This window comes from Microcoleus sp. B9-D4 (assembly GCF_036705105.1).
Taxonomy (GTDB): domain Bacteria; phylum Cyanobacteriota; class Cyanobacteriia; order Cyanobacteriales; family Microcoleaceae; genus Microcoleus.
The window spans coordinates 27,667-85,337 of the sequence record NZ_JAUBTS010000017.1 but is presented as its reverse complement, the minus strand read 5'-3'; the positions used below and the strand labels follow the sequence as shown (position 1 = coordinate 85,337).

24 protein-coding genes and 2 pseudogenes (1 of these 26 running past the window's edge) are annotated in these 57,671 nt (G+C 45.9%); 22 read left to right on the top strand and 4 right to left on the bottom strand.

Going from position 1 to position 57,671, the window contains the following annotated elements; all coding sequences use genetic code 11:
- The 10 genes and pseudogenes from QUB24_RS12965 to QUB24_RS12920 form a co-directional block, all read left to right on the top strand.
- Positions 1-581, top strand: partial view of a hypothetical protein gene (locus tag QUB24_RS12965; RefSeq protein ID WP_333153559.1) — the 3' portion only. 505 nt of this gene lie to the left of the window's left edge; 581 of the gene's 1,086 nt are visible here — the last part of the coding sequence; its start codon lies beyond the left edge, outside the window; the stop codon is at positions 579-581.
- 123 nt (positions 582-704) lie between these two features.
- Positions 705-2,792 carry an acylase gene (locus QUB24_RS12960; RefSeq protein WP_333153558.1) on the top strand — a complete coding sequence of 696 codons (2,088 nt, stop codon included), beginning with the start codon at positions 705-707 and terminating at the stop codon, positions 2,790-2,792.
- 63 nt (positions 2,793-2,855) lie between these two features.
- Positions 2,856-2,954 (top strand): annotated as a pseudogene (locus QUB24_RS12955) (IS630 family transposase); the annotation flags it as partial.
- Positions 2,929-3,078 carry a transposase gene (locus QUB24_RS12950; RefSeq protein WP_445300404.1) on the top strand — a complete coding sequence of 50 codons (150 nt, stop codon included), beginning with the start codon at positions 2,929-2,931 and terminating at the stop codon, positions 3,076-3,078. The pseudogene QUB24_RS12955 and the gene QUB24_RS12950, both read left to right, overlap by 26 nt.
- A 160-nt stretch (positions 3,079-3,238) precedes the next feature.
- On the top strand, positions 3,239-4,063 hold the full coding sequence (locus QUB24_RS12945) for a radical SAM protein (protein ID WP_333153557.1): 825 nt from the start codon (positions 3,239-3,241) through the stop codon (positions 4,061-4,063).
- A gap of 1 nt (position 4,064) precedes the next feature.
- On the top strand, positions 4,065-4,706 hold the full coding sequence (locus tag QUB24_RS12940; protein WP_333153556.1) for a deoxynucleoside kinase: 642 nt from the start codon (positions 4,065-4,067) through the stop codon (positions 4,704-4,706).
- A complete protein-coding gene (locus QUB24_RS12935) occupies positions 4,694-5,953 on the top strand; it encodes an aminotransferase class I/II-fold pyridoxal phosphate-dependent enzyme (protein WP_333153555.1) in 1,260 nt (419 codons plus the stop codon). The genes QUB24_RS12940 and QUB24_RS12935 overlap by 13 nt, the downstream gene beginning before the upstream one ends.
- Before the next feature lie 13 nt (positions 5,954-5,966).
- A complete protein-coding gene (locus QUB24_RS12930) occupies positions 5,967-6,485 on the top strand; it encodes a hypothetical protein (protein WP_333153554.1) in 519 nt (172 codons plus the stop codon).
- Entirely contained in the window at positions 6,482-7,015 is a 534-nt protein-coding gene (locus QUB24_RS12925; protein ID WP_333153553.1) for a formyltransferase family protein, read from the top strand. The genes QUB24_RS12930 and QUB24_RS12925 overlap by 4 nt, the downstream gene beginning before the upstream one ends.
- Positions 6,985-7,143 (top strand): hypothetical protein, encoded by a 159-nt coding sequence (locus tag QUB24_RS12920; protein ID WP_333153552.1) that lies wholly within the window; start codon positions 6,985-6,987, stop codon positions 7,141-7,143. The genes QUB24_RS12925 and QUB24_RS12920 overlap by 31 nt, the downstream gene beginning before the upstream one ends.
- An 81-nt stretch (positions 7,144-7,224) precedes the next feature.
- On the opposite strand, the gene QUB24_RS12915 is transcribed toward QUB24_RS12920, so the two are convergent.
- From QUB24_RS12915 to QUB24_RS12905, 3 genes are all read right to left on the bottom strand, one after another.
- Positions 7,225-8,511 (bottom strand): MFS transporter, encoded by a 1,287-nt coding sequence (locus tag QUB24_RS12915; RefSeq protein ID WP_333153551.1) that lies wholly within the window; start codon positions 8,509-8,511, stop codon positions 7,225-7,227.
- 325 nt (positions 8,512-8,836) lie between these two features.
- Positions 8,837-10,018 carry a PepSY-associated TM helix domain-containing protein gene (locus QUB24_RS12910; protein WP_333153550.1) on the bottom strand — a complete coding sequence of 394 codons (1,182 nt, stop codon included), beginning with the start codon at positions 10,016-10,018 and terminating at the stop codon, positions 8,837-8,839.
- Between the two features lie 342 nt (positions 10,019-10,360).
- A complete protein-coding gene (locus QUB24_RS12905) occupies positions 10,361-13,171 on the bottom strand; it encodes a TonB-dependent receptor domain-containing protein (RefSeq protein WP_333153549.1) in 2,811 nt (936 codons plus the stop codon).
- Between the two features lie 806 nt (positions 13,172-13,977).
- On the opposite strand from QUB24_RS12905, the gene QUB24_RS12900 reads away from it, so the two are divergent.
- The 10 genes from QUB24_RS12900 to QUB24_RS12855 all read left to right on the top strand — a co-directional run bounded on the left by QUB24_RS12900 (position 13,978) and on the right by QUB24_RS12855 (position 50,632).
- Positions 13,978-22,704, top strand: a complete 8,727-nt coding sequence (locus QUB24_RS12900) for an amino acid adenylation domain-containing protein (protein ID WP_333153547.1) — start codon at positions 13,978-13,980, stop codon at positions 22,702-22,704.
- A gap of 245 nt (positions 22,705-22,949) precedes the next feature.
- The gene (locus tag QUB24_RS12895; protein WP_333153546.1) at positions 22,950-27,662 is read left to right on the top strand and encodes an amino acid adenylation domain-containing protein; all 4,713 of its coding nucleotides are present in this window, start codon (positions 22,950-22,952) and stop codon (positions 27,660-27,662) included.
- A 1-nt stretch (position 27,663) separates the two neighbouring features.
- On the top strand, positions 27,664-30,936 hold the full coding sequence (locus tag QUB24_RS12890) for an amino acid adenylation domain-containing protein (RefSeq protein WP_333153545.1): 3,273 nt from the start codon (positions 27,664-27,666) through the stop codon (positions 30,934-30,936).
- A 231-nt stretch (positions 30,937-31,167) separates the two neighbouring features.
- The gene (gene panP, locus QUB24_RS12885; protein WP_333153544.1) at positions 31,168-32,856 is read left to right on the top strand and encodes a pyridoxal-dependent aspartate 1-decarboxylase PanP; all 1,689 of its coding nucleotides are present in this window, start codon (positions 31,168-31,170) and stop codon (positions 32,854-32,856) included.
- Entirely contained in the window at positions 32,843-34,387 is a 1,545-nt protein-coding gene (locus QUB24_RS12880) for a condensation domain-containing protein (protein WP_333153543.1), read from the top strand. The genes panP and QUB24_RS12880 overlap by 14 nt, the downstream gene beginning before the upstream one ends.
- Before the next feature lie 173 nt (positions 34,388-34,560).
- On the top strand, positions 34,561-35,634 hold the full coding sequence (locus tag QUB24_RS12875) for a TauD/TfdA family dioxygenase (protein ID WP_333153542.1): 1,074 nt from the start codon (positions 34,561-34,563) through the stop codon (positions 35,632-35,634).
- Positions 35,635-35,656: 22 nt separating this feature from the next.
- Positions 35,657-38,917 carry an amino acid adenylation domain-containing protein gene (locus tag QUB24_RS12870; protein WP_333153541.1) on the top strand — a complete coding sequence of 1,087 codons (3,261 nt, stop codon included), beginning with the start codon at positions 35,657-35,659 and terminating at the stop codon, positions 38,915-38,917.
- A complete protein-coding gene (locus QUB24_RS12865) occupies positions 38,914-44,649 on the top strand; it encodes an amino acid adenylation domain-containing protein (protein WP_333153540.1) in 5,736 nt (1,911 codons plus the stop codon). Before QUB24_RS12870 ends, QUB24_RS12865 begins: the two co-directional genes overlap by 4 nt.
- 191 nt (positions 44,650-44,840) lie before the next feature.
- Positions 44,841-49,181: an amino acid adenylation domain-containing protein gene (locus tag QUB24_RS12860; RefSeq protein WP_333153539.1), complete on the top strand. Its 4,341-nt coding sequence runs from the start codon at positions 44,841-44,843 to the stop codon at positions 49,179-49,181.
- Positions 49,182-49,240: 59 nt separating this feature from the next.
- On the top strand, positions 49,241-50,632 hold the full coding sequence (locus QUB24_RS12855; protein ID WP_333153538.1) for an aspartate aminotransferase family protein: 1,392 nt from the start codon (positions 49,241-49,243) through the stop codon (positions 50,630-50,632).
- A 60-nt stretch (positions 50,633-50,692) separates the two neighbouring features.
- On the opposite strand, the gene QUB24_RS12850 is transcribed toward QUB24_RS12855, so the two are convergent.
- Entirely contained in the window at positions 50,693-51,160 is a 468-nt protein-coding gene (locus tag QUB24_RS12850; protein ID WP_333153537.1) for a hypothetical protein, read from the bottom strand.
- 426 nt (positions 51,161-51,586) lie between these two features.
- Between QUB24_RS12850 and QUB24_RS12845 the strand changes: the two genes are divergently transcribed.
- Complete coding sequence (locus QUB24_RS12845) at positions 51,587-57,079, top strand: AAA family ATPase (RefSeq protein WP_333153536.1); 5,493 nt, start codon at positions 51,587-51,589, stop codon at positions 57,077-57,079.
- Positions 57,080-57,194: 115 nt separating this feature from the next.
- Positions 57,195-57,671 (top strand): annotated as a pseudogene (locus QUB24_RS12840) (phosphodiester glycosidase family protein); the annotation flags it as partial.

The following is a 57,671-nucleotide window of genomic DNA, read 5'->3' as shown; positions in this document are numbered from 1 at the left end:
ATATTAAAGAAGGAAAAGTTAACGGCAAAGGCGTCTGTCAATATGCTAATAAGAACCGCTACGAAGGAGAGTTGCTGAATAATGTGCCTCACGGACAGGGAATTTATACCTTTGCTGAAGGAGGCCGTTATGAAGGGCAATTTAGTGAAGGGCAGTTTCACGGTAAAGGGGTTCGCGAATATCCGAACGGCAACCGCTATGAAGGAGAGTTTGTGAAGGGCAACACTCAAGGTCAGGGGTTGTTTACTTTTAAAGAAGGGGGACGTTATCAAGGGTCGTTTGACAATGGAGAATTTAGTGGTGAAGGTGTCCGTGAGTTCGCCAATGGAAATAGCTATAAAGGCACTTTTGTCAAGGGTAAAATGAGCGGGAAAGGAGTTTACATTTTTGCTAATGGCGATCGCTGCGAAGGCGAATTTAGTGAGGGTCAGTTCAATGGCAAAGGTATCTGCATTTACGCCAATGGCGATCGCTATCAAGGTGAATTCCTCAACGGTCAGAAACACGGGCAAGGTTCTTATCTATATGCAGATGGAACGAAGGTAGAGGGAAATTGGCAACAGGGGCAGCTTCAAAAATAACCTTTTTGGTATAATTTTCTCCCTTGTTCTCCATAAAAGGGCTTTAAATCCTCGGCGTTTTGTTCGTGCAGCTTGTTAAAAAGGCTGCAATGTCTCAGTTTAACCCTAGCAAATTAATTTTCAGTGTTTCTACAACTAAAAAAACAAGGCCGGCGGATTGTCTCCTTATTAATGAGTTTTATCTTAGTTTTGCTCCTCAATAATTGGATTCAAGCCGCGCCTGAAACTGGTACTCAAATTTTTTGGGATACCTATGGAATTCCACACATTTACGGAGAGAATAGTAAAAGCCTTTTCTACGCTTTCGGGTGGGCGCAGATGCAAAGTCACGGTAATCTGATTTTGCGTCTTTACGGGCAAGCTCGCGGGCAAGCTGCGGAATTTTGGGGAGAAGATTATCTGGAATCCGATCGCTGGGTGCAAACTATGGGAATTCCTAATCGCGCCAATGCGTGGTATGAATCACAAAATCCCATTTTCCGCAACTATCTCGATGCTTTTGTTGGCGGAATGAATGCCTATGCAAAAGCACACCCAGACGCGCTCACCGCAGAATTAAAGGTAGCATTGCCCCTCAAACCGACAGATGTATTGGCACACGAGCAGCGCGTCATCAACTTTACTTTTGTAGTCGATCCAGAGCGCGTTGAAGATATCGCTGAAAATGATACCCCCAAAGGCTCTAACGGTTGGGCGATCGCTCCTTCCCGTTCTGAAAGCGGCAATGCCATGCTCTTGGCAAATCCTCACCTTCCTTGGTCGGATTTATATTTGTGGTACGAAGCACAACTGATTGCCCCAGAAATTAACGCTTACGGAGCGACTCTCGTCGGATTTCCTGTGTTAACGATCGCCTTTAATGACAACTTGGGATGGACTCATACTGTCAACACTCACGATGGCTGGGATGCCTACGAATTGCCCCTTGCTAACGATGGTTATCGCTTCGATGGCAAAATCCGAAGTTTTGACAGGGAAGAGAAGGTTTTAAAAGTCAAAGAAAAGAATGGGAATTTGCGATCGGAATCTCTAGTAGTGCGGCGTTCTGTTCACGGGCCGATTCTCACAGAAAAACAGGGCAAAGCGATCGCCCTGCGCGTTGTCGGACTCGATAAACCAGCAGCCCTTCAGCAGTGGTGGGATATGGCACGCTCAAAGAATTTTTCTGAATTTGAAGCCGCTTTAAAGCGCTTGGAAATTCCCATGTTTACCGTCATGTATGCCGATCGTCAGGGGCATATCATGCACTTGTTTAACGGTCAAGTCCCCATACGCAAAACAGGAGATTTTAAATACTGGTCAGGCACGATCGCAGGCAATACGTCAGAGACTTTGTGGAGCAAAAATCATCCCTATGCGGATTTGCCGCGCGTTGTCGATCCGCCCAGCGGTTGGTTGCAAAATACCAACGATCCCCCCTGGACGACGACGTTTCCCAGCCCGATCGCACCGGATAAATATCCCGCCTACATGGCACCGCGCGGCCCGATGGATTTGCGATCGCAGCGATCGGCAAAAATGCTGTTAGAAGATGAAAAAATCTCTTTCGCTGAATTGATGCAATACAAACATTCCACTCAGGTAGAACTCGCCGATCGCCTCCTCGATGATTTAATTCCCGTCGCACGGCAAGGCAGTGCTCAAGCGCGCCGCGCTGCGGAAGTTCTCGCCACTTGGGATCGGAAAGTCGATGCTGACAGTCGCGGTGCGGTGCTGTTTGTCTTTTGGAAACAAGCGATGGATGCCGATAAGTTATTCGCTAAACCTTGGAGCGAAGATGCCCCGCTAACGACGCCAGACGGGTTGGCAAATCCTGCGGAGGCGGTGCGGGTGCTGGAAGCGACAGCAACCAAAGTTGAGGTAACTTATGGCGCGTTAGATGTCGCATGGGGAGAAGTCTTCCGATTGCCTGGGGAGGCGAATCTGCCGGCAAATGGAGCTGACGGTGCTTTGGGTGTATTTCGCTCAGTATGGTTCGCTCCTGGGAAAGACAATCGCTTTCAAGCGGTTGCGGGCGATTCTTTTGTCGCTGCGATTGAGTTCTCGAATCCGGTGAAAGCGATGGCGCTAAACAGTTACGGCAACGCCTCTCAACCTGGTTCGCCCCACGCCGGCGATCAGTCGCAGCTCTTTGCTCGCAAGGAATTGCGCCCTGTATGGCGATCGCGATCGGAAATTGAAGCTCACCTGAGTTCGCGCCAGCAACTCTAGCAACCGCCTTGGCGGTTAAGACGTAGACTAGAAATAGTCCCGCTTTCTGCGATCGCACTTTTCATGCCCAAACCCTACAGCTACGACCTACGTCATGCCGTTATTCAAGCCATCAAGCTAGATGGCTTAAAAATTAGTGAAGCCAGTATCATATTCAACCTATTCCCCAGACCTTAACAAAATAGAGCAATGCTGGTCTTTGTTAAAAAGTCGCATCCGCAAACAACTAGATCAGTTTGATTGTTTACCAGATACAATAGAGAATGTCTTACGCTTTGCGTCCTAACCGCCAAGGCGGTTGCTATACTTTTTCAGCAAACCCCAATTAGCTCTAAATTTATCTGAGTATTTCTACTCATTGTATGATTGGGATGCTTCCTTTAAAATGAAAATCGCTGGTTTTTATTAGTCTATGTCTAGCCACAATACTTAAGGAAATCGAACAGATGGTGGATCAAGACAGTATTCTCATTGAAGTGAATCAGATTTGCAATTTAAATTGTGAATATTGTTTTTATCATGATCATGGTAGATATAAAGAACAAATGACACTTAGTATGTTTAATGAGGTACTAAAGAATGAACCAAAAAATATTTTTATAACTGGAGGAGAGCCTTTTTTAAATCCCAATATCATAGAAATGATCAAATTGGCGAAAAGTAAAAATATAAAATGTTCAATATTTACAAATGGCATTATTCTGTTAAAATTATTAGATTCGGTTGCTCCACAAGATATATTTGAAAATCTTGATAAAATTATTATTTCCTTCGATACTTTTGACAATGGCTATTCATTAAGAACGATAAATAGCAGTTCTATATTAAAAGCAATTGATAAAGTTTTAGAGTATAAAAGTTCATTGTTAGAAGTAAAAATATGTCTCAATAATTATAATATACAACTATTTAGAAAAACAGTTGAAACTTTGATTGAGAGAGGAGTAAATTCCTTATCAATAAATTTAGTTCATGATATTGATAGTAGTAGTAAAAAGTTTGATATAAAAAATACATCAGAAATCACAGAGGTATATAAAGTAATCCAATATTACTCCGCATATTTTAATCAGAATTATGTGAAAGCACATCAACAATATCTTAATAAGGAGATATCGAGTTTAATTAAGACCTGTAAAGCATGGGATGGATTTAACTTTGTTAATTGTTTAGGAAAGACTTATGGTTGTCCTGCGTCTATGCAAGAAACTAGAATAGACAAAACTAAATGTGTAAGCGAAAAATGTATAAACTTGTGGGAGATGTATTAAATTGAATATTATATTTGAAGGTATAGATGGAGTTGGCAAAACCACACTTATAAGTAAAGTGATTGAACAACTTACCAAAGATGGGTATTTGGCAAGTAATATTTCAGAGTTAGAAGATACTCCTTTAAGAACTTTATTAGATAATTTATTAAAAGAAGATATTTTTTTTAAAAGTAATAAAACTTTTAAAACAAGTATATATGAAACTTTCCTTTTATCAGCACATTTTTTTTATAAACAAGAGTTTTTTAGAAATGATTTAAACAAAATCAATTTCTATGATAGAGACATTTTTACTCTATTGTGCTATCAAGAGCAAATGATCAAACTAGAGTACGGAAAACAAGCAAATGCTTTTTTGGGTTATTTGAAAAGCTGTTTAATGTTTGATTTGAAAAATATAGATTTATTAGTATATGTTAGTGTTCCAGTATCTTTAAGCTTTGCTCGCATTGAAAAAAGAGATAACATCAGTTTGACCCAAAGCCAAAAAGATTTTTTAGTTGACACAAAAGAATGCTTTAAGGAACTTATCAAATCTGTATCTCAAGAAAGAGATATACCTGTTTTATTAATAGATGGCAGCAAAGACCTAAAGAGTAACATCCAAATAATTAGCGAGAAAATTAAATGCATAAATTAAACATTAAGGCAGATAGTATAAACGCCACAAAAGAAGATATAGACAATATAGCAGAAGCTTTAGCTGATTCAGATGTTACTGTTTTTAATAGCAAAATATTAAATAAGTTTGAATCTCTATTGTCTAATTTTTTATCAAAAGATGAAGTAGTAAAAAATATCACAATGCCAAATTGTACATCAGCAATATTTGTGGCATTGCAACTAATAGATTTACAGGAAAATGATGAAGTAATTGTTCCAAACTTAACTCATGCTTCAGCTATTTTGCCTGTTATACATATTCATGGCTGTAAAATTAAAGTTTGTGACTTTCAAGAAAATTCTTGCGATTTGAATTTAAATCATTTAAAATCCTTAATTACTTTAAGAACAAAAGTATTAATTGTATCTTATCTGCATGGGTTTCCTTTTAATTTAGAGAAAATTAAAGAAATTTGCGAAGAACATAATATTAAAATTATAGAAGACTCAGCCCAAGGTCTAGGAGTCAAAATAGGAAAAAAATTCGCAGGAACTATTGGTGACTATGGCTGCTTTAGCTTTGGTGCTAATAAATTACTAAGAACAGGTGAAGGAGGTGCTTTGGTTTATAAAAATGAAAAAGATTTTGATATTATTAATCAATATAGGCACGTTGGGGAAATTTGGAAAAAATCAGGTTTATCAACAGTTTCTAGTAACTTGACATACCGTGACATATTAGAACATGGTTTTGATTATATAAAAAAGGGATTTAATTTTAGATTTAATCCAATAAATATCGCATTGGGAATTAGATGTTTAGAAAATTTAAATACTATAATTCAGGATAGACAATATAAGTTAAGTTTGTACCAAGAAATATTAAGAGATGTACAAGGAATCAGGTTGATAAATGACTCTATCATTAAAACTGCTCCTATTTCAGCTTGGTTTTTAATAGATCCAGAATTGTACGAAATAAACAAACTCATAATTAAGGCTATTGAGTTAGGAATTCCAATAGGGAAATTTAAATATCCAACGGTTACAGAAACAAAAGGATTTAAAAAATATATTATCAATATTAATGATGAATTTATACACTCAAATTATGTTAAAAAAAATAGTATATTTCTTCCACTTTACGAAAATATAAAAATTGAAGATGTAAAAGCTATTGGAGAAAACATCAAAGAAATATTAGTCAATTTTGAACTAATTACTTTTAATGAAAAGCTATTAGATGAAAATATAAAGTATTTTAACGGTTTCTTTTTAAAATGATTGGGGGATATAGATGAAATTACTAAGTAAGGAAAAAATTGGCTTTAGTAATGAGAAGTTTCAAAAACTTAGCTGGGCTCAATTTGAAAAATTGTCTAATATCATTGTAAATGATATTTTTCTCAGTAACTTCCATTTAGAAAAGGTCTCTTTGTTAGGTATTGCGAGAGGCGCATTGCCCCTTTTGTCCTATGTTTCACATCATACAAAAATTAGAGATTTGTCAATTTGTCAATTAAAAATGACAAATAGTGATAAACCATTTGATTACGGAACATCATCCATACTACTTAAAGCCATAAGAAATGATTTTGATAAATTTATCATATTTGAAGATATCATTTTTAGAGGGCAGACAATAAAGCTTGTTCAAGATGAAATATACAAAGAAAATAAAGATATTCTAGCTATATATTCATTACTTGTAGATGAAGCTTATGAAAATAAATTTATTACAGCACAAGTTCGATCTGCTGCTATTGTTAAACAGAATCATTGGGTAAAATTTCCGTGGGAGACAGATGAATTATGAAATGGATAGCATTTTTTTCACAAACTGGGAATGAAATTATAAATATAACTCAAAGTATTAATATTTCACCCGATATAATTGTAACAAATAAACAAAATATAGAACCATTAGAAATCAATAAAATATTCGCAAATAAAATATATAAAATGCCCAATAATCCGAAAGAAGAAGATTATTTTAAATTATTTAAACGGATAGAAATTGACACAAAAGCTACCATAATTACATTACACGGTTTTTTAAGAATTATTCCTAATAGCATTTGTAACAATTATAATATTGTAAATTTACATCCAGGGTTAATTAACAAATATCCAGAATTAAAAGGTATCCATCCTCAAAAAAAAGCAACTTATTTGAAACATCCAATCATTGGATGTGTTATCCACAAAGTATCACCAATCGTTGATGGGGGTGAAATTTTGCTATCTGCTTCAGAAGAAAGTAAATACAATTTAACTGATAACTTGAAAGTTTTAAAAGATTTGTCGTTGAATTTATGGCTGAAGTATCTTACATCGGAAATATAGCAGAAGGAAGAAGGAAGAAGGAAGAAGTTAAAAAGGCGTTGCATAATTGCGGGATGATTTTGATTGTTTTGTGGGATGGGATCTCTTCGCCCGAAGGCGTGTATTTTCACAGCAGGCTGGACGGCTAACCCCACTCCCCACAAGAATCATCCTCAAATTGTGCAACGCCGTTAAAAAACCTCTCTCCTTTTACCTTTCCCGTTTTCCCTTTAGGCATCGCGCAGCAGTCGGCAAGCATAGCCACCGACTGCAACGAGCAATAAGCCCAGCGAGGAGATAGCGTATAACAAAGCCATGCCAGCACCGGCACCTGTCCCGATAATTCCGCCAAAAATAGCTGCTAAAAAGCCTCCCGGTTGCATGGCGGGTTCAAAGACGCGATCGGCAAGTGGGCCTGCGATCAATAAACCGATCGCTGATGCCAATTGCACGATAACTGCTCTGGTAGCAAAAACACGCCCCTGTACTTCTGGTGCAACTTTCGCCAGCCAAATCGCCTCGTTGGAACTGCCGAGGATCGGGAAATTGAAAGATGAACAAAATTGAGCGGGAATCCAGATAAAAAGCGCCTGGCCGAAAGCAAAGACTATTTTACTCAAGCCCGCGCCTGCCATGCCGAGCACAAAGCCCCGGATGCGGCGTTTGGGACCGCCCCAAATACTGATCAGCGATGCTCCTAAAACGCCACCGGCGCCGGCGGCGGAAAGGATAGTACCGAGGATTCTGGCATTGTTGCCGGTGCGTGCCAGAATCATCGGTGAGTAGAGGGCCGCGCCGATGTCGTGAGCGAACCAGAATAGCGAAACGGACACAAGCAAGGCAAGCAGGCTGGGACGCTGGACGATGTAGCGGAATCCGAAGCTGAGTTCTTGCCATAGGTGAAAGCGAGTCGGCTGGGGATTGGAGGCGATATTGCTCCGCAACGCTGGCGCGATCGCGGGCTGTGGTATTTTGACAGATACTAGGGCGGCGATCGCGATTGTAAAAGTTGCCAGGTCGATCGTAAAAATCCCGCTCAACCCAATCGCAGAATAGAGAATCCCCGCCAGCGTCGGAGCGATAATACTCGCGCCGTAATTTGCCAAAAAACTTAAACTGCTAGCGCGGCTGTAATGCTTTTCTGGCATCATTGTGGCGATGGCTGCTGAGTAAGCTAACTGCTGAATTTGGTCAAAAATTCCGTTAACCGCAGCCGCTACATATAAATGCCATAGTTGCAGGTTTTGGCTGATATAAAGTAATAGGATAGCGAGCGTTAACAAAGCTGAAACCGCATCACCGATCGCCATTAAAAATTTTCGATTCCAGCGATCGACGAGAATGCCAGCAACCGGAGCGAGCAAGATGCGCGGCAATTGAGTAAAAAACATCAACAAAGCCAAAGCCGTCGCTTGACTGGTGGACTCCCAAATCCAAATAGTCAGCGCAAACCCGGACATAGCGCTGCCAATCATCGAAGCAGTTTGTCCGAGCCAGAGTTGAATAAATTTTTGCATTAAAGAAGCGATTGATAGGATTTAAAATTCAGAGAATCGGGTTTTTTATGCCGGATAATTATATCAATTCCGGTTGCCTCGAAATAGTCAAAGCCAGTCAACACTCAATAATTTCCGAGGGATGGTGCAACCGAACTCTATCTAATTCATCTGCGTTAATCTGTGTTAATCTGCCTGTATCTGCGGTCAAAAAAAGAGAATTTCTCGAACCGCAGATGTGAATGGATTGACGCAGATTCACGCAGATTAAGAGAGGAGAGATAGGAATAATTCCGATGCTAACAGATTGGATATCACACCCGCATCAAACCGCACGCCGCTGTCATTAAAACCAAGGCCATTGCTGGCTAAGTGGCGATAATTTTTCATATAGCTGTCTCGCCTCCTTTCGGTAAAATTTCACCAAATGCCGCTGCCGCCACATCATTACACCCGTCATAAACAGTACAATCGCTGCTAATCCTGCGATCGCGTGTGCCAGCCGCAAGTAAATTCCGCCATAGCTGCCAATATGTAGCGGATAAAGCGAGTTGAGAATTCGATTTGCTACAGAAGCTGAATTTACACTGTCAGCCTGCAATATTTCGCCGCTGTATTGGTCGAGATAAATGGTGCTAATCCCGTTTGGGTGCGGGTCATTGGGAAATTTTTTCCGTACCTTAAAAGTTGCTTCAGGTGTCAAAGGCAGAGAAATAAAAGTGGTTTTAGCTTCCGTCCAAACGGTATTAACTTGGTGTAATATTTCGTCAAGTTTTTGCCTCGAACTGCTAGAGTGGGGATGAGAAGTCAATGCTGGCTGTGGCTTTTCATTCGTTAGCCAATACAGAGTCGATTCAACCGGCGCGTAAAAAATTATCGCTGTCCCTGTAGCGGAGATTAGTATGAGAAAAGCGACCGATACAATACCAAAAAAGTTATGTAAATCAAATACAGTCCGCTGCCAGTGAGCTTGCCAATTAATAGAAAATCCGCGAGCCAAATTGCGCCAACCAGTCCACAATACCAAACCCGTAAAAGTTAGCCCTAGCATTACTATACCGCAAATACCTACAACAAGATGACCGAATTCTCCTCCCGCTAATTCTGCGTGTAACGTAAAAACCAAACCTGTAAAAGTTTCTTTCCCAAGGCGCGCACCCTTAATTTCTCCACTGTAAGGATTGACATAAACGCTAACTACTTCCTCACTCTTTGACAGCATCGAAACTTGGCAAACTTCCTTCGCTGATCGCGGTAGCAAAATACTAATAGCTTGATTTTGCGGATAAGCTTTTTCGACAATTTGCAGGACATTTTCCAGCGGTATCCGTTCGGTTTGAGGAATTACTTGCAGGAGTTGGGGATTGAAGAACCGCTCGATTTCGGGGCCGAAAACCAGCAAGCTGCCCGTTAAAGCAATTACTGCTAGAAATATTCCTACCACCAACCCCAAATACAAGTGCAGTTTGAATGCGAGTTTGCGGAACTTCATCTCTAGATTTTTCTCAAAGCCGTTAACTGTTCTCATTCAAGTCCGTTAGTGGGCCCGCGAGTCCGCCAGGGGTTGAAACCCCTGTCTAATAGCTAAAGTCCTCTCAAGAGGACTAATGATACTAAATCCGGGTTACTCACCCCCTTTTTGAACTGGCGAGCTAATTTTTCCCCCTCTCCCCCTCTCTAGCAATAAAGGGGTTTTTAACCCGGATTTGGTATGAGTCCTTCAGTCCTCTTTTAGAGGACTTTAGCTTTGAGGCAGGGGTTTAAACCCCTGCCGGACTGTCGGTTTGACGTTAAATTGACACCAATGGGTTCTTGGAGTGTCCCTACGGGGGATATTGAATCTACCTCCTAAACCTGCAATCTGCTGTAATTACCAGTTAAGGCGGTAATTAACACTGAGAGTCAAACCTCTGCCTGCATAATTAGCGCTGTCCGATCCAAATCCAGCTAAGTATTGCGACAGCACAGGAAAATATTGATTATTCAATAAATTCTCGACTTTGACTTGTAGCAGCCCAGAGCCAATTTTAACCGCGCTGACGTAATCCACTGTGAGATAGCTGCTAATCGGGCCACCATCCGAGCCGTCTTTGAAGGCCTGATCGCGATTTCCAGAATATAAGAACTGTAACCGATTGTTCCATCCCGGCAAAGTTTCGTTTTGAACATAAGCTGTTAGCTTGAGGGGTGGAATTCGGCTGCTATCGATCGCGATGTAACGGTTGTCCTCCTCATATTCGCCTTGAATATAAGTAGCAGTCCCGCCGATCGACCATGCTCGTGCAGGTTGCCAATCCACAGTCCCTTCTAAGCCGTAAATGCGTTCTGGGGCGCGGATGAGTTCCAGGCGGCCTGTGTTGCCAACTGGTTGAAAACTGACTCCTAGATCGGAGGTATTGTAAAAAGCGGCAAGCGACATTTGCACGGATTGCCACCCTCCTCGAATGCCAATTTCGTAGTTGTTGACTTTTTGCGGTTGAGTTACTTCTAGCGAAGATTCAATTCCGACAAAATTGTCGGGGGGTTGGCGGAGGATGCGGGCGAAATCTGGGACTGAGAAACCTTGAGAAAAGTTGCCAAATACGTTGAAGTTTTCAGTAATTTTATAGACAGCCCCTGTATTAAATAGGGTCGCGTTAAAATTGCGATCGCCTCCTTCGATCTGGCGATCGTTAAAAGTGGTATAATCATTGACGTTTAACCCGACGCGTTCGTGACGTATCCCGCCACTTAGAATGACGATATCGTCAATATTCCATTCCAATTGACCGAAAAAGCCAAGGCTGTCATAAGTGTAAGGAGGAACGAAAGGACGCTCGGAGATTTTCCGGTAAACCCTGCCACCACTTGCGTCAAATCTCTCCGGATCGTACAAGTCGAAACGCTGTTTGCTATCTTCAGTAATATAGTCAGAACCCCAAGTTAATCGAAGATTTTCGGCACGGGATAAAGGAGTGGTAATCGCCAATCTACCTCCTATCTGTTCGCTCTCGGCTCGCGAACGAGTAACACCGACAAACGGCCCAAAGAACTCGGACGTGCGGTAATCTGAAGGAACACCTACATTGGAATTTGTTCGGTAGTAGATTTGGCTTTGAAGGCTGCTGCCAAAAAGGTTTTGGTTAGTGTAACTTAGGTTGAGCTGTGTACTTTTATTTCCCGGTGTTTCCCCGTCAATATCCAACTCCCCGGTTCGGATGGCGCGGGCTTTTTGCCGTCCTTCCTGGTCGTCAACACTAAAGTCTGGAATCACATTGGGATCTTGGGTTTCCCGATAGTGATTGACAGTTAGTTGCAGCCGCTGTTCGGTATCCAAATCTACCCCGACTTTGCCCATCACGTTGAAGAGGGTGCTGCTGTCTCCGCCGAGTTCAAAAAAGGGAATGCGATCGCCTTTGGCATCGTAAAAAGCTCCACTTCTAGAGAGCGAGACAGTGCCCGTCAGATCAACATTGCCCGATCGGCCAGAAATCGTCTGCTGAGCGTTAAAGCCTAAAGCATCTCTTGTGTTTGTTAAAGCGCTACTGACGCCCACTTCAGTAACAGCAGTTAGCCTTTCCTCAGTTGGGCGACGAGTAATAATATTAATCACGCCACCTGTAGCCTGAGCGCCGTAGATTGCTGTAGACCCCCGCACTACTTCAATGCGTTCGATCGCGCTGGGATCGATATTTCTAAATTCTCTGCCAAAAGATTGAATATTGGTCGTTTGTGGCACGCCGTCAATCAGAACGGAAACGTCGCGACCCCGCAAAGTTTGTCCATAAGTTGCAGTAGTTTGAGTCGGGGCCGCAAAACCGGGAACCTGATTTGCCAGAGCTTCCCCGACATTTCTCGATGTCCCTGTCTGCTGCTGAATTTCTTGTGAGTCTACCACCGTTATAGAGCGCGGCACGTTTGTCACTCTTTCTGCGGTTCGTGTTGCAGTGACGACGATTTCAATCGGGGATCTCCCCGCCTGTGGTGTCCCTGGTGGCTGCGCTGTAGGCGGCAAGGGTTCTCCGGGCGTTCCTGGTGGCTGCGCTGTAGGCGGCAAGGGTTCTCCGGGTGTCCCTGGTGGCTGCGCTGTCGGCGGCAAGGGTTCTCCGGGTGTCCCTGGTGGCTGCGCTGTCGGAGGCAAGGGTTCTCCGGGCGTCCCTGGCGGCTGTGCTGTCGGCGGCAAGGGTTCTGCGGGTATCTCTACCTGCTGCCCTGTCGGTGGCAAGGGTTCTGCGGGTGTCCCCGGCCGCTGTGTTGTAGGAGCCGGTGCAGACGGGCGAGCAGTCATCTCCGAGGTGGGTTTTAAGCTGAGAATCAGACCTGCAGCGTTAGGAATCACCTGTGCCACTGGTTGACCCCGATCGCCAATCACTTTGATTCGGATGCTGTTGTTATCTAAAGGAGTAACGGTGACAGAAGCAATTCCGACAGCAGGCTTGTCTTGACGAAACTCATTTCCCCCCGGTAGTCGCAGTTGAGCGGTGATGGCATCAATTTGTAAAGTTTCGCCAAAGGTGGTGGTGAAGACTTGCAGGGGTCTTCCATCTTCAGTGTCTAGGATGATTTCAATGCCTTCTGACGTGGGGTTAAGGCGAACGCCCGTCACCTGCGCGATGTTGGAAGCGCACGCCGGCCCAGCGACTACCGCCGACACGACTCCTGCCAGCCCAAGGCTATTTAATAATTTCTGCGATCTATTCATTACTCTTGAATCAACAATTAATGGAACTTCGGATATGTGGTTTGCGTTGCTTGCACAACATGATTTGTGGCAGCGTTGCTGCTCTTGTGTGCATCTTGAAACTGACCTGCGGAAGATCCGGCCCAGTTGTCGGGCGCAGTTCGATCCGATTCTCCCGTCGCTACTGGCATTTGTCTGGGAACACAGCAGGCGCGTGAGGGCGATCGCCTGAGTCAGGTGGCGCTCTGGATGATCGACCACGGGTAGCTCTTTCCTCGGTTAAAGGAAGTAGTTCCTGGGCGCTTATTGAGAAAGTGCCTTAATTAGATAACAGAGCACTTGCATCTGTCAAGAGTTAACTAATGAAAACTTATTGCATTTTAAGATAGGGGGTCTCACCCCTCTATCTAGTTGGACACCACTTGCATATTATGGTTCCTTGTCAGAGCTAGACAAACCATCACCTAAAATGCTATGGCAAGAGTTAGAAAAGATTGTCATATAGGCACTGATAGGAGTCAAGAAATTATCTCAACTACTCTTGACAATAAATATCATCTAGCCTACTATGCTAAAAGTCGATAGCCGTAAAGCCCCTGAAGCTGATATCGAAGCTGGCTCAGACTGAAACCGCCCCGGAGCCCTTGCCGAACAGCCCGATCGACAACAAAACGTGAAAACAAGCGCTAATACCCGAATTGAAGACTCAAACGCGCTGATGGGAGACTCGTAACGTCCGAAAGCTATTCACAGAAAGTTTATGTGAAAAGAATTTGGCGGCACTGGTTGGCGTACTGCAAACAAGATTTATTAGGTAAAAAGAATCGATGAGTCACGCAAGCATTAAGGGAAACCAACTCACCGAAAGTTGTACGAATTTAGTAGAACTCCTACAAAACAGAGCACTACACCAACCAGAGCAGAAATATACATTTCTGTTAGACGGAAAAACTGAAACCGCCAGTTTGACTTATCGAGAGTTAGATGCGATCGCCCGATCGCACGCGGTGCGACTTCAGACATTGGGAGTCACTGGCGAACGAGCCTTACTGCTTTTCCCGCCAGGATTGGACTATCTCGCCGCCTTTTTTGGATGCTTGTACGCCAAAGTGATCGCGGTTCCCCTCTATCCACCGAAGCTGAAACGGAATTTAGCGAAAATTAGCGCGATCGCCAAAGACGCAGGAGCAACAGTTGCGATCGCACCCGCGCGACACCTGGAAAATTTAGAGCAGCTATGCGAGCAAGCGCCGGAACTCAAAGCGATGCGCTGGCTGACAGCAGAGGCGCTTGCCGATGACGGCGAAAAGTGGCAGCAGCCATCCATCCATCCCGACTCCGTGGCTTATCTTCAGTACACTTCTGGCTCAACCTCCACCCCCAAAGGCGTCATGGTGAGCCACGCCAACGTTTTGTACAACATCGAATACATTCACCGAGGCTTTGATCACGATGCCGAAAGCGTTGCCGTAACGTGGCTCCCACCCTTTCACGACATGGGGTTAATTGACGGATTGCTCAAACCTTTGTATCTGGGAATTCCCTCTTACTTCATGCCGCCAGCGGCGTTTATTCAGAACCCGATGTGCTGGTTGGAAGCGATTTCGCGCTACAAAGCTACCCACAGCGGCGGGCCAAATTTTGCTTACGACTTGTGTGCTAGCAAAATCAGCAAAATCTTGCTAGCACAATTTGAGGATGATTATTGTGGGGTAGGCGTCGGGCCTGCTGTGAAAATACACGGGACGGGCGGGACGCCCATCCCACAAAACAATCAAAATCATCCCGCTATTATGCAGCGCGAAATTTTGGGCGATGACCAAAAAAGGCTCGACTTGAGTAGTTGGCGCGTGGCTTATAACGGCGCAGAACCAATCCACAAAGAAACCCTAGAGCGATTTACCAAAGCTTTTGAGCCCTGCGGTTTTCAGGCGGATGCCTTTTGTCCTGCTTACGGAATGGCAGAAACTACGCTAAAAATTGCCACGGTTCGCAGCGGGGCAACACCGACTTTCTTACCTGTTGACGCTGGGGCGCTAGAAAATAATCACATTGTAGAAGTTGTCGAAGGCGATGGTGGCGCGAGAACTTTAGTCGGCTGCGGTTTCCCTGAATTTGGCACTAAAGTTGCGATCGTCAATCCCGAAACTCTGACACAATGCCAGCCGCAAGAAGTCGGAGAAATTTGGGTAGCTGGCGAAACAGTGGCGCGAGGCTATTGGAATCGCCCAGAAGAAACAGAAAAAACCTTTCAAGCATATCTTTCAGATACGAATGAAGGGCCATTTTTGCGAACAGGAGATTTAGGCTTTTTACGCGATCGAGAACTGTTTATTACAGGGCGACTCAAAGATTTGATTATCATCCGAGGTCGCAATCTTTACCCCCAAGATATAGAAAGAACAGCAGAGCGCAGCCATCCCAGTTTGCGGCCAGGGGCGATCGCCGCATTCTCGGTGGAAGTCGCAGGCGAAGAACAGCTCGTTATCGTGCCAGAATTACAATCTCGCAAAGCGCCGGATCATGCCGAGGAAATTATCAGCGCCATCCGCTCTAGCATTGCTCAAGAATATGAAGTGCAAGTTTATGGAGTAGTGCTGATTAAGCCGGGAAGCATTCCGAAAACGACTAGCGGTAAAATTCAACGTCGCGCCGCCTATGCTGACTTTCTAGCTGACAATTTGGAAGTGGTCGCCAGTAGCGTTTTAGAGTTAGCTGATTCGGTTGAAATAGACAATCAGCTCACGCGAGAGATTCTGCTGAAAGCCGAGTTAGAAGAACGGCAGCCGCTGCTTGAGGCTTACCTTTGGCAGCAGGTAAACCGCCGGGGAATGAATTCCCCGGCTAATAGCCAAAGTCGGCTAAAGCCGACTGAAATCGATCGACCACTCAGTAGCTTTGGACTAGATTCTTTAAGAATTTTTGAGTTAAAAAATCAAATAGAGAGCGCCTTGGGCGTTACTGTATCGGTTGCCGATTTGTTTGAAGATAGGAGCATTGCTCGACTGGCAGTGCAAATTCTAGAGCAACTGACAGGAAATACCAAAGCAGTCGCCCCAAGGCCAGTTTCTCGCCTACAAAACATCCCCCTGTCTTTTGCCCAAGAGCGCTTGTGGTTCTTTGACCAATTGGAACCCGGAAACCCATTCTATAACCTCTGCGGTGCAATTCGGATTACAGGACAACTCAATGCAGAAACACTCAGGCAAAGTATTGAGAAAATTATCGAGCGGCACGAGATTTTAAGAACTGCGTTTGCTGGTGGGGATAAAGAACAGATACAAGTTATTTTCGATGCGAAAACTTTCCCACTACAGCTGATAGATTTGAGCCATCTCCCCCCTGCAGAACGCGAGAAAGAAGCGCAAAAACTGTCTGCGGAAGAAGCCGAGTTTCCCTTTAATTTAACTCAAGCAAATCTGCTCCGTGCCAAACTTCTACGTTTATCTGAAACAGAACATACCCTGCTTTTATCCGCCCACCATATCATTTTCGATGGTTGGTCTCTGGGCGTGTTTTTACGGGAACTAGCGGCATTTTATGAAGGATTTTATAATAAGAATTTAGCCGCGCTTCCACCGCTGCCAATTCAGTATGCAGACTTTGCAACTTGGCAGCGCCAACAAATGCAGGGAGAAATATTAGAAACTCAACTTACTTACTGGAAGCAGCAGTTAAGTGGCAGCGCAGCGGTCCTAAATTTACCAACAGACTTTTCTCGTCCCGCTGTTCAAAGTTACAAGGGAGGTCGGCAATTATTTGAATTGCCAGAGCGCTTAACCGAGGCAATTAGGCAATTGAGTCGCCGCGAAAAAACCACTGTATTTATGACATTGCTGGCAGCCTTCAATACACTGCTTTACGGCTACACGGGGCAAGAAGATATCCTCGTCGGTTCACCAATTGCCAGCCGCAACAGCAGCCAAACCGAATCATTAATTGGATTTTTCGTCAATACTTTAGTCCTGCGATCTGACTTAACCGGAAATCCTACTTTTCGAGAGTTGCTGAATCGAGTGCGAGAGGTTGCATTAGGTGCTTACGCGCATCAAGATGTACCGTTTGAGAAGTTGGTAGAAGAATTGCAGCCGAACCGAGATTTAAGTCACTCGCCTTTATTTCAGGTGATGTTTGCCTTTCAAAGTGCCTCCGAATTCGCCTTAGAATTGCCAGGTTTAAGCCTGAACTGCCAACAGATTCACAGCGGGACAGCAAATTTCGATTTAACCCTGGAATTAAAAGCCACAGCAACAGGTATTAGAGGCTGGTTTGAGTACAGCCTAGACTTATTTGAATCGGCTACAATTGCGCGAATGGCGAGGCACTTTCAGAACTTATTAGAAGGCATCGTTGCGAATCCCTCCGCACGACTGTCAGATTTGCCCATGCTTGCAGAAGCAGAACGCCAGCAACTTCTATTTGAGTGGAATAATACTGGGGTAAATTACTTCCAAAATGAGTGCGTTCACCGTTTGTTTGAAGCGCAGGCTGCGAAAACACCAGATGCGGTTGCGGTGCGATTTGAATGCCAAAGTTTGACTTATCGAGAACTGAACGATCGCGCGAATCAACTTGCCCATTACTTGCACTCTTTCGGCGTAAAACCCGATGCGATTGTCGGCGTTTATATTGAGCGATCGCTCGATGCGATCGTCGGAATTTTAGGCATATTAAAAGCAGGCGGTGCTTATTTGCCCCTCGATCCAATCTATGCTAAAGAACGCCTCGCTTTCATGTTAGAAGACGCTGGAGTTAAGGTACTGCTAACGCAAGCAGAATTAAAAGCAGAAACGCCAGCCCAAAATAATATTTCTGTGATTTGCTTGGATGCAGAATGGCAGACGATCGCTCAACAAAATAAGTCAAATCCTGAGAGCGCCGTTGGGCCAGAAAACCTAGCTTATATCATATATACATCCGGGTCAACCGGCAAGCCAAAGGGAGTGATGGTGCAGCATCAATCTTTGGCGAATTATACGCAGGCTGCAAGTGTCGAATATGGCATCGAACCAGGCGATCGCATTCTCCAATTTGCTTCCCTCAGCTTCGACGCCAGCGCCGAAGAAATCTATCCCTGTTTAACGCGAGGCGCAACATTGGTACTGCGCGGAAATTCCATGTTAGACAGCATTTCTTCCTTCCTGCAAAAATGCCGGGAGTGGGAAATAACTGTATTGGATTTGCCCACAGCTTACTGGCGCGAATTAACTGCCAGACTCAGCGCCGAAAAAGCAGAATTTCCCCCCTCAGTGCGCTTGACAATTATTGGCGGAGAAACCGCACTTTCAGCATCCCTGAATCAGTGGCAAAAGTGCGTTTCAGAAAAAGTACGACTTGTCAATACTTACGGCCCCACAGAAACAACAATTGTCGCCACGTGGTGCAACTCTCTCCCCTCTGCGCCCTCTGCGCCCTCTGCGGTTAAAAACTCCCCAAAAACCTTGCCGATCGGACGCCCAATTCCCAATACCCGCACCTATGTACTCGATGCTAACTTGCAACCCGTTCCCATCGGAATTCCCGGCGAACTATATATCGGAGGTGCGGGCGTTTCCAGAGGATATATCAACCGTTCGGATCTGAATCGAGAAAAATTTATTCCCGATATTTTTAGCAACGTGCAAGGCGATCGCCTTTACAAAACAGGCGATTTAGTCCGCTATCTCCCCGACGGCAATTTAGAATTTCTCGATCGCACGGATCGCCAAGTGAAAATTCGCGGTTTTCGCATTGAGTTAGGAGAAATCGAATCCGCACTCAGCCAACATCCAGACGTGCAAGAAGCAGTCATTCTCGCGCGCGAGGAAGATTCAGGCGGAAAGCGCTTAATCGCCTACCTCGTTTTAAACTCAGCAGTCAGCATAGGGAACTCTGCACTGATTAAAAATCTGCGTTCTTTTCTCCGGAACCAACTGCCAGATTATATGGTGCCTGCCAGTTTCATGTTTTTAGAATCGATGCCATTAACGCCAAACGGCAAGGTAGATTTTAAGGCACTTCCCGCGCCGGAAACCAACAGTTTAGAGGCAGATTTTATCGCTCCTGAGACTTTAGAAGAACAAGTATTAACTGATATTTGGGCTGAGGTTCTCGGCTTAAAACAAGTGGGAATTAATGACAATTTCTTTGAGTTGGGAGGTCACTCTTTGCTGGCAACTCAACTGATTGCCAAGGTGCGCGATCGCTTTCAAGTCGAGCTATCGCTGCGCTGTCTGTTTCAATCCCCCACAGTCGCTAGTCTAGCAGCGACGATCGCGGAAACTAAAAGCGAGCCAGATCAACAACCTATTAAATTACTGCCGACAATCGCCCCCGATCCTCAAAATCGCTACCAACCATTTCCGCTCAACGAAATGCAGCAGGCGTACTGGATCGGCAGAAATAGCTTCTTTGAAATGGGCAATGTTGCCATTCACGGCTATGTAGAAATTGAGAGCGACGAGTTAGATTTAGAGCGATTTAGCCTCGCGTGGCAGCGAGTTGTAGATCGTCACGATATGCTGCGGGCGATCGTACTTCCGAACGGACAGCAGCAAATTCTGGAAAACGTGCCCGCTTATAAAATTGAGGTTTTGGATTTGCGATCGCTCGATCCAGAGGTTGCCGGCGAAAAACTCGAAGCAATCCGCGATCGCCTTTCTCACCAAGTGCTGCCGCTCGATCGCTGGCCGCTGTTTGAGATTTGCGCTTCGCAAATAAGTGATCGCCGCATCCGGCTCCACATAAGCATTGACGCCTTGTGCATAGACGGCTGGAGCTTTCAAATTTTGTTTGGCGATTTGGTAAAGTTTTACCGCAATCCCAATACTGCGATTCCCTACGGGATAGCTCCGCTTCACGCGCCCTTGCAACTGTCTTTCCGCGACTGCGTGTTAGCCGCGATCGCCTTAGAAAACTCCCCACTCTTTCAGCAATCCTTAGATTACTGGCGAACTCGCCTCAAAACCCTGCCACCAGCGCCGGAATTGCCCCTCGCCAAACAGCCGAATTCCTTAACGCAGCCGCGATTTAAACGCTGGAGCGATCGCTTAGATTTCTCAACTTGGCAGCGCCTCAAAACGCGCACAGCTCGCGCCAGCCTCACTCCTACGGGTTTATTGCTCGCCGCCTATGCGGAGGTTCTGTCTCTGTGGAGCAAAACGCCTCGGTTTACCCTCAACGTGCCGCGCTTCAATCGCCTTCCCCTGCATCCTCAAGTTGAGGAAATTATCGGAGAATTTGCCTCGTTTACTTTGCTAGAAATAGATAACTCCAAGCGAGAGAGTTTTGAAGTACGAGCCAAGCGATTGCAAGAACAGCTTTGGCAAGATTTAGATCACCAATATGTCAGCGGGGTGCGCGTTTTGCGAGAACTCGCTCAAGCGCAAGGTACAACCGCAGCGCTAATGCCAGTCGTGTTTACGATCGATCCGCAAAACGCGCCTGGGGAAGATTCCTCTATCTTTTCTCTCATTCAAGAATTGGGAGAATTGGTGCACATTATTGGTCAAACTCCGCAAGTTTGGATAGACGCGCAATTTACCGAAACCGCCCAAGGGCTGTCTTTTAGCTGGGATGCGGTGGAAGAACTCTTCCCGCAAGGACTGATCGATGAGATGTTTGATGCCTACTGTCGCCTATTGCAACGCCTCGCCAATGAAGAGGAAACTTGGCAGAAAACGGTGCAGTTTCAGCAAGCCTTTACTAACAGCATTGAGGCACCCATTCCCGATGGATTGCTGCACGAATTGTTTGCTGAGAAAGTCGCCTTGCGATCGCACGAACCAGCCATCATTACGCGCGATCGTACCCTCACCTACGAGGAACTCTATCGGCGATCGAATCAAGTCGGTCATTGCTTGCGAAAGCTGGGAGCTCGCCCTAACCAGTTGGTTGCCGTCGTCATGGAGAAAGGGTGGGAGCAAATCGTCGCTGTGCTGGGCATTCTAGCCTCTGGAGCCGCTTATTTGCCCGTAGATGCGGCGCTGCCAAAAGAACGGCTGTGGTATTTGCTGGAAAATGGCGAAGTTGAGATTGTTTTGACGCAATCTCAGTTAAATCAACGCTTGGAATGGCCGGAAAATGTGCGGCGAATTTGTCTTGATACTGAGGAATTAGCAACAGAAAGCGGCGAAGCTTTGGAATCAGTGCAGGAAGCGGAAGATTTAGCTTATGTGATTTATACTTCCGGCTCAACTGGCTTGCCGAAAGGCGTGGCGATCGCCCACCGAGGTGCAGTCAATGCGATCGCTCAGACCAACCAAGTGTTTAATGTGGCCGAGTGCGATCGCGCGATCGCAGTCACCGCACTGCACCACGATATGTCCGTTTACGATATCTTCGGCATCCTAGCAGCCGGAGGAGCGATCGTCATTCCCGATGCCGCACAACGGCTAGACCCCGCTCACTGGACTCAATTGATGGTAAAAGAGCGCGTCACCATTTGGAACTCGGTTCCCCCGATGATGGAAATGCTGCTCGATTACGCTGGCGGACGTTCTGAGGTGTTGCCAGAGTGCTTGCGCTGGGCGTTTCTCGGTGGAGACTGGATTCCAGTAACACTGCCCCAGAGGTTAAGGGCGATCGGCAAAGGATGCCGCGTTGTCAGCGTCGGCGGGCCAACCGAAACTACCCTTTGGAACATCTGGTATCCGGTAGAAACTGTTGACCCTTCTTGGAAAAGCATTCCCTACGGATCGCCGATCGCCAATACACGTTATTACATTTTGAATGAAAGGCTAGAAGACTGTCCCGTCTGGGTTGCCGGCGAGATGTGCTGTGCCGGAGTTGGACTGACAAAAGGATACTGGCGGAATGAAGAAAAAACTCGCGCCAGTTGCCTCACGCACCCCGTCACGGGCGATCGTTTGTACCGAACGGGAGATTTAGGGCGCTTCCTCCCTGACGGCAATATCGAATTTTTAGGGCGAGAAGATTTCCGCCTTAAAATTCGAGGATTCCGCATCGAAGCCGGAGAAATTGAAGCTGCTTTGAACGAGCACCCAGCAGTCAAAGCATCCATTGTCACCGCATTCGGAGAAAATCACAGTCAAAAGCGCTTAGTAGCATATATCGTTCCACAACAAAACGCTGCCCCGGCGGTTGAAGAATTGCGACAATTTCTGAGTGAAAAGCTGCCCGATTATATGGTGCCTTCTGCATTTATAATTCTGGACGCGCTGCCGCTGTCGGCGAACGGCAAAGTTAACCGCAAGGCTCTGCCTGAACCGGATGCGGCGATTCAAAAAGCAAAGATTTTTGTGGCACCACGCACCCCTATTGAGGCAATGTTAGCGAGAATTTGCTGTGAGGTTCTCGGCATCGAACAGTTAAGCATTGCCGATAACTTTTTTGAACTCGGAGGAAATTCGCTGCTGGCAATTCAATTAGCAGCAAAAATACGAGAATCTTGTCAGATAGAATTGCCTTTGTGCGATATTTTTGCAGGACGATCGCTCGCCGTACTTGCAGAAAATATTAATGATGCCAAAAACAAAAATGTGGCCGTTGAAGAACCCGCGATCGCGCCTGTTTCGCGATCGGCATACCGGAGGTCGCTATCCTCTTTGCAATAAGTGATGAGTCGCGGGCGATCGGCCGATCTCCCATAAGTAATCCCCAATTATCGGCTGCAATCCTCTATTCCCAATTGCCAATTCCCAATTATCAGTTACCAATCCCATGACCGAGAATTTCTTGATGGTACAAGCCCCCTGATTTATCCGTGGAATCAATCCAAAATCTCAAATCTAAAATCCTCAAGAAAGAGACTCGATCCGTGGGGTCAATCCAAAATCTAAAATCTAAAATCTAAAATCCCATGACGGTGCATTTTTCCGAAAAACCTCCAACAGATACTCGCGACTCGGCGAATGCTTCCGAAGAAGAAGTATTTGCATTTCCCACCTCTTTTGCCCAGCAAAGACTGTGGTTTATTGACCAATTTGAACCGGAAAACCCTTTTTACAACCTTCCGGCGGCTGTGTTACTAAAAGGCAGGCTAAATGTAGTAGTGCTAGAGCTAAGTTTCAAGGAAATTGTGCGCCGTCACGAAGCTTTGCGGACGACATTTGCCACTGTAGACGGTCAACCCGTGCAGGTGGTTGGTGAGAATTTTAATTTCGGGCTGCAAGTTTTAGACCTGCAACAATTGGCGGAAACTGAGCGAGAAGAAAAAGTAAAACAACTGGCTGCAGAAGAAGCTAGCAAACCTTTTGACCTAACCAAAGGGCCGCTGTTGCGAGCTAGTTTGCTACAGTTAGATGCTGAGGAATATGTCTTGCTGCTGACGCTACACCACATTATTTTTGATGGCTGGTCAATCGGAGTCTTTCTGCAAGAATTAGCAGCACTTTACGAAGCGTTTTTGATTGGCAAACCATCCCCACTTCCCGAACTTTCTATACAGTACGCCGATTTTGCTATTTGGCAGCGGGAATGGCTTGCGGGCGATTCCCTGCGGGATAGCTGCGCTTCACGCTTGCAAACTCAACTTAACTACTGGAAAAAGCAGCTTAGTGGCCTTCCCCCCTTGCTGGAATTGCCAGCCGATCGCCCCCGTCCTCCGGTGCAAACCTATCGGGGCGCGAAAGAATCATTCCTCATCCCGAAAACGCTAACGGCAGCCCTCAAAAAGCTCAGCCGCCAGGAAAATGCCACCCTGTTTATGACGCAGCTAGCAGCCTTTAAAACGCTGCTCTACCGCTATACAGGACAGGCAGATATCCCCGTTGGCTCTCCCATTGCCAACCGCAACAGAGCGGAAATTCAAAGGCTAATCGGGTTTTTTGTCAATACTTTGGTATTGCGAACTGATTTGTCAGGCGATCGCACTTTTCGGCAGTTGCTCGATCGCATTCGGGAGGTGAGTTTAGAAGCTTACGCTCACCAGGATTTGCCGTTTGAGAAACTGGTTGAAGAGTTGCAACCAGAGCGAAATTTGAGCTACAATCCACTGTTCCAAGTTGCTTTTGTTTTGCAAACTGCACCTGTTGCAGCGGAATCAATCGCCGGACTCAATCTCACTCTTTTAGATGTTGAGAATCAGACAGCAAAAGTTGACTTAACGCTGTATTTAGAAGAAAAGCAGGAAGAAATTAGCGGTCAGTTTGAATACAGCACAGATTTATTTGATGCAGCCACAATCAATCGGATGGCGGAGCATTTTATAGTTTTACTGGAGGGAATAACAGCCAATCCAGATAGCCAGATTGAAGAGCTACCGTTGCTGGGGGAAAAAGAGCGGCATCAGTTATTAGTAGAGTGGAATGACACCCGCGCCGATTATTCGAGCGATCGCTGCATTCATCAATTATTTGAAGCGCAGGTCGCTCGAACTCCCGATGCCATTGCAGTCGTATTTGAAGACCAAAAACTCACCTACCGCGAACTGAATGAACGAGCGAACCAACTCGCGCATTACCTGCAAAAACTAGGTGTAAAACCAGAAGTTTTGGTGGGAATTTGTGTCGAGCGATCGCTCGATACGATCGTCGGCATTCTCGGAACTTTAAAAGCCGGGGGCGCTTACGTTCCGCTAGATCCTGCCAACCCTCGCGATCGCCTTGCTTTTATACTCGAAGACGCGCAGGTAAATGTACTGCTGACTGAGGAAAAGTTGTTGCAAACCCTTCCCAAATGCAGCGCCAAAATCGTTGGCATCGATGCGGATAAAAGTGCTTTGTCCCAACACAGCAAAGAAAATCCCGCCAGCGGCACCACTGCCGAAAATCTCGCCTATATCATCTACACTTCTGGCTCAACTGGCATCCCCAAAGGCGTTTTAGTTCCTCACTCCAACGTCGTCCGCCTGTTTGCTGCTACCCAGTCGTGGTACAACTTCAACGACCAAGATGTGTGGACGCTGTTTCACTCCTATGCTTTTGACTTCTCAGTCTGGGAAATTTGGGGCGCTTTACTCTACGGCGGGCGACTCGCGATCGTGCCTTATTCAGTCAGCCGATCGCCCCAAGATTTTTACAGCTTGCTATGCAAAGAACGAGTCACAGTTCTCAACCAGACTCCTTCTGCATTTTACCAGTTGATAAAGACAGAAGAATCTGCCGGAATTGGCGAAGATTTAAGCCTGCGCTTAGTAATTTTTGGCGGGGAAGCTTTAGACTTGCAAAGCTTAAAACCTTGGTTCGATCGGCACGGCGATCGGCACCCCCAACTTGTCAATATGTATGGCATTACAGAAACAACTGTCCACGTCACGTATCGACCGCTGACTGCCGCTGATTTAAGTAAAAATGCCAGCCTTATTGGCCGTTCAATTCCTGACTTGCAAGTTTACCTGCTCGATCGCAACTCCCAACCCGTTCCGATCGGCATCCCCGGAGAAATTTACGTTGGCGGTGCTGGCGTCGCGCGGGGCTATCTCAATCAGCCAGAATTAACGGCCGATCGGTTTATTCCCAACCCTTTTAATGACAGTTTGAAAGCGCGGCTGTACAAATCTGGAGACTTAGCTCGCTATCTGCCAAATGGCGATATTCAATACTTGGGACGAATTGACCACCAAGTAAAAGTGCGCGGTTTTCGCATCGAATTAGGAGAAATTGAAGCAGCGCTAGGACAGCATCCAGATGTCGCCCAGGCTGTGGTTGTAGTGCGAGAAGATGTACCGGGCGATAAGCGCTTGGTAGCTTATATCATTGCTAACTCAGCAGCACAAAATAAGCATTCAATACTGATTCACGAACTGCGCTGCTTTCTGAAAGAAAAATTGCCGGAATATATGGTGCCTGCTGTGTTCGTGACGCTGGAGGCGCTGCCTTTAACAAACAACGGCAAAGTCGATCGCCAAGCACTTCCCGCACCGGATCGCGATCGGCCAGAACTCGAAGAGGCATTCGCCGCCCCAAGCACAGCTATTGAGAAAATCCTGGCCGAAATTTGGGCGCAAGTATTGGGGTTAGAACAAGTGGGAATTGACGACAATTTCTTTGAATTGGGCGGCGATTCTATCCTCAGCATTCAAGTCATTTCTAAAGCCAATCAAGCGGGGTTGCGACTTACACCAAAACAACTGTTTCAGCACCAAACTATTGCACAGTTAGCCACCGTCGCCGATACAGATCAGACCCAAAAATCGGAACAGGGATTAATCATTGGCGACGTTCCTCTGACGCCGATTCAGCACTGGTTTTTCGAGCAAAATCTCTCCGATTTACACCACTGGAATCAGGCGGTGCTTTTAGAGTTGCGGCAACCTCTCGAACCTGCATTAATTGAGTCAGTTTTGCAGGAATTGCTGAAGCACCACGACGCGCTGCGCCTGCGTTTTGCGCCAGGAGAATCTGGCTGGCAGCAGGATCTCGCCAATCCCGACGAGATTGCTCCGTTTACCTGCATTGATTTGTCGTCGCTACCTCCAGAGGAACGAGAAGCCGCTTTCCAAACCGCCGCCACTCAGTTGCAAGCCAGTTTGAATTTGTCAGAGGGGCCATTACTTCGCGCTGCCCTATTTGACTTGGGCAAACATCAGCCAAATCGCTTGTTATTTGCCATTCATCACTTAGCGGTTGATGGGGTTTCGTGGCGAATTTTAATTGAGGATTTCCAGACAGCTTATGAGCAAATTAGCCGCGACGAAACAGTCGCGCTACCGCCCAAAACAACCTCATTTAAGCAGTGGGCAGAACGTTTGCATGACTGGGCGCGATCGCCCGAATTGCAAGCAGAGTTCGATTACTGGCTCGCCCTTTCTCACCAACCAACTTCTCCCTTGCCAGTCGATTATCCAAATGCAGCTAATTTAGTTGCATCTGAAAAGACAGTATCCGTTGCTTTGAGTCTGGAAGAAACCAAACTGCTCTTACAAGAAGTACCTGCCGCTTACCGCACTCAAATTAATGATGTATTGCTAACTGCTTTAGCTCAAGCATTTGAAAGCTGGACAGGCAATAACTCACTTTTACTGGACTTAGAAGGTCACGGGCGCGAAGATATATTTGAAGGAGTAGATTTGTCGCGCACAATCGGCTGGTTTACAGCAGTTTTCCCCGTCCTGTTTAATTTAGAAAAACATTCGGATCTAGGGTCTGCCCTCAAATCAGTGAAAGAGCAATTACGCGCAGTGCCAAATCGCGGTGTTGGCTGCGGTGTCCTACGATATTTAAACCCAGAAATTTCTAAAAAACTGCACAAATTGCCGCAAGCTGAGGTAAGCTTTAATTATCTCGGACAGTTTGACCAAGTGCTGCCGAAATCTTCTTTATTAATGCTGTCCTCCGAGCCTAGTGGCCCCATCCGCAGCCCGCGCGGAAATCGGCGTTACCTACTGGAAATTAACGGATTTATTACCAGCAACAAGCTGCAATTAGATTGGACGTACAGCGAAAACATTCACCGACGAGAAAGCATTGAAAATTTGGCAACGGGCTTTATAGAATCGCTGCGATCGCTAATTCAATACTGTCAGTCCCCCGACGCCGGCGGCTGCACTCCTTCTGACTTTGCAGAGTTTAAGTGGAGTCAGTGGGGCCAGGACGATTTAGACAACATTACCGCAATTTTGGGAGAGCTGTAAGATGAGCAAAGGCAATATCGAAGATTTTTATCCCCTCTCTCCAGCGCAGCAGGGCATTCTCTTTCATTCCCTCTACCAGCCAGAATCGGGCGTATATTTCGGGCAACTGCTGTGCGTCTTGCGCGGCGATCTCAATGTTTCTGCGTTGAGAAATAGTTGGCAAAATGTTGTAGAGCGACATCCCATTTTGCGGACTTGTTTCGTGTGGGAAAAGTTGAAAGAACCCGTGCAAGCGGTGCGTAAGCAGGCTGCATTATCTTGGCAGCAGATGGACTGGCGATCGCTCTCGGCATCCGCACAACAACAGCAGCTAGAAACGTTCCTAAAAGCCGATCGCGAGCAGGGCTTTGACTTGAAATCAGCTCCCTTAATTCGCATTGCACTGGCGCAGTTAGAAACAGATACTTTTCAGTTTATTTTGAGCCACCACCACTTAGTTTTAGATGGGTGGTCGCTGGCGATCGTTCTTGATGAAGTTTTTGGTTTTTATCAAGCCTTCTCCCAGGGCGAGGAATTGCACCTCAAACGCCCTCGCCCTTATCGGGATTACATCGCCTGGCTGCACCAGCAAGATTTATCGGCGGCTGAGTCATTTTGGCGGCAAACTCTCAAAGGTTTTGCAGCTCCAACTGCGATCGGCCGGGGCAATATTGTCGCGGGAAACCGTTTAGAAAGTAGTGGCGAACAGCAGGTGATATTTTCTGCAACAGCCACCGCCGCACTGCAATCTGCCGCGCGGCAGCATCAGCTAACATTAAATACCCTCGTACAGGCAGCTTGGGCGCTACTTTTGAGCCGATACAGCGGCGAGGAAGATGTGGTTTTTGGTACGGTTGTCTCCGGGCGACCGCCAGAGTTAATGGGTGCTGAATCGGTAGTGGGACTGTTCGTAAATCCTCTGCCAGTGCGCGTAAAAATTGACCCAAAGGATTCTATTTTATCCTGCTTGAAAGAACTCCAAGCGCAACAAGTTGAGGCGAGGCAGTATGAGTACAGCCCCCTCGTTGAGGTGCAGGGGTGGAGCGAAGTTCCTCGGAGTTTACCTCTATTTGAGAGTTTGGTCGTTTTTGAAAATTATCCTTCGGATGCTTCTTTGCAGGAGAAGATTCAAAACTTAAAAATAGAGAATATTCGCTCCTTGGAAACAACGAATTATCCTCTAACGGTGATGGCAATGCCCGGTGCGGAATTGACGCTGAAAATTGGTTACAATAGCAACCTCTTTGAAGACGCTGCTATCGCACGGATGCTCGGACACCTGCAAACTTTACTAGAGGAAATGACTGCCAATCCTGAGCGGAAACTGTCAGAATTGCCCCTATTGAGCGCCGCCGAACGCCAGCAATTACTTGTCCAGTGGAACGACACCCAAGCGGATTACCCCAAAAATTCCTCAATTCACGAATTATTTGCAGCGCAAACAGAGCGAACCCCAGATGCAGTGGCTGCAATTTGCGAAAATGAACAATTGACTTACCGCGAATTGAATGCCAAAGCCAATCAAATCGCGCATTACCTGCAATCTCTTGGTGTAAAACCCGAAGTTTTGGTGGGAATTTGCTTAGAGCGATCGCTGTCGATGCTGGTGGCCATTTTGGGCATTTTAAAAGTCGGTGCCGCTTACGTTCCTATCGATCCTGCTTATCCCCAAGAACGCCGCTCCTTTATGCTAGCCGACGCAAAAGTTCCGGTGCTTTTGACTCAAAAAAACCTCCTAGAAACCCTCCCCGAACACAGCGCTAAAGTCGTCTGTATCGACGCCGAATGGCAGGAAATTTCCCGCGAGAGCGATCGCAACCCCGCTGTTAAAGTGGAAGCTGAAAACCTCGCTTACGTCCTCTACACTTCCGGCTCGACAGGCACTCCCAAAGGCGTACTCGGCACCCACCGAGGCACAGTCAATCGCTGTTTTTGGAACCCCTACCCTTTTAGCGAAGCAGATATTTGCGGTCAAAAAACGTCCTTAAATTTTGTCGATTCGGTTTGGGAAATATTTGCTCCTTTGCTGCATGGGTTGCCCACTGTCATTATTCCCGATCGCTCCGTCAAAGATATTAACCAATTCCTTCAAACCTTATCAAAGCAAAATGTAACTCGACTGGTGCTGGTTCCTTCTTTGTTGCGCGCTATCTTAGATTCCTTCCCTGATTTAGACAGGCGTTTGCCTCAATTACAATATTGGATTTGCAGCGGAGAAACTCTGCCGCTCGAACTTTGCCAGCAATTTCGAGAGCAGATGCCCCAGCGGGTATTAATCAATCTTTATGGCTCTTCGGAAGTAGCTGCAGACGTGACGTGGTACAATGCAACTCACTGTGTCGAGAAAGTTCCAATCGGTCGCCCGATCGCCAACACGCAAATTTATCTGCTCGATCGCAATTTGCAACCCGTTCCGATCGGAGTTCCCGGCGAGATTTACGTCGGCGGCGATGGATTGGCACAGGGCTACTTAAACCGCCCGGAATTAACCTCGGAGAAATTCATTTCTAACCCGTTTGGGCAACAAAAATTAGATTTTCTCGGTAATTATCATCAAAAAGTTTTGTTCAAAACAGGCGATATCGGTTGTTACCTGCCGGATGGTAATATAGAATTTCTGGGTCGTGGCGATTGCCAAGTAAAAATGCGCGGTTTCCGCATTGAGCTAGGAGAAATAGAGGCAGCACTTTCTCAACATTCTTCTGTATCCACCGCTGCTGTTTTGCTTCAGGAAAATGCACCGGGCAGTCAACGCCTAGTCGCTTACCTAGTTCCTAACTCAGAGTTCAGAAATCCGCACCCAGAACTTATTTCCGAACTGCGTTTATTCTTGAAGCACAAACTGCCCGATTACATGGTGCCTTCAGCTTTTGTGCTATTAGATGCGCTGCCGCTAACGCCCAACGGAAAAATTGACCGTCTCGCCTTATGTCAAAGGTGCGATTACGTTTCTGATGAAACAGCCTTCACTGAGCCACAAACGCCTACAGAGGAGAAAATTGCTGAGATTTGGACTGCTATTTTAGGGCTAGAAAAAGTAGGAATTAACCAAAACTTTTTTGACCTCGGCGGTCACTCTCTGATGGCAACACAGTTAATATCGCGAGTGCGATCGTGCTTTGGGGTAGAGTTAGCAATGTGCGATTTTTTTGCTGCTCCCACCCTTCAGAATTTAGCTGAACTAATCGAGGAAGAAATTCTGGTAAATGCCGATGCTAACCAGATAGATAAATTGCTCGATCTCTTAGAAAAGAGTGATGGAGAGTCAGCACAAACTGTGATGCTAATTGAGTAAAGATCGGGTTGCTAAAAAAGCACAAAAAGTCCTTTTATATCATGTCCGGTCAATTAACCAAGGTTCCTGTAGGGGCGGGTTCGCCCTAATTTCCAACACAAATCGGAGATTCTGGAAACCCGCCCCTCTCTCCTTGGGTATTGCGGTCAGTCGCTCGGACATGATATTACCCTTAAGGCTTCGGTGGAAAATAGGATAGACAAAAAGCCCATTTAACAGGATTGATTCGGGATGAGTAAACTAACAGTAAAAGCCAAAGAGTCTCAAGATGTAATGCAGCCCTTAAAAGCCTCTGTTACCCCACTTGAAGAAAAGTTAATGGAGCTATTCAGTGCCTCAGAAAAGTCATTTTTGGCCGAAGAAGCAATGGAGGAGCGAATTTCGGCCCTAGTTCAAGACTTTTTGTACGCAAAAACCGCTAGTACAGATATTGACTTAGAGTTAATTATTCAGCAGTTTAGGGAAAACAAAATTCCCGCCCTTCCTACAGATGTTGGGAATTATATCGATGATTTGACCCAAACCCTCGTTGCTCATTCCATTCACACATCTTCCCCCCGATATATCGGTCACATGACGAGCGCACTTCCCTATTTTGTGCGCCCGATCGCGAAGCTGTTAACCGCGATGAATCAAAATTTAGTCAAGATGGAAACTGCCAAAGTTTTAAGCCCCTGCGAGCGCCAGACTTTGGCAATGATGCACCGATTAATTTACGATTTTTCTGAGGATTTTTATAACCAGCACATTCAAAAAAGTGACAGCACGCTCGGTATCATGACAACGGGTGGCACCCTAGCTAATATCACAGCTTTGTGGTGCGCTCGCAACGCTTCTTTAGGGCCAAAAAATAACTTTGGTGGCATTGAAAAAGAAGGCTTGTACGCAGCTTTAGAGTTTTACGGCTACAAGGGAATGGTGATAATCGGTTCGAGTTTGATGCACTATTCTTTTGAAAAGGCTGCCGGTTTATTAGGCATTGGCGATCGCAATCTCCTAAAAATCCCCACCGATTCCAATCACAGGATGGATTTGGCAGCGCTGCGCCAAACTGTAGCCGAATGTCGCGATCGCAACCTGCACATTCTGGCAATTATCGGTATTGCAGGCAGCACCGATTCGGGAAGTATCGATCCGCTTCCAGAAATAGCCGCGATCGCGCAAGAAGCAAACGCTCACTTTCACGTCGATGCCGCGTGGGGCGGCCCCGTGCTTTTTTCCCAACGTCACCGACACAAATTAGCAGGCATTCAACTAGCAGATTCCGTCACCATAGATGGACACAAACAAATGTATTTGCCAATGGGAATCGGTATGGTTTTATTCCGCAATCCCCAAACCGCCAAAGTTATTGAAAAAAACGCACCCTACACGGTGCGAAAAGACTCGATCGATCTAGGGAAACGCTCTCTCGAAGGCTCTCGATCGGGTGCGAGTTTGTTCTTGCAAGCCGCCTTAAATATCATCGGCCATCAAGGCTATGAGTTTTTGATAGATGCAGGCATCCATAAAACGCAGCACTTGGCTAATTTAATTCGGGAAAATCCAGCATTTGAATTGCTGCTAGAACCAGAAATTAATATTCTTTTATACCGCTACATTCCAGAAAAATTCAGGGAAAAAGCAGCCAAAAAACAACTAACAGAAGCAGACTACCACTTCATTAATGAATTTAACGAGCGCCTTCAGGAGGCCCAGCGGCAAGCCGGTCACACCTTCGTATCGCGAACAACCGTGCAAAACACCTGTTATGGCAAAACCATTCCCATTGTTGCTTTTCGAGTCGTCCTTGCCAACCCCCTCACCACTGAAGCAGATATCAACGTTGTTTTAAACGACCAGCTAAAAATAGCAGCAAAGCTTTCCTTAACTATCACAAACAGCGACCACTGCGAGGAAGTGAATTATGATGTCTACTAATCGTTCAGAACGACTAAAAAACCTCTCGCCCCAGAAGCGATCGCTCCTCCTCAAAGCATTAGGCAAAGAGGCAGTACAGGCTGAGCAATCTAAGCGTATTCCCAGGCGATCGCAGCAAAATTCTGCTCCCCTTTCTTTTGCCCAGCAACGGCTGTGGTTTCTCGATCGATTGTCTCCAGAAAACCCTGCCTACAACCTTCCTGCTGCTGTGCGGTTGCAAGGGCAATTGAATTTGTCGGCACTGCAACAAACACTCAATGAAATTGTCCGGCGTCACGAAGTTTTACGGACTGCTTTTGCAGAAGTGGACGGGGAACCTGTCCAACTGATTTCTCCTTCCTTGAATTTCGCTTTGTCGGTGGTAAACTTGCAACATTTACCAGAAACTGAGCAGCAAGCTGAAATTGAGCAGCGTACTCTTGAAGAAGCCCAACGCCCCTTTGACTTAACGCGAGATCCCTTACTGCGGGGCACTTTGCTGCAACTTGGTTCGGCAGAATATGTGTTGCTGCTGACGATACACCACATTATTTCTGATGGTTGGTCTATGGGCGTGTTGGTGCGAGAAGTAGCCGCACTTTATGAAGCTTTTTCCACTGACAAACCCTCTGGGTTGCCTGAACTTCCCGTGCAGTATGCCGACTTCGCCAGTTGGCAGCGGCAGCATTTCCAGGGAGAGAAATTAGAAAAACAGCTCGCTTATTGGAAACAGCAATTGGGAGGCGGTTTAGCTGTACTGTCAACTGATCGGCAGCGCTCTCCCGTGCAAACTTTCCAAGGATCGCAGCAATCTTTTGTGATTTCTGCGTCTTTAAATGAAAGGCTGAAAACGCTCGCCCAGCAACAAGATGTCACCCTATTTATGACATTCTTGGCAGTATTTCAATCCTTGCTATCCAGCCAAATAAAGCAGGATAACCTCGCTATTGGCTCTCCCATTGCCAATCGCAACCGCATTGAATTAGAGGAAATAATTGGATTTTTTGTCAATACTTTAGTGCTGCGAATTGACACCGCAGGTAATCCAACTTTCCGCGAACTACTCGGTCGAACACGCGAGGTAGCGTTAGCAGCTTACGCTCACCCGGATGTTCCTTTTGAAAAGCTCGTGGAGGAATTGCAGCCGGAGCGAAATCTCAGCTATAACCCGCTGTTTCAAGTGTGGTTTGTACTCCAGAATGCGCCCATGCCACCCTTGGAGTTAGCTGGTTTGACCTTGAGCATTCTGGAATTCGATGTCGGTATGTCGAGACACGACTTAAGCCTCACTCTCTGGGAGGCTTCAGAAGGAATTCAAGGCTTATTTGAGTACAAAACAGACTTATTTGAGGCTGCGACTATTGCCCGAATGGTGAGAGGTTTTCAAATCCTCCTCAACCAGGTAGTCATCCAGCCAGATATCAGAATCGACGACTTGGCAGAAATTCTTGCCGAAGCAGAAAGGCAGCACCAAATCGAACAGCAAAAACTAATTCATCTTTCGGGAATTCAAAAATTAAAAATGGCTAAACGCAAAGTTATGAAAAGTTGAAAATGATGGCTCATATCAATTCCGGTTGCATTGGAATGATTAAACCGCAGAGTACGCAGAGAACGCAGAGGAAGAGAACAGAGAGATGAATAGTTCCGATGCTAACGGATTTAATTTCAATCTCTCAGGTTTTTTCGGGAAAAAGGGATAAATTTTTCACCAAAGCAAAAATTATGACAAATACAGAAACAAAGAATCTCAATTCCCAAAAGTTAGGATCGGTTAGGCGCAAAGCCGTCAGCCTATCCTCAGAGGAATTAGTCAAAACCGCCTACCTCCAGCCCGAAAACTTTCTACCTCTAGTGGTTCAGCCAACAGTAGAAAAATTAAATCTCGCGGGTTGGGCTGCGAACAATCGCTCATCAATTGAAATGCAGTTATGGAAGCATGGAGGAATACTTTTTCGAGGCTTTGAAGTGGGCGGGGTGAATGGTTTCGAGCAGTTTATTCAAACTCTTGCGGGCGACTTGTTGGAATATTCTTTTCGCTCAACTCCGCGCAGTCAGGTGAGCGGAAATATCTACACTTCCACCGAGTATCCTGCTGAGCAATTCATCCCACTGCACAATGAAATGGCTTATTCTAGAAATTGGCCACTGAAAATCGCTTTTTTCTGCGTCAAGAAAGCCGAACAGGGAGGAGAAACCCCGATCGCTAATAGCCGCAAAGTGTTTGAAAGCCTGGATTCAAAGATTAGAGAAAAGTTTGCCACAAAAAAGGTTATGTATGTGCGAAATTACGGCGGTGGCGTAGATTTGCCCTGGCAAAATGTCTTTAATACTGATAGCAAAATTGAGGTAGAAGAGTATTGCAAAAAAGCGGGAATTGAGCTAGAATGGAAAAGTGGCGATTCCCTTCGGGATAGCTTCGCTTCACGCTTGAGAACTCGGCAAATATGTCAAGCTGTCGCTGGGCACCCACAAACGCAGGAAATGGTGTGGTTTAATCAAGCTCACCTCTTCCACATTTCCAATCTCGAACCCGCCGTTCGCAAAGAGCTTTTAACTTCTTTTAAAGAGGAAGATTTACCCCGCAATGCTTATTACGGCGATGGCTCGCCCATTGAAGATTGTATATTAGACGAAATTCGTCGCTGCTATCAGCAAGAAACGATTGTTTTCCCTTGGGAAGAAGGAGATGTCTTGCTGTTAGATAATATGCTAGCCGCGCACGGACGCACGCCATTTTCTGGTTCGCGTCGGGTTGTTGTCGGTATGGCAGAAGCGTTTAGCTGTCAAGATATTTAGGCTTATTAAAGGAACTTTAGAAATGCAAAACGAAACAATCGAAGGGTTTAGACTCTCTCCACAGCAACGGCATCTGTGGGGGTTACAGCAAAATAAAAGCCAACAGACTTATCGCGTTCGAGGTGCAATTTTAATTACCGGAAATCTCGATCGAGAGATTCTTAAAAGTGCGCTGCAAAATGTCGTGAATCGGCACGAAATCCTGCGGACTAGCTTTCACTGCTTGCCTGGGATGACACTACCCCTGCAAGCGATCGCCAGCACTGGTGAAGTTCCGATCTCGGAACACAATCTGAGCGGTTTGTCTTCAAAAGAACAAGAAGCTAAAATCGCAGCGCTTTTTCAGCAACTAAACCTGCTTCCTTTTGATTTTGAGCGCGGCCCACTTTGGCAGATCTCTTTAGTCACTCTCGCCCAAGACAAGCACCTATTGCTGGCGAACTTCTCTGCCTTAATTGCAGATAGCGTCACCCTGAAAAATTTCACCCGCGAACTCAGTCTTTGCTACTGGGCCTGCGCGTGCGGGGAAGATTTCTCTGATGAGTCAATGCAATATGCCGATATTGCTGAGTGGCAAAATGAGCTACTCGAATCAGAAGAAACGGCAATTGGCAAAGAATACTGGCGAAAGCTGAACATTGAATCTTGGGATTTATTAACGCTTCCTTCGGAAAAGAAGAATTCAGAAGCGGAATTTAAGCCGCTAGTAGAAAGGGTGGAAATTCGGGGTGATTTGTTGAACAGCCTAGAAGCGATCGCCCCAAAGCACAAAAGCGATATTTCTACCTTCCTGCTAACTTGCTGGCAAATTCTCATTTGGCGGCTTACCAGAGATCCAAACCCGATAATCGGCGTAGCGATTGACGGCAGAAAATATGAAGAATTAGAACACTCTCTGGGGCTGCTGTGCAAATACTTACCCCTACGATGCCCAGTGCAAGACGAGTTAAATTTCTCACAAGTGAGGCAGCAAGTTGAGCTTAATCTCAACGAGATGTACAACTGGCAAGAATATTTTAGCAGGGAAGAAATCTTAGAAAACGAAAAAACCAGCAGCTTTTGGCCCGTCTGCTTTGAGTTCCAAGGTGAGCCTAAGAACTATGGTAATTCAGACGTTTCATTTTCCCTTGTTCGGCAAGATGCCTGCCTAGAGCCATTCAAAATCAAGCTCTCCTGCCTTCGCCTGTGCAATTCCCTAAGCGCTGAATTTCACTATGATTCCGCTTTATTTGCTGCGGCAGATATAAAGCGCTTGTCAGAACACTTTCAGGCGCTTTTAGAAAGCACAGTCAAAAATCCAGAAGTCGCTATCAGTCAGCTAGACATACTCAGCGATCGCGATCGGCTGAAACTTCTCATTGACTTTAACCAAACTCAAAAAGATTACCCGAAAAATAAATGCGTTCATCAGCTTTTTGAAGAACAAGCAGAACGCCACCCAGACAGCATTGCCGTCGTCTTTGAAAGTGAAAAAATCACCTACCGAGAACTCAACGATCGCGCCAATCAACTCGCCCATCACCTGCAAAACTTGGGAGTTGAACCAGAGGTCGTTGTTGGCATTTGCGTTGAAAGGGGGGCGGGCACGGGGGCACCGCCCCTACAGGCAATCGTAGGAATGCTGGGCGTACTCAAAGCCGGTGCCGCGTATTTACCGATCGATCCAACGACCCCAATAGAGCGTAAAGCGCTAATGCTAGAAGACGCTCAGGTGAAGGTTTTGCTCGTACAACAGCGGCTCATCGAAAGCTTGCCGAAAACTCAGGCAAATATTGTTTGCATCGATACAGACATTCCCACTGTTTCTGCATCTTACACGCCCCGTGTTTCTACAGACAATTTAGCTTACGTCATCTATACTTCCGGTTCCACTGGCATTCCCAAAGGAGTAGCGATCGAACACCGGCAACTGCTCAATTACCTGCACAGCATTCAGGAAAAATTAAACCTGCCAGCAAATGCCAGTTTTGCCACCGTTTCCACCTTCGCCGCCGACTTAGGAAATACGGCGATTTTCCCCGCCCTTTGTTTCGGGGGTTGCTTGCATATTATCTCCCAAGAACGCGCCACCGATCCAGAGGCACTGGGTGAATATTTCAGCCGCAATCCCATCGACTGCCTCAAAATAGTTCCCTCTCACCTAGCCGCCTTTTTAAATTCCTCTCAACCCAAGTCAATTTTGCCTGGTAAACGGCTTATTTTAGGAGGTGAATCTGCCAACTGGAGCTTAATTAAAACACTTCGCAATCTTGCTCCCAGTTGCTCAGTATTCAATCACTACGGGCCAACAGAAACAACTGTAGGTGTCCTGACTTATCAAGTCGAATTTGATAAAATTGGGTGCGATTTTGACACAGTTCCCCTCGGTCTTCCGATTGCCAACACTCAGATTTATATCTTGGATTCTTACTTGCAGTCGGTGCCCATAGGCGTACCTGGTGAACTGTACATCGGCGGTGATAATTTGGCGCGCGGATATCTTAACCGCCCTGAATTAACCGCAGAAAAATTTATTCCCAATCCCTTTGACACGCAAGCAAAGACGCGACTGTACAAAACCGGCGACTTGGCTCGCTATTTGCCCGACGGAAACATCGAATTTATCGGGCGAATTGACGACCAAGTAAAAATTCGCGGTTTCCGCATTGAATTGGGAGAAATTGAGGCGGTGCTGGGGCAACATCCAGATATCGCGCAGGCTGTAGTGGTGGCGCGGGAAGATGCGCCTGGTGAAAAGCGTCTCGTGGCTTATTTTGTTTCTAATCAGAAACAAGCACCTACCCACAAGGAAATTCGCAATTTCTTAACCTCAAAATTGCCGGAGTACATGGTGCCTTCTGCTTTTGTGATCCTCAAAAGTTTTCCTTTAACTTCTAACGGAAAAGTAGACCGACGATCCCTGCCCGCACCTGATGAAATGCGACCGGAGTTGACAGGAAACTTTGTCGCGCCTCGCACAAATATCGAGGAAGTTTTAGCCGCTATCTGGGCTGAAGTTCTCAAACTTGAAAAAGTCGGCATTTACGACAACTTTTTTGAATTAGGAGGGCATTCCTTATTAGCAACTCAAGTAATTTCCAGAGTGCGCCAAGCATTTCAGGTCGAGTTGCCTTTGCACCGTTTATTTGAGTCGGCCACTGTCGCCGATTTTGCTGTAGCGATCGCGCAAAAGCAAGCCGAACAAACAGACAGTGAAATGCTAGCGAGGGTGTTAGCAGACATCGATCAACTATCAGAAACAGAAATTCAGGAAATTATCGCCCAGCAAGGAGTCAGAAAATGAGTGATTTAATCGAACGCATCGCGACTCTTTCTCCCCAAAAGCGCGAGTTGCTGTTGCAGCGACTCAACCAGAAAAAAGAAAGCGTTTCGCTAGAAAGAATTCTGCCTCAAAGTCGAGAGTCTAACACTTTCCCTCTGTCGTTTGCTCAACAGCGGTTGTGGTTTTTTGAGCAACTAACTCCCGGCAACTTTACCTATCACATCCTCGCCGGCGTGCGTTTGACGGGAACACTCGACGCGAGATCCCTCGATCGCAGTCTCAACGAACTTGTCAAGCGTCATGAAGTGTTGCGAACGGCTTTTAAGACAATAAACGGGCAACCCGTTCAGGCGATCGCTTCAAATCTGGAATTGAAAATTGTAGAAATAGATTTGCGAGGTCTTCCTGAAACTGAACGATCTCGCGAAGTAGAACGGTTAATCGCCGCAGAAGCAAAGCTTGCTTTCGACCTATCACAAGCACCCTTATTGCGTGCCAAATTGCTGCACTTGAGCGATTCAAACTGGGTGCTGCTATTGAGTACGCACCACATCATTTTCGATGCCTGGTCAATGGGAATATTCATCCAGGAACTCGCCAGGTTTTATCAAGCCTTTTGCACTGGCAAACCTTCTCCCCTTCCCGAACTGTCGGTACAGTACGCAGACTTTGCAAGTTGGCAGCGCCAGTGGTTGCAGGGAGAAGTTTTAGAGACGCAGCTTGCTTACTGGAAAAAACAGCTTGGAGGCAATCTCCCTGTACTAAATTTGCCAACTGATCGTCCCCGCTCGGCAGTACAAACCTTCCGAGGTGCGGTGCATAAATTCACCATTCCCAAGGCGATCGCAGAGGAAATCGCCCAATTAAGCCAGCGGGAAAAAGCGACTTTATTTATGACCCTACTGGCAGCGTTTAAAACATTGCTCTATCGCTACACCGGGCAAGAAGATATTTTAGTCGGCTCCCCAATTGCTAACCGCAACCGACGCGAAATCGAGGAATTAATTGGCTTATTTGCTAACACCTTAGTTTTCCGCACTAATCTGTCTAGCAACCCGACTTTTAAAGAGTTACTGGGTCGTATGCGAGAAGTAGCTCTCGGCGCCTATAACCACCAGGATTTGCCATTCGAGAAACTGGTAGAAATCATACACCACGAACGAGATTTAAGTCATAATCCCCTATTTCAGGTATTGTTTTCTCTGCGAAATGTTCGGACGCCGCAGATAAAATTGCCTGGAGTTACGTTGAGCAGTTTGGAAATAGAACGAAAAACGGCGAGATTTGATTTAGCGCTTGACCTGGAGGAAGGATTAGAGGGTATTAATGGAACGCTTGAGTACAGCCAAGATTTGTTTGACGCTAGCACTGCACGGCGGATAGGCGGACATTTTATAACCTTACTAGAAAGTATAGCTGCTAATCCCGAACAGCGCCTTTCAAGTTTGCCAATGTTGACGAAACCTGAACAGCAGCAACTACTATTCGAGTGGAACAATACTCACTCGAATTTTCCGCAAGATAAGTGCATACATCAACTATTTGAAGCCCAGGCAAAACTGACACCGGATGCGATCGCTGTCGTCTTTGAAAATGAATGTCTGACTTACCGGGAACTGAACAAAAAAGCAAATAACCTCGCAAGTTACTTGCAAAAAATCGGTGTCAAACCAGAATTTTTGGTGGGGATTTATGTCGAGCGTTCCCTAGAAATGATTGTAGGGCTTCTCGGCATTCTCAAAGCCGGTGGCGCTTATGTCCCCCTCGATCCAGCGTATCCACCAGAGCGCCTGGGATTCATGCTGGAAGACGCGAAAATTTCCGTGTTACTCACTCAGAAAAAGCTATTAGAAACCCTGCCAAGAAATAGCGCCTCCATCGTGTTTCTGGATGCAGATTCGGAAGGCCTATCGAGCTGCGACGAGCCACTCGTGGGTTTACAAAATTCCTCCAATTTAGCCTATGTCATCTATACTTCAGGCTCAACAGGTAAACCCAAAGGAGTGCAAATTTCCCACGCCTCTGCCGTTAACTTCTTGAGTTCTATGCGCCAACAACTTGCGATCGCAGACGGAGATGTTTGGCTAGCAGTAACATCCTTATCTTTTGACATTGCAGCGCTGGAACTGTTCCTGCCTATTACAACAGGTTCTCAGGTTGTTGTAGCCAGCCGAGAAGTGGCATCTAACGGCGAAAAGCTTTTAGAAACATTAACAAATTCTGGCGCGACATTCATGCAAGCTACTCCAGCCAGTTGGAAAATGCTTTTAGCAGCAGGATGGCAGGAAAACAATCAATTAAAAATACTGTGCGGGGGAGAAGCTTTACCCCGACAACTCGCCAATCAGTTGCTTTTGCGCGGCGCTTCTGTGTGGAATTTATACGGCCCTACAGAAACCACTATCTGGTCTACTCTCAATCAGGTCGATCGCAAAGATGAATCAGTTTCCATCGGTCGCCCGATCGCTAACACTCAAATTTTCATATTAGACCGCTATTTAATGCCGGTTCCCGTTGGCGTTTTTGGCGAACTGCACATCGGCGGTGCCGGCTTATCTAGAGGCTACCTAAACCGACCGGAACTGACCGCAGAGAAGTTTATTCCTAACCCCTTTGTAGAAGACCCAATTCATGCTTCATTCATCCTTAATTCTTCATCGTTTATTCTTTCAGAACGCCTCTATAAAACCGGGGACTTGGCTCGCTATCTCCCCGATGGAAACATTGAATTTATGGGGCGCAGCGACCACCAAGTGAAAGTTCGCGGATTTCGCATTGAATTAGGCGAAATTGAAGCGGTACTCAGCCAATACCCAGCCGTGCGAGAAGCGATCGCACTGGTTCGAGAAGACAATCCGGGCGACAAGCGTTTAGTAGCTTATATCGTTGCTAACTCAGCACTCAAAACTCAAGACTCAGAACTTATTAATGATTTGCGCTCTTACCTGAAACAAAAATTGCCGCAGTACATGATTCCCTCAGCGTTTGTTTTATTGGAGTCGCTTCCTTTAACGCCTAACGGAAAAATCGATCGGCGATCGCTAAGAGCACCTGACACAAACACAGCCGAATTCGAGAGCAATTTTACCGAGCCTCGAACTCCCGACGAGCAATTAATTGCAGAAATTTGGGCGGAAGTTCTCGGTTTAGAGCGAGTGGGAATTCACGATAACTTCTTTGAATTGGGAGGTCATTCATTGCTGGCTACTCAGGCGATTTCTCGCCTGCGAGAAGCTTTTCAAGTTGAACTGCCCTTGCGCTCTCTTTTTGAATCCCCTACCGTCGCCACTGTTACCGAAAGCCTCTTGCAATATCGCGCCTCGCAAAAACTGAAAGCACCCCCCATCAAGCCTGCGTCAAGGCTGGGAGAATTACCCCTTTCTTTTGCACAACAACGACTGTGGTTTCTCGACCAATTGCAGCCGGGAAATCCTGCCTATAATATCCCAGCAGCCGTGCGCTTGAAGGGGGCGCTAAATGTAGCGGTTCTAGAGCAAACTTTTCAGGAGATTATCAAGCGACACGAAGCATTGCGGACAACTTTTAACTCGGTGGAAGGACGACCCGCTCAGGTTATTATTTCATCTTTAAATTTCACATTGGCGATCGTAAACTTAAGAGAGTTATCGCAAGCTGAACGAGAAGCCGAGGCAATGCGACTTGCCGCTGAAGAAGCGCGACAGCCTTTTGACCTAACAAAATGGCCGTTACTGCGCGTCACATTGTTACATCTTGACGAGACAGAATACCTGCTGTTAGTGACAGTACACCACATCGTAGCTGATGGCTGGTCGATGGGGGTACTGGTGCGGGAAGTGGCGGCGCTTTATGAAGCTTTCAGCAGTGGCAAACCTTCTCCCCTACCCGAACTTTCTGTACAGTACGCAGACTATGCTGTTTGGCAAACAAATTGGCTGCAAGGCGAAGTTCTCGAAGCAAAACTCGCTGACTGGAAGCAGCAGTTGGGTCAAATTTTGCCCCCGCTGCAATTGCCAGCCAAACAACCGCGTTCTGCTGTTTCTAGCGATCGAGCTGAGATTCAAGAATTTCAGCTTGATTGGCAAGTTTCAGAAGCGCTAAACGCACTCAGTCGGCAACAAAATGTCACCTTATTTATGACATTGTTGGCAGCACTCCAAACGCTGCTTTATCGCTACACAAATCAAGAAGATATTGTCGTCGGTACTGACCTAGCAAACCGCACACAAGTTGAGACAGAAGCTTTAATTGGTTTCTTTGTCAATATCCTCGTCTTGCGAACCGATATGCGCGGCAATCCTACATTTCGCCAACTGCTCGATCGCGTGCGCGAAGTGACATTAAAAGCTTACACTCACCAAGATTTGCCCTTCGACAAATTGGTTGAGGAATTGCGACCCGATCGCACCCTGAGTCAAACACCGCTCTTTCAAGTTTTATTCGTCATGCAAAATGCGCCTATGCCGAATTTAGAAATGGCGGGTTTAACTTTAATGCCGGTTGCAGTTGATAGCGGTACGGCTAAATTTGATTTGGCGCTATTTGTCTCGGAAAAAGAGACAGGAATTGTCGGCAGTTGGAAGTATAATTCCGACCTATTTGACAGAGAGACGATCGCTCAAATGTCAAATCGCTTTGAAACCCTCCTCGGCAGCATTGTAGCGCAGCCTGACAGTCGTTTAAACACTTTAGAAATACTCACAGAAGCCCAGAAACAGAAACAAGCCATGCAAGAATTAAAGCGTGAAAAAAGCAATTTTAGTAAGTTCAAAAGCGTCAAGCCGAAGCCAGTGGCATTGCCGCAAGGCGAATTGATAACAACCGACTACCTGCACCCCGACGAACTCTTTCCTTTATTAGCAAAACCCGCAGTAGCCGATGTCGATATCGCAGACTGGGCGAAAAATAACCGCGAATTTATAGAGGCAAAATTGCTACAGCATGGAGGGATTCTTTTTCGAGGGTTCACCGGCCCTGTGGTTGCCGCATTCGAGCAGTTTGCACTCTCAATTTGTTCGGAATTATTTGGGGAGTACGGGGATTTGCCACGCGAAGGAGTTAGCGGAAAAGTTTACGGTTCAACTCCTTACCCAGCAGATAAAGCTATCTTATTTCACAGCGAGAGTTCGCACCTGCACCGCTGGCCGATGAAAATCTGGTTTTTCTGCGTTCAGCCAGCGCAACAAGGCGGAGAAACGCCCATTGTTGACTGCCGTAAAATTTACCAGTTGTTAGACCCGAAACTCAGAGAAAAATTTGCCCAAAAGCAAATTATGTACGTCCGTAACTACACAGACGGACTGGATGTAAGCTGGAAAGATTTTTTCCAAACAGAAGACAAATCCGTGGTTGAAGAATACTGCCGACAAGCTGGGATGGAATTTGAGTGGAAAGCAGGAAATAATTTGAGAACTCGCAAAATTCGCCCCGCAATTGCCAAGCACCCAAAAACCAAAGAGATGGTATTTTTCAATCAACTTCCCTTGCATCACATTTCCTGCTTAGATGCGGCAACCCGCGCTTCCTTGCTCTCTGTTTTTGGAGAAGAGAACCTCCCCCGCAATGTTTATTACGGTGACGGCACTCCTATTGAAGACTCAGTAATGGAAGAAATTCAGGCAGTGTACGCGCAAGCTGCTGTTAGTTTTCCCTGGCAAGCAGGAGACATCTTAATGCTAGATAATATGCTTGCCGCTCACAGTCGCAATCCATTTATCGGTTCGCGAAAAATTGTTGTAGCGATGGGCGAAATGATCGGTGAAGCAGAGATTTAATTCCCTCTCATATCATGTCCGGTCGATTAGCCTGATTCCTGTAGGGGCGGGTTCACCAACAATATCTGCCAATAATTGACAATCTCAAAAACCCGCCCGGCCGGGATATTATGGTCAATCGATCGGGCATAATATCATCTCTTCCAGGCAAAGGTAACGAGAATAAAGTAGTGCTTTGATAAAGAGGAACAATGCAAACAATTAATGGATTTCGGCTTTCACCCCAGCAAAAATATCTGTGGCTTTTGCAGCAAGACAGCGCTGCTTATCGCATTCAATCCGCTATTTCGATCGAGGGAAGTCTTCAAACTGATAACCTCAAGAAAGCTTTAGAAAAAGTTAGCGATCGCCACGAAATTATCCGCACAAGCTTTCAGGGAAAGGCAGGGCTAAAAATTCCTATACAAGTTATCTCCGAACATAGCTCTGTTTCGTGGAAGTGGGTTAACTTAAGTGAAGTAAATCCCCAGGAGCAAGAAGCCAAACTAGAAGAGATTTTTCAGCAAGAAAAGAGCGCTTTATTCAACTTCGATCGCAATCCTGTTTGGCACTTGTCTTTAATTACACTTTCATCTGAAAGGCATATTTTACTGGTTAGTTTGCCCGCACTGTGCGCCGATAGTCGCACACTAAAAAATCTGGTTCAAGAAATCAGCCAGTGCTATGCCGCCTGCCTTCACGGCGAAGAAATTACCGATGAAGTTGTGCAATACATTCAATTTTCCGAATGGCAAAATGAATTGCTAGAAGATGAGGAAGCGGCGGAGGGCAAAGAATACTGGACTGGGCATAATTTTTCAGCGCTAGCGAGTTTAAGGTTGCCGTTTGAAAATAGATTAATTAACGCGCCAGCTCAATTTACTCCCCAAGCTTTTGAGGTCAAATTAGAGTTAGCTTTGCTGGTTCAAGTGGAAGCGATCGCCAGCCAGTACAACACCTCACTTTCTACATTCTTGCTCGCTTGCTGGAAAATTTTGCTCTGGCGGCTGATTGGCCAATCAGAGATCGCTGTTGGCGTGGCATTCGACGGTCGAAAATACGAAGAACTAGAGCCAGCGCTTGGGCTGTTTGCCAAATTTTTACCGCTGTCGAGCCAACTAACAGAAAACTTTTCCTTCGCGGAAAGCTTGCAGCAAATTCAGCAGGAAGAACGCGAAGCATACAAGTATCAAGAATATTTTTCCCACGAATATCTAGGCAACTCTTCCGGCTTTCCATTTGGTTTCGAGTTTGAGGAACAACTCGAAAAGCATTCGGCTAGTGGCGTATTTTTTTCGATTTACAAGCAGTATGCGTGCTGCGATCGCTTCAAAGTTAAACTCTCTTGCCACCGCCAAAATGACTCGCTCGCCGCTGAGTTTCATTACGATCCTATCTTCCTTGCAGACAACAGTATCCGGTGCTTGGCAGAGCAATTTTACGCCTTGGTGCAAAGTGTAGCCAGTAACCCACAAACCGCGATCGGCAAGCTCGAAATGCTGAGCGATCGCGCCCGACATCAGTTATTACTAGAATTCAACAGCACCAAAGCAGATTACCCGCTCGATAAGTGCGTTCACCAGCTTTTTGAAGAACAAGCAGAGCGATCGCCCAACAGTATAGCTGCTGTTTGTGAAAATCAGCAAATTACCTACAGCGAACTCAACGCCCGCGCTAACCAAATCGCCCATTACTTGCAGCAATTAGGTGTCAAGCCAGAGGTGATTGTCGGCCTTTGCGTCGATCGCTCTTTAGAGGCGATCGCTGGAATTCTAGGCATCCTCAAAGCAGGTGGCGCGTACCTACCACTCGACCCAGCCATGCCCAAAGAGCGCCTAGCATTGATGTTGCAAAACGCTCAGACTCCAGTGCTGTTAACCCAACAGCATCTCATCAAAAATTTGCCGGAAACTAAGGCACAGATCGTCTGCTTAGATACAGACATTCCCTCTTTTTCTCCTACTACTTTCGTCTCTGCTTCTGGTGAAAATTTAGCTTACATTATCTATACATCCGGTTCCACCGGCACCCCCAAAGGAGTCGCCATTGAACACCGGCAACTGCTCAATTACCTGCACGGAATTCAGGAAAAATTAAACCTGCCATCAGGTGCAAATTATGCCACCGTTTCTACCTTCGCAGCAGACTTAGGACACACTGTTATTTTTCCCGCTTTGTGTTCGGGTGGATGCCTGCACATCATCTCTCAAGAACGCGCAACAGATACTCAAGCAATGGCCGCTTATTTTCAGCAACATTCTATCGATTGTCTTAAAATTGTTCCCTCTCACTTAAAAGCTTTGTTGAGCGCTGATAACGCCTCGCAAATATTACCGAAAAAGCGATTAATTCTCGGCGGTGAGCCTTTGATGTGGAATTTAATTGAAACAATTCAGAAATACAATCCAGACTGCTCGATCTTCAACCATTACGGGCCGACAGAAACAACTGTAGGCGTGCTGACTTATCAGGTAAAAATGCAGGGCGATCGCATTTCCCAGACAGTTCCTTTAGGTCGCCCGCTACCCAACACGCAGATTTATTTGCTCGATTCGCACTTGCAGCCGGTTCCTGTAGGGGTAGCCGGTGAATTATATATTGCTGGGGCGGGATTGGCTCGCGGCTATCTAAACCAACCAGAACTCACAGCAGAAAAATTCATTTGCAAGTCATTGACTCAGGAACCGGAAACTCGACTTTACAAAACTGGCGACTTAGCTCGCTATTTGCCAGACGGAAATATAGAATTTATTGATCGCGTCGATCGCCAAGTAAAGCTGCGAGGTTTCCGCATTGAATTAGGGGAAATTGAGGCGGGGCTGTCTCATCATCCCTCTGTACGCGAGGCCGCCGTTTTACTTCAAGAAAATGAACCGGGAAATCAGCGTTTAGTCGCCTATATTGTTTCTCACTCAAAACCCAGCATTCAGGACTCACAACTAATTGAAAGCCTGCGTTCATTCCTCAAAGAAAAGCTGCCCGAATACATGATACCTTCTGCTTTTGTGGTTCTGAAAGCGCTGCCACTGACTCCCAATGGCAAAATAGACCGTCAAGCGCTTCCTGCACCGTCCATAGCAGCGAATTTTACAGATACGTTTGTAGGCCCTCGCACTCCCGGTGAGGAGATTCTTGCCGGAATTTGGAGCCAGCTTCTCAACCTTAAAAAGGTAGGAATTCACGACAATTTCTTTGACTTGGGGGGACACTCATTACTGATTACTCAGTTGTTAGCCAAAGTGCGAGAATCTTTTCAGGTGGAATTGCCTTTGCGCGTTTTGTTTGAAGCTCCTACTGTAGCTGGTTTAGCTGAAAAAATCGAAATGCAACAAGGGGGCAACACAGCGGGCGATCGCCCCTCGAATTTCGATATTAATGCTGAAGTTGTTTTAGATCCGGCAATTCGCCCTGCAACTCCATTGAGCGAGCCAAAAACTGAACCAGCTTGCATTCTTTTAACAGGGGCGACGGGCTTTTTGGGAGCCTTTTTACTCCGCGACCTCTTGCAACAAACTCAAGCAGAAATTTATTGCCTAGTCCGTTCTGCCGATGCAGAATCAGGCAAAAAGCGGATTCAAAGCAGCCTTGAATCCTATTTAATTTGGGATGAAAGCAGCAGCGATCGCATTATCCCAATTGCTGGAGATTTGTCTCAACCACTTTTTGGGCTTTCCGAGGAGCAGTTCGGAGTTTTAGCCAGTAAAATTGATGTCATTTACCACAATGGCGCGTTTGTCAAGTTTACTTATCCCTACTCGGTTCTCAAACCCGCTAACGTTTTGGGGACGCAGGAAGTTCTGAGATTGGCAAGTCAAAGTAAGCTAAAACCAGTCCATTTAATTTCTACGATTTCCGTTTTCTCGGCAATGGGAGAATCTGGGATTAAGGTGGTGCGAGAGGAGGATGACCTCACTCCGGGAGAGGGTCTAAAAGGCGCTTACACTCAGACTAAGTGGGTGGCAGAAAAGTTAGTAGAGGTCGCGCGCGATCGCGGAATTCCTGTTAGCATTTACAGGCCAGGTCGCATTTCTGGGGACAGCCAAACAGGGGCCTGCAATCCCAGTGACTTACTGTACAGGTTAATCGCTGGTTGCGTGCAACTTGGATGTGCGCCCGATGGTGATAAGCTGATGAACGTAGCGCCTGTTGACTATGTGAGCCGAGCGATCGTTCATCTTTCGAGGCAAAAAGAATTTCTCGGAAAAACTTTTCATTTAGTCAACACTCAGTCCTTTCAAATGAGTGAATTGCTTGGCTGGATTGGCTCAATGGGTTATCCAATCAAACGAGTTTCTTCTGAGGCTTGGCAAGCAGAAATAATCAATCGCGCTGGATATTCTCCCGATCATGCTTTGTACCCGCTAGTCGGTCTTTTTTCCGAAAAAGTTTCTGAAGCGGAAATGCCACAATCAGGAACGCTACATTTCGATTGCCAAAATACGCTAGATGGACTTGCTACCACTGACATCACCTGTCCCCAAGCGGATGCGAATCTGTTTCGCACTTACTTTTCCTATCTCGCCGATTCTGGCTTGATAGGTAGCCGCAATTAAAACCTGTAAGGGCGCAAAGCATTGCGCCCCTACCTAGCTCAATCTCTGGAGAATTCAAAATGAACGAACAATTGCACCAAAGACACATGAAAGCGCTCATAGATCGCTACACCGATCGCACAAAAACCTCTAAGAATTTCGCGCAAAAATACCGTCCGGTTCTGGCTGACAATCGGGCTTCAGATGGGTTTCGCTTTCCCGTCAAGGAGATGTTTTATCCCATTGTCGCCGAGCGATCGCTTGGCTCTAAAATGTGGGATGTTGATGGCAACGAATACATCGATATCACAATGGGATTTGGCATCAATCTTTTCGGCCATAATCCGCCCTTTATTAAAGAAGCCCTATTAGAGCAACTCGATCGCGGCGTACAAATTGGCCCACAAGCAGACCTTGCCGGAGAAGTTGCGGAATTAATCTGCGAACTGACGGGGATGGAGCGCGTCGCTTTTTCTAATACCGGCACCGAAGCAGTGATGGCAGCTTTACGATTAGCTAGAGCGGCAACTAAACGCAATAAAATTGCTTTGTTTTCGGGTTCTTATCACGGTCATTTTGACGGAACTCTCGCCGTTGTAAAAAAGATAAATGGCGATTTATGCACCATTCCAAAAGCGCCAGGAATTCTCGCTAATTTTATTGAAGATGTTTTAGTTTTGGATTACGGAAGCCCTGACTCCCTGGAAATTATCAAAGCTCATCAGCACGAATTAGCGGCGGTTCTCGTGGAGCCGGTGCAAAGCCGCCGTCTCGATTTGCAACCTAAAGAATTTCTCCACCAACTCAGACAATTAACAAAAGAATCAGAAATTGCGCTGATTTTTGATGAAATGGTCACTGGTTTCCGAATTCATCAAGGTGGCGCGCAGGCGTGGTTTGGCATTGAGGCAGATATTGCAACTTACGGTAAAATTGTCGGGGGCGGTATGCCCATTGGAGTTATCGCTGGAAAAGCTGCTTATATGGATAAAATTGACGGCGGTTTGTGGAACTACGGCGATGATTCCTACCCCCAGGTAAAAACAACAATTTTTGCCGGCACTTTTTGCAAGCACCCACTTGCTCTGGCCGCTGCGCGTTCCGTACTGCGCTATCTTAAAAGTCAAGGCCCGGCCCTTCAGCAGCAGTTGAATCAGCGAACTTCGCAGCTAGTTGAAACCCTGAATGCTTATTTCAAAGAAAATGAAGTCTCTGTCTGGCTTGTAAATTTCGGCTCGCAATTTCGCGCTGTTGCCTCGGTTGAGATAGATCCGCTACTTTTTCACTTACTCGAAAAGCGTATTTTCATATCTGAAGGTCGTAGCTGCTTTCTCTCCACCGCTCACACTAATGAAGACATCGATCGCATTATTCAGGCGGTTAAAGAGAGTATTCAAGAGATGCGCGAAGGAGGCTTTTTCCCGGTTTCTTTTCACCCCCAAGCAGAAGTTTTTTCAATCGCCAGCAAGTAAAACTCGCTAGTAAATTATTAAAGGGTTACACAGCACGCGATCGCACCCATTACTTACTATTCAGACTGCGAGCCTTTGGCTTGGTTCTACAACGAAGTTTGGGGCGAAGAACTTAGCAAGCTGGCACTTCACCTTCTGGAACAATTGCTGCTGGCATATCTTTGCCGCTTGCGATCGCAAAGCTTCAAAAAAGCCGACCCAAGCTGAAACGGAACTTCCCCGCTTTTGGGGGCGTTCGGGAGGCTGTATTTCTTCAGAGGGTGACAACGAGGCTAAAGTGCTTGCCCGCATTCGCTTTATGGCTCTCAATCCCTTCTGATAAAATGACTTTTTATTGCGAATTAAACTCTGTATGGACTCTACCCACTCCTGACAAGAGTCAACAGCGATTAGCCAAGTGTTATCATACAAACCAACCCAAAAGTTGCTAGATCTTCTTCTAGTTTTACCTATCTCTTGAATCCGACCAACATATTTCTTTTGTCCCTGAAAATTGGTTTTTTTTCCCTGTAACCAGGCTCCCGTCATAGCTAAAGCAATTAAAATCATGCTTGGCAATCAAGTGATCGGGTGATGCTTGACAACCCTCCAGATTATATCCTCCTGTTTTACAGTCTTTAAACATTGCTTCGATGCCGTAACGTTGACCGTAAACTCCGAGATCGCTTTTCAAATCAGGGTTCTTCGTTACTTACTATGCTAAATCAATAGTTAAAGCAGTAAAATCAATTGAACAAATATGTCAAAATGCCAATCAAGTCCTTGTCAGGCTTGACATTTAAGCTATAGCCTTTCTCGGTAACATGAGGTGCTCATAGGGCTCCGTGGGCATAGGGCATAAGGCATAGGCCTCCGTGGGCATAGGACTCGCCCCCATACCTCACAACGCTTGAGAAGCGCTATATTAACTCTAAAAAGCTTCTGGCTTGACAGAAACAGTAGGAATAGGTAGGTATGGCTAGCATAACAAATATTTTTCGAGGATATCAGATTAACGAGCAAATATACGCAGGCAATCGAACTCTAGTTTATCGTGGCCGTCGGTCTTCCGATCAGCAGCCCGTAGTGATCAAACTGCTGCGAAATGACTTTCCTCGCTTCCACGAACTGGTTCACTTCCGCAATCAGTTTGTCATTACTAAAAACTTAGAGATCCCCGGCACTGTCAAGGCATACAGCCTGGAGACTTACCATAACCACTATGCTCTGGTGATGGAAGACTTTGGCGGAATTTCCTTAAGTAGCTACCTCGCTAGTCTGGTGTTCGCCAGCAAGGAACCTCTGGAAGGGTTGCCCATTAACGAGTTTCTTCCCATTGCCATTCAAATTGCCAACTCGCTCGATGGACTTTATCGCCACCACGTCATCCATAAAGACCTCAAACCGGCGAACATTTTAATTAACCCTGTCAGCAAACAAGTGAAGCTGATTGACTTCAGCATCGCTTCCCTGTTGCCGCGCCAAACCCAAGAAATTCAAAATCCCAACCTCCTTGAAGGCACTTTACCTTACATATCTCCCGAACAAACTGGGCGAATGAACCGAGGCATTGATTACCGCACAGATTTCTACTCTCTGGGAGTTACATTCTACGAACTGCTGACGAGACAGTTGCCTTTCCAAAGCGAAGATCCGATAGAGTTAGTACACTGTCACCTTGCCAAGCAGCCTATTCCAGTCCATCACCTTAACAAAAGCGTTCCCTTGGTGCTGTCTGAAATTGTTAGCAAACTGATGGCGAAGAATGCTGAAGATAGGTATCAAAGTGCTCTAGGACTCAAGTTTGATTTGGAAACTTGTTTATTCCAGTGGCAAGAGACAGGAGCGCTGACTAACTTTAAAATAGGGGAGCGAGATTTGTGCGATCGCTTCATCATTCCCGAAAAATTATATGGTAGAGAGAGGGAAGTATTCTCCCTACTGGCAGCCTTCGATCGCGTGAGTGCAGGAAGCGCCGAAATGATGCTCGTGGCTGGCTTCTCAGGTATTGGCAAAACCGCCGTCGTCAACGAAGTTCACAAACCGATTGTCGCAGCTAGAGGCTACTTCATTAAAGGCAAATTCGACCAATTTGGACGCAGCCAACCCTTCTCAGCTTTTGTACAAGCTTTTCGCGATTTAATGAAGCAATTGCTGAGCGAAACAGATGCTAAAGTTGAACAATGGAAGACTCAAATCCTGGCAGCATTGGGCGAGAATGCTCAGGTAATCGTTGAGGTAATTCCTGAACTAGAACGGATTATCGGAGAGCAACCACCCGCACCAGAACTTTCGGGCAGTGCTGCCCAAAATCGCTTCAATCGCTTATTAGAGAAGTTCATTAAACTCTTCACAACCAAAGAACATCCCCTCGTCATTTTCTTAGATGACTTGCAATGGGCAGACTCAGCCTCATTAAAGTTGATTCAACTTTTGACGAGCGATCGCGATCGGCGGTATCTCTTGTTAATTGGAGCGTATCGAGATAACGAAGTCAGTCCCGTACACCCTTTGGTGCTGACATTATCCGACATTCAACAAACCGGAGCCACTGTCAACACCATTACCCTCGCGCCGCTCGATCGCTCGGAGTTGAATTGTCTGATTGCCGATACCTTAGCTTGTTCTACAACATTGGCTCTGCCCTTAACAGAACTGGTCGATCAAAAAACCCAAGGCAATCCATTTTTCAGCACACAATTCCTCAAATCTTTGCATGAAGATGGGCTAATTACCTTTGATTTTGACGAGAGGTATTGGCAGTGCGATATCGCGACAGTGCGAACCTTAGCCCTGACAGATGATGTTGTAGAGTTCATGGCGCTTCAATTGCAAAAGTTGCCACCCGATACGCAAGAAGTTTTAAAGTTAGCTGCCTGCATAGGCAACGAATTCGATTTAGCAACACTGGCGGTAGTTTGTGAAAAATCTTCGTCCGAGACGGCAGCAAACTTGTGGCCTGCTTTGCAAGCAGGGTTGATTCTCCCACTGACTGAAGTTTATAAGTTTTTTACTTCAGACGAGTTTGAATTCAGAAATCAGGATTTAGAAGGAGAAAGCAATACTTCTGACTCGTGGTTCCAGACTCCCGACTCCTGTTATTACAAATTTCTGCACGATCGCGTACAGCAAGCAGCTTACGTTTTGATTCCCGAATCCCAGAAACAATCCACTCACCTCAATATTGGTCAACTTTTGTTGATTAATACTCCAACAACAGAAAGAGAAGAGAAAATTTTTAATATAGTCAACCAGTTGAATTATGGTGTTGATTTAATTACCGAGCCAACAGAGCGTTACCAACTGGCTGAGTTGAATTTAATCGCTGGACGCAAGGCGAAGAGTTCTACTGCTTATGCTGCGGCACGCAAATATTTAAGTTTTGGCCGGCAAATCCTAGCTTCCGATAGTTGGCATACTCACTATGAAACAGCTCTCGAACTGCACGTATTAGGGGCAGAAACCGCATACCTGAGCTATGATTTTCAGGACATGGAGGAATTAGCAGCTCTAGTCCTCCACAATGCCAGAACGCTGCTGGATAAGGTGAAAGTTTATGAAATCGAGCTTTCTGCTTGTACGGCGCAAGTCAAACCCAAACAAGCCGTTGAAATGGGGTTAGCAGTTCTCAAACTCTTGGGAATCTGCTTTCCAGAAAATCCAACTCCGGCAGATATTCAGCAGGGACTAGAACAAACCGCCTCACTTTTTGCTGGCAAAAAAATTGCCGACTTTATTGATTTGCCAGAAATGGAAAATCTCCAAAAACAAGCAGCCTTGCGAATTTTATCAGGTTTAGTTTCTCCTGCCTACATCACGGCTCCACTTCTCCTGCCACTGGTTATTGTCGAAATGGTTAATTTGTCGGTTAGTTATGGGAATGCTCCCTTATCTGCTTTTGCTTACGGCTTGTATGGATTGGTATTAAGCGGGGTAGTTCAAGACATTGAAACAGGGTTTGAATTTGGAAAATTAGCGTTAAATATTGTTGATTTATTTAATGCTAATTATCTCAAAACTAAAGTATATTATACAGTCGGCGTTCACATCATACATGGTAAACATCATGTTAAAGAAACCATCCCTCTTTTAAAAGAGGGTTACGCCAGAGGACTGGAAACAGGAGAGCTAGAATTAGGATATTCTGCCAAAGAAATCTCTCAATATTCATATTTAATCGGTCGGGAAATTGCGGGACTCGAACAGGAGGTGGCGACTTACTGCAATGCGCTGGTTCAATTTAAACAAGAAGCAGCGTTAAATTATACTAAAATCGTTCATCAGGCTTTATTAAATCTGCTGGGGCGATCGGAAAATCCCTGTCAATTTGTGGGAGATGCCTACAATGAAGAAACAATGCTCCCATTTCACATCCAAGCAAACGATCGCAACGGACTCCACTATTTTTACTTCCATAAATTGCTTGTGTGTTACCTGTTTGGAGAAACCGAGCAAGCTTTAGAAAATGCTCGGCAAGCCGAACAGTATTTAGACGCGGTGACGGGTATGCTCAATGTGCCGATGTTCTATTTTTATGACTCTCTAGCACGGCTGGGAGTTTGTACCGAGGTGGGTTCATCCCAAGAGAAACAAGAACATCTGCAAAAAGTGAAAAGCAACCAGGAAACCCTTCATAAATGGGCACATCACGCCCCCATGAATTTCTCGCACAAATGTTATCTAGTGGAAGCCGAACTGTTCCGAGTGCTGGGTGAATATGTGCAGGCGATGCAGAGTTACGATCGCGCCATTTTTCTTGCTAAAGAAAACGATTATCTCAACGAAGAAGCTCTGGCGAATGAATTGGCTGCTAAATTCTACCTGGCATGGGGGAAAGAAAAAGTTGCCCAGGTATATCTAATAGATGCTTACTATGCTTATGCTCGTTGGGGAGCGAAAGCAAAAATCGACGATCTAGAACAACGCTATCCCGAAATTCTGGCTCCTATCTTCAAACAGGAGAAAGCTGGTTCGTTAGAGAAAGGTACTACCTCCCATGAGACTTCATTGATTTCTAGTCATCGCCAAACAATTGCTGGAAGTACGAGTACCACAGTAATAGATTTACCAACTGTTATCAAAGCTTATCAAGCTTTGTCTAGCGAAATTAAGCTGGAACAATTGCTCACTACCCTGATGGAAGTAGCGATTCAGAATGCAGGCGCTCAAACAGGAGTATTAATTTTGAAAGAAGAGGACAACTGGACTATCGCCGTCCACTGTAGCGATCGCCAAGGCTGTCTTCTGCAAGAAACTATTGGGATTGAGGAGAGCGAATCAATTCCCCAGACTGTGATTAATTACGTTAAACGTAGCAATAAAACCCTAGTTTTCGATGATGTCAAGACTGAATTAATATTTACTTCTGACCCCTATATTAAGCAGCACCAACCTAAGAGTATCCTATGTACTCCGATTATCCATCAAGGCAAAATGATGGCTATTCTGTATTTGGAAAATAATCTGACGACGGGGGCATTCACTGGCGATCGCGTCGCCCTCCTCAATATCCTCTGCTCCCAAGCTGCCATCTCGCTGGAAAACGCCCGCTTATATCAGCAATCTCAACAGCTTTATCAAAAATCTCAGGATTATGCCCAAAAACTGGAGCAGTCTATCCAGGATCTCAAACAGATGCAACTGCAATTGGTGCAGGGAGAAAAGATGTCTGCTTTGGGAAATTTAGTCGCAGGGGTAGCCCACGAAATTAACAATCCCGTAGGCTTTATCGCCGGCAACTTGCAACCAGCTCAAGACTACGTGGGGGATTTATTCAATTTGATTGATTTGTATCAAGAAAAATTTCCCCATCCGGGAGGAGAAATAGAAGCAGAAATTGAAGATATGGACTTGGAGTATTTGCGAGAAGATTTGCCCAAATTGATTGGCTCGATGAAGGAGGGAGTCGAGCGCATTCGCAATATCAGTACAAGTTTGAGAACGTTTTCTAGGGCGGATAGCGATCGACCAGTTTCTTTCAATATTCATGATGGACTTGAAAGCACTCTGCTAATTCTCAAGCACCGTTTAAAAGCCAGCGAGTTCCGCCCGGCCATTGAAGTTGTGAAAGAGTATGGTAACTTGCCCCTAGTGAAATGCTTTCCCGGACAGTTAAACCAGGTATTTATGAATGTACTGGCCAATGCCATTGATGCTCTGGAGGAGTCAAATAAGGGGCGCAGTTTTAGTGAAATTAAAGCCCTAGCTAATCAAATAACGGTTCAAACTGTTCTGAGCGAAGACAACAATCAGGTTTTGATTCGCATTAAGGATAATGGAGTGGGGATGTCAGTCGAAGTCAAGGAAAACATCTTTAACCACTTATTTACAACCAAGCCTGTGGGTCAAGGAACCGGATTGGGATTGTCTATAGCCCACCAAATTGTTGTGGAAAAACATGGAGGTACGTTACTCGTGAATTCTTCTTTGGGGCAGGGTTCGGAGTTTGTGATTTCTATTCCGGGGTGAGCAGTTTTTCGCAGGGCTTGAGGGCAATTAGTGCCGTTGAGTAAGAATAAAGATAGGGAGATTCCCGGTTTCTAGATACCCATGTGTTTAGAAGTGAAATTGTGAGTTGTAAGCTGTGAAACGTAATTTTTTCTATTGGCGTCTAATATTGTCAGTCTCGATTTTACCCGTACTGGCGATCGCCCCGTCTTTAGTGGGGACTCAACCCGCAAGAGCACAAGAGGGGGAGAGGGCTGGGTTGATTCATGCTTCGATAGCCCGCCAGGGAATTCATTCCCTGGCTGATAGCGAAAGTCGGTTGAAACCGACTGAAATATTGACTAATAGTCCTCTTGAGAGGACTTCAGCTATGAGACAGGGGTTGAAACCCCTGTCGGAATATAGGTTTTTGGCTCAATCTGTACCGCCATCTTCGATAATCAAACAAGGCCGCCAAGTGTCTCTAAACGACCGCATTCTCCCCCTAACTTGGACTCAGCAGTTGATGGATGCTTCCAGAGCCCGCCTGGGAATGAATTCCCTGGCTGATAGCGAAAGTCGGTTGAAACCGACTGAAATATTGACTAATAGTCCTCTTGAGAGGACTTCAGCT

Coding starts and splice junctions, on each gene's coding strand:
- QUB24_RS12945 (WP_333153557.1), top strand. CDS start 3,239: ATGGTGGATCAAGACAGTATTCTCATTGAAGTGAATCAGATTTGCAAT.
- QUB24_RS12935 (WP_333153555.1), top strand. CDS start 4,694: ATGCATAAATTAAACATTAAGGCAGATAGTATAAACGCCACAAAAGAA.
- QUB24_RS12930 (WP_333153554.1), top strand. CDS start 5,967: ATGAAATTACTAAGTAAGGAAAAAATTGGCTTTAGTAATGAGAAGTTT.
- QUB24_RS12925 (WP_333153553.1), top strand. CDS start 6,482: ATGAAATGGATAGCATTTTTTTCACAAACTGGGAATGAAATTATAAAT.
- QUB24_RS12920 (WP_333153552.1), top strand. CDS start 6,985: ATGGCTGAAGTATCTTACATCGGAAATATAGCAGAAGGAAGAAGGAAG.
- QUB24_RS12915 (WP_333153551.1), bottom strand. CDS start 8,511: ATGCAAAAATTTATTCAACTCTGGCTCGGACAAACTGCTTCGATGATT.
- QUB24_RS12910 (WP_333153550.1), bottom strand. CDS start 10,018: ATGAGAACAGTTAACGGCTTTGAGAAAAATCTAGAGATGAAGTTCCGC.
- QUB24_RS12905 (WP_333153549.1), bottom strand. CDS start 13,171: ATGAATAGATCGCAGAAATTATTAAATAGCCTTGGGCTGGCAGGAGTC.
- QUB24_RS12900 (WP_333153547.1), top strand. CDS start 13,978: ATGAGTCACGCAAGCATTAAGGGAAACCAACTCACCGAAAGTTGTACG.
- QUB24_RS12895 (WP_333153546.1), top strand. CDS start 22,950: ATGACGGTGCATTTTTCCGAAAAACCTCCAACAGATACTCGCGACTCG.
- QUB24_RS12890 (WP_333153545.1), top strand. CDS start 27,664: ATGAGCAAAGGCAATATCGAAGATTTTTATCCCCTCTCTCCAGCGCAG.
- panP (WP_333153544.1), top strand. CDS start 31,168: ATGAGTAAACTAACAGTAAAAGCCAAAGAGTCTCAAGATGTAATGCAG.
- QUB24_RS12880 (WP_333153543.1), top strand. CDS start 32,843: ATGATGTCTACTAATCGTTCAGAACGACTAAAAAACCTCTCGCCCCAG.
- QUB24_RS12875 (WP_333153542.1), top strand. CDS start 34,561: ATGACAAATACAGAAACAAAGAATCTCAATTCCCAAAAGTTAGGATCG.
- QUB24_RS12870 (WP_333153541.1), top strand. CDS start 35,657: ATGCAAAACGAAACAATCGAAGGGTTTAGACTCTCTCCACAGCAACGG.
- QUB24_RS12865 (WP_333153540.1), top strand. CDS start 38,914: ATGAGTGATTTAATCGAACGCATCGCGACTCTTTCTCCCCAAAAGCGC.
- QUB24_RS12860 (WP_333153539.1), top strand. CDS start 44,841: ATGCAAACAATTAATGGATTTCGGCTTTCACCCCAGCAAAAATATCTG.
- QUB24_RS12855 (WP_333153538.1), top strand. CDS start 49,241: ATGAACGAACAATTGCACCAAAGACACATGAAAGCGCTCATAGATCGC.
- QUB24_RS12850 (WP_333153537.1), bottom strand. CDS start 51,160: ATGACGGGAGCCTGGTTACAGGGAAAAAAAACCAATTTTCAGGGACAA.
- QUB24_RS12845 (WP_333153536.1), top strand. CDS start 51,587: ATGGCTAGCATAACAAATATTTTTCGAGGATATCAGATTAACGAGCAA.